The organism is Halopseudomonas pelagia CL-AP6 (assembly GCF_000410875.1).
Classification (GTDB): Bacteria; Pseudomonadota; Gammaproteobacteria; order Pseudomonadales; family Pseudomonadaceae; genus Halopseudomonas; species Halopseudomonas pelagia.
In genome coordinates this window covers 1-42,395 of the sequence record NZ_AROI01000051.1, presented here as the reverse complement: position 1 = coordinate 42,395, position 42,395 = coordinate 1, and the positions used below count along the sequence as shown (strand labels likewise).

The 42,395-nt window shown below is 57.9% G+C and carries 44 protein-coding genes, 2 tRNA genes and 1 pseudogene; 20 read left to right on the top strand and 27 right to left on the bottom strand.

The window, feature by feature from the left end; genetic code table 11:
• The 19 genes and pseudogenes from K787_RS25665 to K787_RS0121115 all read right to left on the bottom strand — a co-directional run.
• Positions 1-208 (bottom strand): annotated as a pseudogene (locus K787_RS25665) (plasmid mobilization relaxosome protein MobC); the annotation flags it as partial.
• Positions 209-394: 186 nt separating this feature from the next.
• Positions 395-586, bottom strand: a complete 192-nt coding sequence (locus K787_RS25265) for a hypothetical protein (protein ID WP_161785957.1) — start codon at positions 584-586, stop codon at positions 395-397.
• Between the two features lie 281 nt (positions 587-867).
• Positions 868-1,947: a TrbL/VirB6 family protein gene (locus K787_RS0121210; RefSeq protein ID WP_022964795.1), complete on the bottom strand. Its 1,080-nt coding sequence runs from the start codon at positions 1,945-1,947 to the stop codon at positions 868-870.
• A 1-nt stretch (position 1,948) separates the two neighbouring features.
• Positions 1,949-2,209, bottom strand: coding sequence for an EexN family lipoprotein (locus tag K787_RS0121205; RefSeq protein ID WP_022964794.1), 261 nt, complete (start codon positions 2,207-2,209; stop codon positions 1,949-1,951).
• Positions 2,206-2,685 (bottom strand): hypothetical protein, encoded by a 480-nt coding sequence (locus K787_RS0121200; RefSeq protein ID WP_022964793.1) that lies wholly within the window; start codon positions 2,683-2,685, stop codon positions 2,206-2,208. The genes K787_RS0121205 and K787_RS0121200 overlap by 4 nt, the downstream gene beginning before the upstream one ends.
• Before the next feature lie 13 nt (positions 2,686-2,698).
• Positions 2,699-3,418: a P-type DNA transfer protein VirB5 gene (gene virB5, locus K787_RS0121195; protein WP_022964792.1), complete on the bottom strand. Its 720-nt coding sequence runs from the start codon at positions 3,416-3,418 to the stop codon at positions 2,699-2,701.
• Between the two features lie 644 nt (positions 3,419-4,062).
• Entirely contained in the window at positions 4,063-4,452 is a 390-nt protein-coding gene (locus K787_RS0121180) for a hypothetical protein (RefSeq protein WP_022964789.1), read from the bottom strand.
• 478 nt (positions 4,453-4,930) lie between these two features.
• A complete protein-coding gene (locus K787_RS0121170) occupies positions 4,931-6,007 on the bottom strand; it encodes a tyrosine-type recombinase/integrase (RefSeq protein ID WP_028615180.1) in 1,077 nt (358 codons plus the stop codon).
• Between the two features lie 108 nt (positions 6,008-6,115).
• Positions 6,116-6,191: transfer RNA gene (locus tag K787_RS0121165), tRNA-Thr, on the bottom strand.
• Positions 6,192-6,507: 316 nt separating this feature from the next.
• Complete coding sequence (locus tag K787_RS0121160; RefSeq protein WP_028615179.1) at positions 6,508-7,743, bottom strand: methyltransferase; 1,236 nt, start codon at positions 7,741-7,743, stop codon at positions 6,508-6,510.
• A gap of 8 nt (positions 7,744-7,751) precedes the next feature.
• The gene (locus K787_RS0121155; RefSeq protein ID WP_022964785.1) at positions 7,752-8,453 is read right to left on the bottom strand and encodes an ABC transporter permease; all 702 of its coding nucleotides are present in this window, start codon (positions 8,451-8,453) and stop codon (positions 7,752-7,754) included.
• Positions 8,450-9,142, bottom strand: a complete 693-nt coding sequence (locus K787_RS0121150; protein ID WP_022964784.1) for an ABC transporter permease — start codon at positions 9,140-9,142, stop codon at positions 8,450-8,452. Before K787_RS0121150 ends, K787_RS0121155 begins: the two co-directional genes overlap by 4 nt.
• 44 nt (positions 9,143-9,186) lie before the next feature.
• Positions 9,187-9,936 (bottom strand): ABC transporter substrate-binding protein, encoded by a 750-nt coding sequence (locus tag K787_RS0121145; RefSeq protein WP_022964783.1) that lies wholly within the window; start codon positions 9,934-9,936, stop codon positions 9,187-9,189.
• A 12-nt stretch (positions 9,937-9,948) separates the two neighbouring features.
• Complete coding sequence (locus K787_RS0121140) at positions 9,949-10,716, bottom strand: ABC transporter ATP-binding protein (RefSeq protein ID WP_022964782.1); 768 nt, start codon at positions 10,714-10,716, stop codon at positions 9,949-9,951.
• Between the two features lie 328 nt (positions 10,717-11,044).
• A tRNA-Phe gene (locus tag K787_RS0121135) sits at positions 11,045-11,120 on the bottom strand.
• Between the two features lie 88 nt (positions 11,121-11,208).
• Entirely contained in the window at positions 11,209-11,481 is a 273-nt protein-coding gene (locus tag K787_RS0121130) for an oxidative damage protection protein (protein WP_022964781.1), read from the bottom strand.
• A 36-nt stretch (positions 11,482-11,517) separates the two neighbouring features.
• Positions 11,518-12,564, bottom strand: coding sequence for an A/G-specific adenine glycosylase (mutY, locus tag K787_RS0121125; RefSeq protein ID WP_022964780.1), 1,047 nt, complete (start codon positions 12,562-12,564; stop codon positions 11,518-11,520).
• Positions 12,561-14,738 (bottom strand): AsmA family protein, encoded by a 2,178-nt coding sequence (locus tag K787_RS0121120; protein WP_022964779.1) that lies wholly within the window; start codon positions 14,736-14,738, stop codon positions 12,561-12,563. The genes mutY and K787_RS0121120 overlap by 4 nt, the downstream gene beginning before the upstream one ends.
• A 76-nt stretch (positions 14,739-14,814) precedes the next feature.
• Complete coding sequence (locus K787_RS0121115; protein ID WP_022964778.1) at positions 14,815-15,945, bottom strand: NAD(P)/FAD-dependent oxidoreductase; 1,131 nt, start codon at positions 15,943-15,945, stop codon at positions 14,815-14,817.
• A gap of 189 nt (positions 15,946-16,134) precedes the next feature.
• Here K787_RS0121115 and hisB point away from each other — a divergent pair, with 189 nt between their 5' ends.
• The 4 genes from hisB to hisF all read left to right on the top strand — a co-directional run bounded on the left by hisB (position 16,135) and on the right by hisF (position 19,026).
• Positions 16,135-16,728 (top strand): imidazoleglycerol-phosphate dehydratase HisB, encoded by a 594-nt coding sequence (gene hisB / locus K787_RS0121110; RefSeq protein ID WP_022964777.1) that lies wholly within the window; start codon positions 16,135-16,137, stop codon positions 16,726-16,728.
• 3 nt (positions 16,729-16,731) lie between these two features.
• Positions 16,732-17,376 (top strand): imidazole glycerol phosphate synthase subunit HisH, encoded by a 645-nt coding sequence (gene hisH / locus K787_RS0121105; RefSeq protein ID WP_022964776.1) that lies wholly within the window; start codon positions 16,732-16,734, stop codon positions 17,374-17,376.
• Positions 17,377-17,425: 49 nt separating this feature from the next.
• On the top strand, positions 17,426-18,172 hold the full coding sequence (hisA, locus tag K787_RS0121100; protein WP_022964775.1) for a 1-(5-phosphoribosyl)-5-[(5-phosphoribosylamino)methylideneamino]imidazole-4-carboxamide isomerase: 747 nt from the start codon (positions 17,426-17,428) through the stop codon (positions 18,170-18,172).
• A gap of 80 nt (positions 18,173-18,252) precedes the next feature.
• A complete protein-coding gene (hisF, locus tag K787_RS0121095) occupies positions 18,253-19,026 on the top strand; it encodes an imidazole glycerol phosphate synthase subunit HisF (RefSeq protein ID WP_022964774.1) in 774 nt (257 codons plus the stop codon).
• Here the strand turns inward: hisF and K787_RS24105 are convergent, their stop codons facing one another.
• The 4 genes from K787_RS24105 to gpmI form a co-directional block, all read right to left on the bottom strand.
• Positions 19,027-19,980: a divergent polysaccharide deacetylase family protein gene (locus K787_RS24105; RefSeq protein WP_022964773.1), complete on the bottom strand. Its 954-nt coding sequence runs from the start codon at positions 19,978-19,980 to the stop codon at positions 19,027-19,029.
• Positions 19,977-21,254 (bottom strand): S41 family peptidase, encoded by a 1,278-nt coding sequence (locus K787_RS0121085; RefSeq protein WP_022964772.1) that lies wholly within the window; start codon positions 21,252-21,254, stop codon positions 19,977-19,979. The genes K787_RS24105 and K787_RS0121085 overlap by 4 nt, the downstream gene beginning before the upstream one ends.
• A gap of 68 nt (positions 21,255-21,322) precedes the next feature.
• Positions 21,323-22,513: a murein hydrolase activator EnvC family protein gene (locus K787_RS0121080; protein ID WP_022964771.1), complete on the bottom strand. Its 1,191-nt coding sequence runs from the start codon at positions 22,511-22,513 to the stop codon at positions 21,323-21,325.
• Between the two features lie 27 nt (positions 22,514-22,540).
• Positions 22,541-24,079 (bottom strand): 2,3-bisphosphoglycerate-independent phosphoglycerate mutase, encoded by a 1,539-nt coding sequence (gene gpmI, locus K787_RS0121075; RefSeq protein WP_022964770.1) that lies wholly within the window; start codon positions 24,077-24,079, stop codon positions 22,541-22,543.
• 200 nt (positions 24,080-24,279) lie between these two features.
• Here gpmI and K787_RS0121070 point away from each other — a divergent pair, with 200 nt between their 5' ends.
• The 7 genes from K787_RS0121070 (at position 24,280) to K787_RS24100 (ending at position 27,824) form a co-directional block, all read left to right on the top strand.
• Complete coding sequence (locus K787_RS0121070; protein WP_022964769.1) at positions 24,280-24,714, top strand: rhodanese-like domain-containing protein; 435 nt, start codon at positions 24,280-24,282, stop codon at positions 24,712-24,714.
• Between the two features lies 1 nt (position 24,715).
• The gene (grxC, locus tag K787_RS0121065; RefSeq protein ID WP_022964768.1) at positions 24,716-24,973 is read left to right on the top strand and encodes a glutaredoxin 3; all 258 of its coding nucleotides are present in this window, start codon (positions 24,716-24,718) and stop codon (positions 24,971-24,973) included.
• Between the two features lie 50 nt (positions 24,974-25,023).
• On the top strand, positions 25,024-25,521 hold the full coding sequence (secB, locus tag K787_RS0121060; RefSeq protein WP_022964767.1) for a protein-export chaperone SecB: 498 nt from the start codon (positions 25,024-25,026) through the stop codon (positions 25,519-25,521).
• A 128-nt stretch (positions 25,522-25,649) separates the two neighbouring features.
• Positions 25,650-26,165 (top strand): disulfide bond formation protein B, encoded by a 516-nt coding sequence (locus tag K787_RS0121055; RefSeq protein ID WP_022964766.1) that lies wholly within the window; start codon positions 25,650-25,652, stop codon positions 26,163-26,165.
• Positions 26,166-26,179: 14 nt separating this feature from the next.
• Positions 26,180-26,710 carry a DUF3833 domain-containing protein gene (locus K787_RS0121050; protein WP_022964765.1) on the top strand — a complete coding sequence of 177 codons (531 nt, stop codon included), beginning with the start codon at positions 26,180-26,182 and terminating at the stop codon, positions 26,708-26,710.
• Positions 26,711-26,818: 108 nt separating this feature from the next.
• Entirely contained in the window at positions 26,819-27,292 is a 474-nt protein-coding gene (locus K787_RS0121045) for an Rsd/AlgQ family anti-sigma factor (protein WP_022964764.1), read from the top strand.
• A gap of 16 nt (positions 27,293-27,308) precedes the next feature.
• A complete protein-coding gene (locus K787_RS24100; protein ID WP_022964763.1) occupies positions 27,309-27,824 on the top strand; it encodes a hypothetical protein in 516 nt (171 codons plus the stop codon).
• On the opposite strand, the gene K787_RS24480 is transcribed toward K787_RS24100, so the two are convergent.
• Entirely contained in the window at positions 27,805-28,305 is a 501-nt protein-coding gene (locus tag K787_RS24480; RefSeq protein WP_022964762.1) for a TIGR02444 family protein, read from the bottom strand. The genes K787_RS24100 and K787_RS24480 overlap by 20 nt on opposite strands.
• A gap of 66 nt (positions 28,306-28,371) precedes the next feature.
• Here K787_RS24480 and K787_RS0121030 point away from each other — a divergent pair, with 66 nt between their 5' ends.
• Positions 28,372-30,306, top strand: a complete 1,935-nt coding sequence (locus K787_RS0121030) for an ATP-binding cassette domain-containing protein (protein ID WP_022964761.1) — start codon at positions 28,372-28,374, stop codon at positions 30,304-30,306.
• A 12-nt stretch (positions 30,307-30,318) separates the two neighbouring features.
• Here K787_RS0121030 and K787_RS0121025 read toward each other — a convergent pair whose 3' ends face one another.
• Complete coding sequence (locus tag K787_RS0121025) at positions 30,319-31,077, bottom strand: SDR family NAD(P)-dependent oxidoreductase (protein ID WP_022964760.1); 759 nt, start codon at positions 31,075-31,077, stop codon at positions 30,319-30,321.
• Positions 31,078-31,135: 58 nt separating this feature from the next.
• On the opposite strand from K787_RS0121025, the gene K787_RS0121020 reads away from it, so the two are divergent.
• Positions 31,136-31,582 (top strand): YaiI/YqxD family protein, encoded by a 447-nt coding sequence (locus K787_RS0121020; protein WP_022964759.1) that lies wholly within the window; start codon positions 31,136-31,138, stop codon positions 31,580-31,582.
• A 98-nt stretch (positions 31,583-31,680) separates the two neighbouring features.
• Here the strand turns inward: K787_RS0121020 and K787_RS24090 are convergent, their stop codons facing one another.
• Positions 31,681-32,247 carry a DUF6436 domain-containing protein gene (locus K787_RS24090; protein WP_152486881.1) on the bottom strand — a complete coding sequence of 189 codons (567 nt, stop codon included), beginning with the start codon at positions 32,245-32,247 and terminating at the stop codon, positions 31,681-31,683.
• A gap of 230 nt (positions 32,248-32,477) precedes the next feature.
• On the opposite strand from K787_RS24090, the gene K787_RS24475 reads away from it, so the two are divergent.
• The 3 genes from K787_RS24475 (at position 32,478) to ppk1 (ending at position 37,017) form a co-directional block, all read left to right on the top strand.
• Entirely contained in the window at positions 32,478-33,710 is a 1,233-nt protein-coding gene (locus K787_RS24475; protein ID WP_022964757.1) for a GGDEF domain-containing protein, read from the top strand.
• A 65-nt stretch (positions 33,711-33,775) separates the two neighbouring features.
• Positions 33,776-34,789: a porphobilinogen synthase gene (gene hemB / locus K787_RS0121005; RefSeq protein ID WP_022964756.1), complete on the top strand. Its 1,014-nt coding sequence runs from the start codon at positions 33,776-33,778 to the stop codon at positions 34,787-34,789.
• A 59-nt stretch (positions 34,790-34,848) separates the two neighbouring features.
• Complete coding sequence (gene ppk1, locus K787_RS0121000) at positions 34,849-37,017, top strand: polyphosphate kinase 1 (RefSeq protein ID WP_040641265.1); 2,169 nt, start codon at positions 34,849-34,851, stop codon at positions 37,015-37,017.
• On the opposite strand, the gene ppx is transcribed toward ppk1, so the two are convergent.
• Positions 36,996-38,501: an exopolyphosphatase gene (ppx, locus tag K787_RS0120995; protein ID WP_022964754.1), complete on the bottom strand. Its 1,506-nt coding sequence runs from the start codon at positions 38,499-38,501 to the stop codon at positions 36,996-36,998. The two genes, ppk1 and ppx, sit on opposite strands and share 22 nt — an antisense overlap.
• 137 nt (positions 38,502-38,638) lie before the next feature.
• On the opposite strand from ppx, the gene trxA reads away from it, so the two are divergent.
• From trxA to K787_RS24080, 4 genes are all read left to right on the top strand, one after another.
• A complete protein-coding gene (gene trxA, locus K787_RS0120990; RefSeq protein WP_022964753.1) occupies positions 38,639-38,965 on the top strand; it encodes a thioredoxin TrxA in 327 nt (108 codons plus the stop codon).
• A 214-nt stretch (positions 38,966-39,179) separates the two neighbouring features.
• The gene (rho, locus tag K787_RS0120985) at positions 39,180-40,445 is read left to right on the top strand and encodes a transcription termination factor Rho (RefSeq protein ID WP_022964752.1); all 1,266 of its coding nucleotides are present in this window, start codon (positions 39,180-39,182) and stop codon (positions 40,443-40,445) included.
• A 172-nt stretch (positions 40,446-40,617) separates the two neighbouring features.
• Positions 40,618-42,084 carry a 4-hydroxy-3-polyprenylbenzoate decarboxylase gene (gene ubiD / locus K787_RS0120980; RefSeq protein WP_022964751.1) on the top strand — a complete coding sequence of 489 codons (1,467 nt, stop codon included), beginning with the start codon at positions 40,618-40,620 and terminating at the stop codon, positions 42,082-42,084.
• Between the two features lie 19 nt (positions 42,085-42,103).
• The coding region (locus K787_RS24080; protein WP_040641263.1) for a 2Fe-2S iron-sulfur cluster-binding protein at positions 42,104-42,395 on the top strand (292 nt) is incomplete at its 3' end.

Below are 42,395 nucleotides of genomic sequence, written 5' to 3'. Positions count from 1 at the left end.
CACGTTCGCCGGAATACGCAATCCAATCTTTAACGTCCGAGGGTATTTCATCTTGAATGGTGTAACGCATTAGGGCTCGGATCATGCTGTGCTGCGAGCAGCCTTTTTTCTCGCAGTGCACTTCCCATTCCGATTTCAGGTCAGCCGGTATGCGTATACGGTAAACGGCGCTGTCCCTTGTAGCGCCGATGCTAGGTTTGCGCGGCATGTGCCTCCCTCGTTCGGTATCAATGATTCACGATATACGTAGTGAACCACACTTTACCGGCGCATGCCTATCCTGCATTAGCCCACACCCCCCTCTACTTTCTTCGTCATGACGAAGGATTTATGCCCCTAGCACCAAAGGCTTCCACACGCTGAAGCTGTCTTGCTGGGAACAGAAATTTAGGCATTAGCTCAACTGGCCCAATTTCTTCATCGCGGCAATAGCACTCTCAATCAAGCCCGTAATCAGCCCTTTTGTAAAACCGCCCTGACCTTGAACAGAAGTGAAACGAGATTCGCGGCTTGTCAACGCGAAGCAGGACAAATGGTTATCACGCCGCCCCCGCAGTGCGGGGCGAGAAAGGCGGCTGCGCCGCATACGCAAAATCCCTGGAGGTTTTGTAAATTGAAGCCAAACGTCTATTGGCTGAAGAGCGGGATGCTGATTCCGATAAAACTCTCTCGCCTCTGTAGTAATAATAGTATTACTACTATTACTACTACGCTGCTGGCACCAAGGCGTTCTGATGGAGCCATTCATAAGCTGTGGTGTTGTTGACCATTGGCGCTACCTACTAGCCACCCTGAGCGGCCATTCGCCAGACAACGCAGCTTTGCATTGCCCGACGCCCAACGATCTGGGAGTTGATGAATATTTCCTCAACCTTGGTTGACCTTCCCACCGCGAGCACGACCCCAGTTTTTCCCTAGGTTTTGCATTACGTGCTGGCGATAGGCTGGGTTCCACATGGTGTTACCCGCAATCAAATGGTTAGAACGGCCCGCAGTAACCATCATGCCTGATTGCATGTCTCGTCTGGTGCTTTGGCCATTCACGACATTGGCCGCCGTGCGCATTGGAGCCATGGTCCCTTGCGCCATTCCTCGTAGCGTCACCGCCCCGCTGCTGATACCGCCCGCGAGCTGGCCAGCCACATTGTTGGCTTCGGCCAACAGCCAGAACATGACCACTGTGAAGGTAACAAGCACCAATGAGGTAAACAGCGTGTTTTGGTCGCTGTCCAAATCGACGCTATTAATCACAGCGTCAAAGCCCTTGAATGCCAGACCCATGACCGCTGCCACTAAAGCGATACGCAGTACGTATGTCATCACCTGACCAAACCAGCTATCAAAGAATTTAGACGTGGCAGGCCAGAGCAGCAGCGCGACGAACACCGGGCCTATACCAAGCATGATTGTCAGAGCAGCTTTTGCAACGACGATCATGCCTCCTGCCGGGACCCCGATAAGACCCGTTGCAAGCGCAATGAGGGCAGCGTTGAAGTATTCTCCGACCATTGTTCCTATTTCGGTTATGCCACGGTTACCGGCCTTCTCCCACAAATCAGCCGCTATACCCCACCCTTCGCCAAGAGCCCTATCTACGACCGAGTAAACCGAGGTTGGATCTGCCCCGCCACCCGTTCCCGCAAAGGCCGATGTAATGCCGGTCTCCAGCGAGTGGATGCTTTCGACCACCCAGGCCGAATAGGTCGAAGCGTTCAGTGCCACAGCAGCTATGAACAGGTATTTGACGCATATTTTTATAAACGTCGAGAAGGGAAGCTCGACGTAACCCCATCCGATGGAGTAGCCCAACAGCGTCAAATGTATGGTGGCTCCGGTGATGAAAAATAGAGTAAAGGTCGAAATCACCTCACCCACGGTTCCGCTTATGAAAGGATCTAGCGCCGCATCCAGGTATTGGCCTATGAACTGAAAAATCATCGGGTCCATGTCATTCTCCCTGCTTGCTGGAATTGACCGGCGGCAACTTCAAATAACCACGCCGTGATAGATCTTTTTCGTTCTGTGCCTGCTGCGCGTTGATGCAGTTGGGCGAGGCTGCAAGTTCGCCGGGGCTGCTCTTGCACTTGGCGATCATGTCTTTTCTTTCTGTATCGTGTGCCTTGTACCAATCAACGGTTTGAACCGCCGTGTTTTCGTCACAGCCAGCCAGTAAGACCGCGATGAACAGGAAGAGGGTGAGCTTTCTCATTGCCGTTCCTCCCGCGCTTCAACCTCGATGACACGACCAGAGACGGGCCGTGCTTGGTGCTGCCGTGCCACGTCAAGGGCATAAGTCAGCTCCGCTGCGTCGATAATGCGTAGCGCTGCAATAGTGCGCAGGGCGCTTTCCCGCGTACCGGCCCAATGACCGGCGAAGCGTTCACCAGACTGGCGCAAAATAAACATGCAGCCGAGTAGACAGCCTAGAGATAAAAACACTGTGACGTAGGACGCCGCCGGCCTGCTCTGCTGAGGCAGCGTCACGTCTGCCCAATCAACCGAGGCCAACATGAACGGCATTAGCGCCAAGATGCTCGCGATCACATCCCCTTGAAGCATCCAAGGCGCACGTCGACTGACCTCTTTCACGAAGCCCATTCGGTTGATGCAAGACCAGAAGCGCCATGTCGCTAGGAGAATGAAAAAGGCAATTGCCATTATCGGTAGGTGTAGATAGGTGATCATGTTCAAGCGCTCCTCATTCGGCGATCTGGGGCTGAAGCCAGCCGCGTCGTGCATGGCTTTCCGCATTCAGTTCAATCTGCTGCTGCTGTTGAATGCGATCCTCGGCTTGAGCAACCATGTCGTAAAGCTGCAGCTTGGTTTGCTCGTTCTGGATCATTGCCTGTTCCGCTTGAATGCGGCCCTGCAGCTCTGCAATGGACTTAGGATCATCTGTCGCATTGATCTGGCCCATAAGCTGGTCAATTTGTATCAGGCGACCCTTTGCGGCGTTGTAGGCGTCCAGGGCGAAACCTTTGTCCTGGGAAGCTTTTACCGCCCTGGCTTCGCACAGCGTCCGCTGGTCGGCCATCGAGATATGCGCACAGGAATCATAAATCCGGTTTTGGTTGTAGACCGTCGCTGCAGTACCGCTAAGACCGGAATACCCCTGGCTTTTCACGGAGTCATATACTCCTTGCCAATCATTGGGCAGGTAATCCCGCAATGAAGGGTCATTCATGATCGTGCCCAGACCACGCGAACCCGTGAGGGCTGCATAGTCGCGCTGCATCTGGTCGTATTGATTTTTCATCTCGACGAGCTGCTGGGCCCATTGAGCCATCGTCGCGGCTTGATTGGCAGTGGTCTGCCCGTTCAGCGCCACATCGGTTACAGGTATCTGCGCCGACGCGTGCCCACTTAGCAATACCGAACATGCGAAGGTAATAGCCGGAAAGGCTTTGGGGTATTTCATATTTACCACTCCTTTTCGATGAAGGAGGGCATCGGGCCTTTCAGCCATTCCGCCACATCAGCAGCGGTCTTGCTCCCCATCCGGGAGCGCACCCTTGCGGGCTATCACAACGCGCCTTTCCGCATAGTCATGCCGTCTATTCCAGCAGGTCATACCGGGCGCAGCGCGGAGCCGGTCAAGCAGATGGGCGATACCCAAATAAAAAATTACTGATCGCAATCCTCAGCGTCACCAGCTAGTACGATCAACAATAATCTGGTTGCTTAAATACGGAATGTTAATGAGCTCATCCAACGCTTGGTCTACTGTTCTAAACCAGACCTGGTTACCGCGATCATCAACGACCTTTCGTATATCCCCGACGTTTTCAATCCAGAGTGCGTAGCCGTCAATTCGACTGGCTTTCAAGATAACTTTCACGTCTCCTATTCGATCAAGACTGTCGCAGTAACTATCAATGTCACGATAATAAATCGTATGCGAAGGTCTCAAACTCTCGGTTCCTTTGAGTTAATCGGACGAAACCGCGCCGCAGGCGCCTTTCTCGCCCATGCCCGGAACGGGCCAGGGGGCGGTGTGTTGAGGCTCGGCTTGCAAGACTCTTAGTAGTTCTCTCTTCTTGGTAGTACTCCTGTTGGTAACACTCATATTGGTTTACCCCCCGATTTACCATACGTTGGCGGTCCATCCGATTGCTCACTATCAGATGGTTTACCATTAGGTGGTTTTTGGGGGGATGGCGGTGCTGGGGAATCGGTGACAAAGTGGACCCATTGCAGTCGCCCCTTCTCGCCCTGGATTCGCTCTTGCTGGAAATAACCAACCGCCTGCATTTCCTTGCGCGCTTTCACCCACTGCTGCTGGCTAATCCGAAAGACCTTACGGATATACCAGATTCGCAGATCGAAGTCCGGGCTTCTTCCAAGCATCCAGGCGAGCAAAACGCGAGCCCGCCAGCTAAGCCGCTCATCAGCCAGGATATCGTCAGGAACTACCGAAAAAGCGCGCCGCCTGACTTTGATTGCTTGGTTCATACGCTTCTTACGACAGCCTGATCGCTGCTATCGCCTTCGAGGGTTAGTGCATCTTTGACTTGAAGCGTACGGAAATAGACCCGACGTCCAACCCGAAGCATCGTCGGCTTCAGTTTCCGGGAAACATCGGTGTCAGAGTACAGGGCGACGCGGACCCCTTCGGGGGAGCGACCCAATAGACTTGCAATGTCCCCTAGACTCATCAGAGGGCCATATTGTTGGAGCATGTATTCTTCCGTCGTCATTGATATGTCCACCGCGTTTTGAGTAGGTGAGCGTATCTTTCGGCGAATACGGGAAAAGGTCAAATATAAGCCATTGATTTATAACGCCAAAATACTCTATTAGTGGATACCAAACTATCCAATATACGCATACCAAGATATGGCAAGTTGGTATGCGTATATTTTCGGCGGATGAAAAACTTTTATAAATCAGTGCATTAAAATCACTATTAGAGCCTGGTACGCGATAGCTATTATTCATCACCTGCGGTGTTTTTCTTGAACTGGTCGAGCTTGTCTACGAGATCTTCCGCGCGAAGGTGCGTGTAACGCTTGAGCATCTGCATTGATTTGTGACCGCTAATCGCGGATACCTCTTGGTCGGACAAACCACCTTCAACCAACCTGCTTACAGCCTCATGCCGCAAGTCATGAAAATGCAGATCCGCCATACCCAGTTCTTTTTTAAGATCATTCCATACCTTGCTGAACGCATAGGGGCGACGACGCCCGTCTTTGCCCGGCTCACCAAAAAACACCAGATCAGTATCGATAGGCCGCACAGGATTATCCAAAGCCAGCCTCAGGGTATCCGTCGCCTGCTTAGTCAAAGGCACGGTACGAGCGCTGTCGTTCTTGGTATCGGCGAGACGTACGACACGCCGCTTAAGATCGATCTGACGCCGACGGAGTCCGGTAATTTCTGAGGAGCGCATGCCCGTTTCCAAGGCCAGTCGAATGATCCAAGTAAGCATCGGGTTGCTGTGGTTCGCTGCTGCCGCCATTAGCCGACGCTCTTCACCTGCCGCTAACCTGCGATCCCTGCCCTCCCCCGGGCTGGGCTTACGAATATTCATAACAGGGTTAAACGGTAGACCCATCCGCCATTCTTTGATCGCGACATTGAAGAGGTGACTGAGCAACGCAAGCTCTAATCGCACAGTATTCGCGCTTAGCAGATTCCCGCGCTGGCTGCGCTCGCTTAACCGCGAGTCGCGGTAGCTTGCCAAGATATCTGGCGTCAACGCCGCAAGGGAGTACTTACCAAGCCTGGCGGCAAGAACTTTAGCCGAGCCAGCCTCGCTCTGTTGCGTTTTGGGCGCCTTTGTAGGACTAACCTCAGCGAGGTAACGAGTCAGGGCCATCGCAAGCGTCATACGCTCTGAGGAGCTGCGCTGAATGAATACTCCGCGCACCATCTCATCCTCTATGCGGCGGGACCAATCTTCAGCATCACGTTTAGTACGGAAGGTTTTCGATGACGTAGGCCAGCCGGTCTTTCGAATGACGGCTTTCCACGTACCTGAGGGGGTTTTGACGATTGTTGCCAAGGGAAGCGCTCCTGACTCGGCCAGTGTAGGACTGTACCGAAAATGTACCCCAGGAACGACTGATTGTGCAGCGAAGAGGCTGAGAAATCTCTAACCTCTTGATTTGTATGGTGCCGGCACCAAGAGTCGAACTCGGGACCTACTGATTACAAGTCAGTTGCTCTACCAACTGAGCTATACCGGCATGGGCTGGCATTATATAGAGCTTGGCTCCGGTGTAAAGCCGTCAGCAGCGGTTGTGGGTAAAAACACTGACTTTTTTGCTGATTTATAGCAACATCCAGCTTGTGCATGAAATCTCTACCAGCACTTGACAAAGCGCCCTCAACCCGTTGTTTCCAATAAGATATCCACTTTGGCTTTTTTTTGATCAAAGCCCTGCAAGGCACGCAATTCGCGGCCTTGGTAAAACTACCAAGAAGTCATCAACATTGTTATCCACAGATGGCGGGGATAAGTTTTACAAGCACGCCTTGTGGATAAGTCTGTGTGCAACCGGTTTACAGGCTGGTGATGGGCTGTTCAGTTTTTTCTTCGGCCAATAGCAGAAAATTGCGCGGGGTCAGGTGGGCCGGGGCGAACAGGCCGAGGCTGACGGTATAACCTGCCTCTTGCAGAAAGAGTGCGCGGTCGAGCAGCAACCAGACCTCCAACGGCCGGCGAAAAAGTCCGCCGACCAATTCGAGATTACGCACTTCAGCCAGGCGTTGCCAGCCGCGCGATTCCAGCGCCGTCCAGTCAGTGGAGGCGGACAGTTTCAGCCCATGATGCTGGGCCAGGTCGTTACAGAAAGCGATGAAGCCCTGCCCCATTGCGCTTTCCGGCTTGGAGGGTGTGGGCAGGTAAGCGTCGCGCCCGGTGACTTCGCGCTGCCACACATCGAATGCCAGGCGCCAGGCCATGGACTGGTCGCGCAGGCGACGACTGCGCTGACCGGCGGTGTGCGTGGCTTGTAGTGGCAAGCCTAGATCACGCTTGCTCAGATGCAGGCGGGATTGGCGGGCGCGCTGGGATAGCGGCCGATAGTGAGTGCCGTCAATGCGGTTATAGCAACAGGGCGACAGGGCTATTTGCGCGCAGCCAGCGACTACCGCCTGTTCGAGCAGGGTCATATGTAACTGACCGCAGGCGTGCAGCGCGACCAGGCTGTGGTCGGGCCGTAACTGATTCCAGGCAGTCGGGGTCATCACGTCATAGTCCAGGTGCTGGGCATTCAATTGTAGCGCCTGACTCAGCGCCCGACCGTCCTGATTGAGCTGCGCATCCTGTTCCAGACAAGTCAGCGGCTGACCGCCCTGCCAGGCCAGCAGGCGCCCCAGATGACCCTTGCCCGCGCACCAATCCAGCCAGTGTCGCGGCGGCTGAGACCAGCCGCGTTGACTGGCCTGGGCAAAGCGGGTGATCTGCTGCCATTTGCGCCCGGGTATATGCCGTTCTAGCAACTCTGGCCAGCTTTGCACGGGGGCTACGGACCAATCCGGAATCTGGCTCAACGCTTCGGCTTGCAGGCTTAACTCACGGAAAGGTTGCGGGGCGTGCAGAGCCTGCAGTTGGGTGTGGGCTTGCTCGGCTTCGGCCAGGCTGCGTGAGCGCAACCAGGTGGCCAGCTCTGGCCAGTCCTGCTCCCAGGGCAGCTTGTGTTGGGTAAATGGCGTGGCGCGCCACACGGACTGGTACCGAGCCAGCCAGGCATCCAACTGCTGGAACCGCTCGGCATAGTCCATGGGATAGTCCATGAGGTTACTCAGCGCTTGCGGGCGGCCTCGATCTTCAGCCAGCGTTCGACCAGCTTGAACAGCTCGGTAAACAGCAGCGTGATAACCAGATAAATCAAGCCGGCCACCAGGAAGAACATTTCATACTGATAGGTGCGCGAGTTAATGGTGCGTACCACGCCCATGACATCCATCAGCGTGACGGTATAGATCACCGCGCTGGCCTTGAGCATCAGGATCACTTCGTTGCCATAGGCCGGCAAGCCGATGCGAATTGCCCGCGGCAGAATAATGTATTGCAGTGATTGGCGCTTGGACATGCCTAACGCCCGCGCCGCCTCGACCTCGCCACTGGGCACCGACTGGATGGCGCCACGCAAGATCTCGGCAATGTAGGCCGCGGTGTGTAGCGTCATGGTGATCAGCGCGCACCAGTAGGGTTCACGTAGATACGGCCAGAACATACTCTCGCGCACCGCTTCGAACTGCGACAGACCGTAATAGACCAGAAACAACTGCAGCAGTAACGGCGTACCGCGGAAGAAGAAAATATAGGTGTAGGGTAAGGCGCGCACATACCAGTGCCTTGAGGCGCGGGCCAGCCCCAGCGGAATGGCAAATACCAGCCCCACTACAACGGCGATAGCGACAATCTGCAGCGTCAGCAGTGTGCCAGCCCAGAGTTGCGGTGCCCAGCTGACCAGCAATGCCCAGCGTTCATCCCAGGTCATAGCTCGGTCCTTGTAAAGCCGCGGTTGGCGCGGCGTTCAAACCAGTGCAGCGCGGCCATAATGATCACCGTCAGCCCCAGATAGATGAGCGCGGCGGTAAAGTAAAAGGTGAAAGGCTCCTTGGTCGCGTTTGAAGCCACCTGCGCCTTGCGCATGATCTCATCCAGCGTGATCAACGATACCAGGGCGGTGTCTTTCAACAGGATCAGGTACAGGTTGCCCAAACCGGGCAATGCCACCCGCCACAACTGCGGCAGGGTGATGCGCCAGAATATTCTAGTACCGGACATGCCCAGTGCCAGTCCGGCTTCTTTCTGGCCCGGGGGGATGGCCAGCAGCGCGCCACGAAAAACTTCCGTGGCGTAGGCACCGAAACACAGCGCCAGCGCCAGCGTACCGGCGACAAAAGGCGACAGGGTCAGGTAGGGATTGCCAAAATAACTGCCTAGCCAATTCATCAGCGAGACAGTACCGAAATAGGCCATGAGCACCCAAAGGGTCTCAGGTATGCCTCGGACTACTGAGGTGTAAAAGCCGCCCATGCCGCGCAGCAACAGGTTGTCGGAGATCTTGGCGCTGGCGCCAAGCAGTCCGAACAACAATCCCAAAGCCACCGAGGCCAGGGACAAACGGATGGTCATCCAGGTCCCTTCGAGCAGGGCTGGACCAAAACCTTGTAAATCAAGCATGGGCAGGTATCAGTTCCGGGCCCCGAGGGGCCCGGCCAGTCAGGTCAATAAATGCTGAAGGGGAAGTACTTCTCGTTGATCTCGGCATAGGTGCCGTCATCAATGATTTCTTGCAGGGCCTTGTTCAAGCGCTCACGCAGCGGATCACCCTTGCGCACGGCGATACCGATCTTGTCGTTATCGAATACCGGGTCACCCTTGAATTCAAAGTTGGCACCGGCTTCGCTCTGCAGCCACTCGTATTGCACGAAGTTATCTGCCAATACGCCATCGATACGACCGGAGTTCATGTCCAGATAGGCGTTTTCCTGGGTGTCATACAGACGTACATTGACCACGTCGCCCATATTGTCTTCCAGCCACTGACCAGCGATGGTCGCACGCTGGGCACCGATGGTCTTGCCTTTCAGGCTGGCTTCGTCAGTCTTGAAGTCGGAATCCTTCGGTGCAACAAACTGCAGCTTGTTGGTGTAGTAGGGCTCGGTGAAGTCAACTGCCTGCTGACGCTCTTCGGTGATCGACATGGAGGCGACCAGAAAGTCGAAGCGGCGCGTGTTCAGCGCAGGAATGATGCCATCCCAATCCGAAGTGACCACGGTGCACTCGGCTTCCATTTTCTCACAGAGGGCGTTGGCGATATCGATATCGAAACCAACCACCTCACCGCTCTTGTCGATCAGGTTGAAGGGAGGATAAGCCCCTTCGGTGCCGATACGCAGTTCATCTGCCAGTGCCGGAGCACTGATGAGCATGGCTGTAGCAGCGGCCAACAGAACCTTCTTATAGCTTTTCATGGGTACTGCTCCTTACTTTTGGCTGGACATGAATTGTCTGCAACGTTCCGATTTGGAGTGCTCGAACACTTGCTCAGGGGTGCCGATTTCCTCGACCTGGCCCTGGTGAAGAAAAACCACCTGACTGGACACTTGCCGGGCAAAGCCCATCTCATGGGTTACCAACAGCATAGTCCTTCCTTCCTCGGCCAGCGCGCGGATCACGGCCAGCACTTCGTTGACCATCTCAGGATCAAGCGCAGAGGTAGGCTCATCAAACAAGATGACGCGGGGTTGCATAGCCAGCGTGCGGGCAATGGCTGCGCGCTGCTGCTGGCCGCCGGAAAGCTGTGCCGGGAACGCATGGCGTTTGTCGGCTATACCGACTTTTTCAAGAAACAGCTCCGCTGCTGCAATCGCATCTGCTTTGGGCTGACCCAGCACACGGCGCGGCGCTTCGATAATATTGTCGAGAATGCTCATGTGCGGCCACAGATTGAAACTCTGGAACACAAAGCCAACCCGCGCGCGCAAACGGTTGATCTGTTTGTTGTCAGCCGCCACCAATGCGCCGTTGCGACCGGGCTTGAGTTTCATTTCTTCGCCAGCGACGAATATCTGACCAGCGTGGGGATTTTCCAGCAGGTTGATGCAGCGCAGCAGCGTGCTCTTGCCGGAGCCGGACGAGCCGAGGATGGAGATGACGTCGCCATCGCGGGCAACAAGATCAACGCCCTTGAGAACTTCAAGGTCGCCGTAGCGTTTATGCAGATTACGCACTTCGAGAGCGGGCGGTGTCACGTATCGTTTCCAGTCAGCGCAAAAAGCACCTGGCTACAGGTACCTGATTATGAATGACTGCCGGCTGGGCCGGCATTCCGGTTGGACGGCATTCCGTTGGGCCGGCATACCGGTAAACCGGCACTGCTTATTCCGGCGTATCGACAGATCCGTCTGCAATAATCCTGTCATGCGGCAAAACTAGCACAGCTAATGCGCATGACCAAGAACACTCTTGGGGTCATGTCCCGAATATGCATGCAAAAGTCTTTCCAGATTAAACCCGGCAGATACCATTCGTACGGACATAAAAAAACCCGCCACAAACGCTAGCGGGTTTTGAAAATAATGGTGCCCAGAGACGGAATCGAACCGCCGACACGAGGATTTTCAATCCTCTGCTCTACCGACTGAGCTATCTGGGCAACGGGGCGCTATTAAACGGTTTAAGGGCCTATGTGTCAAGCGCCACAGGAAAATATTGTTCCGTTGTTTCAGCCGCTTACCGACCCTTTATTCCGCAGGCGGCACATAACCTTCGGCCTGAGCGTATTCTTCACCGGAAAGGAACTTGTCCATTTCGCCCTGGATAAAGCGTCTATCCTCGGGATCCATCATGTTCAGCCGGCGCTCATTGATCAACATCGTCTGGTGCGCCTGCCATTCATCCCAGGCTTTCTTCGATACTTCGTTAAAGATTGTCTCGCCTTTTGGGCCGGGATAGGGCGCACGCTCCAGACCTGGCAACTGTTCTTTATATTTGCGGCACATCACCATGCGGGTCATGGGTATCTCCTTGAGTGAGGCAGTTCTGACGCCAAGTCAGATAGTCAATTCAGCTCGCGAGAGCAGCTTCTTCACCGGGGCGGCTAGCCCAAGGCGGGAGGGCTGGCGCAGGTTATACCAGACCTGGCCCGCCTCGGCCACGCCATGGCCCGCCGTCACGCGCACCAGCAGCGGCTGAATATCCAGATGGAAATGACTGAAAGTATGCCGCAATGGCTCCAGCAGCTGCGGCTCCTCAGCTTCCCAGCCCTGCTGGGCCAGCAGGCTCTGCAACTGTAGCTGATCATCGAGCTGGGGTGGACACCAGAGCCCGCCCCAGAGGCCAGAATCTGGCCTGCGCTGCAGCCAGACATCACCATCGGGATTCATCAACAGCGGCATCAGGCACTGGCGCACCGGTATCTGCTTACGCGGCTTGGCGTGCGGGTACTGAGTCGGCTGACCGAGCATACGCGCTTCGCAGCCTGATTGTAGCGGACAGACCAGGCAAGAAGGTTTGCTACGGGTACAGAGCGTAGCGCCCAGGTCCATCATTGCCTGAGTGTAATGATGGACCCTGCTATGCGGGGTGTAACGCTCGGCAATCAGCCACAACCGGTCATGCACCGCCTTTTCGCCCGGCCAGCCCGCTACTGCGTGATAGCGCGCCAGCACGCGTTTAACGTTGCCATCCAGAATCGGTGCGCGCAGGCCCATGCTCAGGCTGGCGATCGCCCCGGCGGTCGAACGGCCGATGCCGGGCAGGCTGACGAGCTGCTCAAGATCCCGGGGGAAGTCACCCGCATAGTCCTCTACCACCCGCTGAGCGGACTTATGCAGATTGCGCGCCCGGCTGTAATAGCCAAGCCCCGTCCACAAATGCAACACCTCGTCCGGCGTAGCGGCAGCCAATGCCCCAACATCGGGCAGGGCCTGCATAAAACGCTCGAAATAAGGGATCACGGTAGCCACCTGGGTCTGCTGCAGCATGATCTCTGAAACCCAGACCCGATAGGGGGTCATAGCATGCTGCCAGGGCAGGTCCTTGCGCCCGTGCTGGTCGTACCAGGCCAGCACCGCGTCTGAGAACAGGGAAGAACTCACCGGTTGAACAAGCCTCTGATCGCATCGCGCACGGCCGGAGCCTGATCGCCAAGCTTCTCTTCAAGCTTTTCTTCAACCTTGCGCTGGGCTTCACTACCCAGCAATTGCCCGGCAATGCTTTTTACGCCGTCGGTATCCACAGCGCAACTGCTGGCCGCATTGTGCAGAAACCCCTGGCAGCGAACGGGCCATTCAACAGCGATATAGCGTTCATTTACCACACAGGCAGGATCCGGCATGGCCGACTGATCGCCCTTGATCAGCAAGCCCAGACGGTAATCCATGCGCTGCTGCGGCAATTCGATTTTACCGCGGCCCTTGACCCCTATGCCGGGTATGGCCATTACCAGATCCTCGCCACTTACCGTACCGTTAGTAATGCGGAAACTGCCTCCCAGCGAGCTGAACGGCGTATCCTGGCTGCCTCGCGGCTCGGCCAATGTCTTACGGTTGACCAGCGCAATGGCCTGGCACATCTGCTGTTCCAGATTGACGCCGATCAGCGCGCCTTCCAGTACATTGAAACGGGCACTGCCGTTGAGCGTATCCATCCAGCGTTTGACGCTGTTGCCGCTTGCGGTGACGTTAAGATTAAAATCCAGCTTGCCGCGCATTTGCTCGCCCATGTCGTACGCCCGCTGCACGGCCAGAGAGTCCATACCGGTCAACTGCTTGGCCACCTTGAGACTGACGGGTGTGCTGGTAGTGTCGATTTCGGCGGTTACGCTGAAACGCCCACCAAACACGCCGCCATCCGCCTGCTTAATCTCGACCTTGCCATCCCGAGCAACCACGGCCGCCGTGAAAGGCGCCACGGTCTGACCGGTAATGCGCAGCTCATCAAGCGTCAGCTTGCCATCAATATCCAGGCTGGCAAGTCGCTGCAACGGCAGCACCTGTTCGTCGCTCCAGTCCTCAGGCGCCGAGTCCGAACGGCTGCCGCCTGACGGTGCCTGAGCCGGCGCTTCGCCGGCGGTCTCTTCAGCCGGCGGCAAATAATCATCCAGGTTCAAACTGCCGCCCGACAAATCAAACCGCACGGCCTGGCGCTCGAAATCAGCGATGCCGAGACTACCGGTCAGCTGGGTACCATCGACTAGCAGCTTAAGCTCTTCCAGCATCAGACTGGTTGCCGAGCCGCTGAGCACGGCGCTTAGCGCAACCGATTGGAGCGCTCCAGATTTGGCCGTTTCAGGCACCTCCTGACCCAGAGCGGCAAGCAGAGCACGGGCGTCAAAATCCGCCACATCCACACGCCCATCCAGGCGCACATCGCTGTCCAACTGGCTGGCCCGCACTTGGCCGGTAGCCCGCAGGTCAGCCACAGACAGACGCATCTGATTGAACTCGGCGATTTGCGCGCCCTGATCCAATAGCCCATCACCCCGCAGTTGTAGTGACAAAGCCCGACCCGATAACGGCTGGCCGCTGACATCCACCTTCAGATCGACCGCTTCAAGCTGATAGCGCTCAAGACCGAAATCAAACTGCGCGACGGTTTTGAGGTCAATTCGCACACGCGTGGCCGGCTGCTCGGTGGTCAGAAGGCCAAGGAAAGCCAGATCAAACGGCTGACCCTCAACCAGGGCTCCGGTGGTCAGATTCACGTCTTCGAGCTGTAACACCTGCCCAGAGGACTCGTCCTCGTAACGCACGCGCGCGTTGGTAATCCGTACGCTCTCGACGGCAACGTCAAAATCGCGACCGGCTTGCTCGGAGGACCGGCCCGGGATTTCGCTAGCGCCCGGCTCCGGCGTGGCCGCGGCGTCGCTGTCAGGGCCGACACTCTCCCAATTGCCGCGGCCTTGGGCATCCTTGGCCAGATTCAAGCTGACGCTGTCGAGAATGACGTCGCTCATCCGCAGTTGCCGACGTAACAATGGCAAAACCTTCACGCCCAGCCCCATACTGCCGACCTGCGCCAATGCATCCTCGGGGGCATCAAGCGTGGCAATACCCACATCCTTGAGCTCAATGCCCAGCCAGGGAAATAGAGACCAACCAATATCGCCGCCCAAGGTGAGTTCGATGTTGGCTTTGTCACGTGCAGCCTGCTGGATATCGTCCTTGTAATCATTGGGGTCGAACATACGAGTCAGGAAAAACAGCACTCCCGCCGCCAGCAGCACAACACCAAAGATCACCAACCCGAGCACTTTGGCAAAGGATTTCATGGATGCTTCCCTATCAGTTTTTCAAGGTGTGTTTATCAAGGTGTAAAATCAAAGCTCTTGACCTAATGCTCTTAGTCTAACCAAAGTCGACAGGGTAAAGACTCTTCAAACGACTAGCCACCTCTTCAGCAAGCGCCAGGCTGGCAGTTAGACCGGGTGATTCGATACCAAACAGGTTGATCAGCCCCGGCACTGCATGGGTTGAGCTGTCCTGGATGACGAAATCCACCGCTGGCTCCCCCGCCGCACTGAGCTTGGCCCGCACTCCGGCGTAGGCCGGGACTAGCTTTTCTGCCTCGCATTCGGGCCAATAGCGCTGCACCGCCACGGCGAACGCATCGCGCCGCGACTCGTCCATAGCGTAGTCCAACTGCGTCTGATAACGCACATCTGGACCAAATCGCACCTGCCCACCCAGGTCCAGGGTCGCGTGCACACCCAGACCCACAGCATTGGCCTCAGGCATGGGGTAAACCAGATGCGAGAAAGGCGAGGCACCACGGTAAGCAAAGTATTGCCCTTGGCACAGGTGCAACGCCGGGATGTGCTCAACAGCCATCCCCTCGACTTCCGCTGCCAGAGCCTGGGCAAACAGGCCGCCGCAATTGATCAGGCGCCTGCAGCTCAGGCTAAAAGCCTGACCGACACTGTCGCCGCTGAGCTGCAAGCCACCAGCAACCCTCTGCACGCGGTGCACTCGGGTACGGCACTGCAGCATACCGCCGGCCTGTTGCAGCGCCGCGGCGTAAGAGTCCATCAAGGCGTGACTATCAACGATACCGGTCAGCGGCGAAAGCAACCCAGCCACCGCTCGCAACGCCGGCTCACGCGCCCGCACCTCGGCGGCATCCAACGCCTGCAACGCAACTCCATTAGCCTGGGCGTTGGCCTGCAGTCCCTGCAAGGCCGGCAACTCCGCTGTTTCAATGGCGACCAACAGCTTGCCGATAGGCTGATGCGTTACGCCAAATTCAGCACACCAGGCATAGAGCAGATCACGCCCTTGCCGGCACAACCGCGCTTTCAGCGAGCCAGGCGGATAATAAATGCCGGCATGGATCACCTCGCTGTTGCGACTCGATGCGTGCTGGCCGGGCCAGGCCTCCTGCTCCAATACCATGACCTCATGGCCGCCGCGCGCCAGACGCTGCGCAATCGCCAGGCCGACTACACCTGCACCGACCACCACTATTTCACAGTCTGCCATCGGCTACTCCTGTCATCGTTCAACACCTGTCGCTGCTGCTACATTAGGCCGCGCCCAGCTGTTTTGCACCATTGCCAGCCAGGCCGCTATCGGCACGATATGCACAAGCGATCAGCCTGCTGTAGCCCCGAGCACCGTGCTACCCGTATAATGCACGCCCTTGATTGATTATTCAGCGGAGAACAAGCCATGGCGGAGCGCAAGGCAAGCGTCGAGCGCAACACTCTGGAAACCCAGGTCAAAGTCGAGATCAACCTGGACGGCACCGGCCAGTCCGACTTTGACATAGGCGTCCCATTTCTTGAGCACATGCTGGACCAGATCGCCCGACACGGGCTGATCGACATGCAGATCAAATCGCGTGGCGATCTGCACATCGACGACCACCACACCGTGGAGGATGTCGGCATCACCCTGGGCATGGCGTTTGCCAAGGCCATTGGCGACAAGAAAGGCATTCGTCGTTACGGCCATGCCTACGTGCCGCTGGATGAAGCTCTGTCACGCGTGGTGATCGACTTTTCCGGACGCCCTGGCCTGCACATGAGCCTGGATTATACCCGTGCCAGTGTGGGCGGTTTTGATGTAGATCTGTTCGGCGAGTTTTTCCAGGGCTTCGTCAACCATTCGCAGACCACTCTGCACATCGACAATCTGAAAGGGCTTAACACCCACCATCAGATCGAAACCGTGTTCAAAGCTTTCGGTCGTGCGTTACGCATGGCCGTGGAAGAAGATCCGCGCATGAGCGGCATGATGCCCTCCACCAAAGGTTGCCTGTAACCAATGACTGCCAGCCGAGTAGCCGTTATTGATTACGGCATGGGCAACCTGCATTCGGTAGCCAAAGCCCTTGAACACGCTGGCGCCATGCGCGTTGAGGTGACCAGCGATCCGGCCATTATCCTGGCAGCCGATCGCGTGGTGCTGCCCGGTGTGGGCGCCATCCGGGATTGCATCAGCGAGCTGCGCCAGCTCGGGCTGGATCAGGTAATACGCGACGTCATCAAGGAAAAGCCGCTGCTGGGTATCTGCGTCGGCATGCAGATGTTGTTCGAGCGTAGCGAAGAGAATGGCGGTGTTGATTGCCTCGGCCACTTCCCCGGCAAGGTCAGCTTCTTTGGTAACGAGCTATATGACGGTGACCTACGCCTGAAAGTGCCGCATATGGGCTGGAACCAGGTCAAGCAGAGCATCGACCACCCGATGTGGCACCGCATTGAGCAGGATGCGCGCTTCTATTTCGTGCATAGCTACCATGCCCAACCCGGAAAATATACGCATGTGGCCGGCCGCTGCCATTACGGTGTCGACTTTGCCGCTGCAGTGATTCAGGACAATATATTCGCCACCCAGTTTCACCCGGAAAAGAGCCATACCAACGGCCTGCAGCTGATGCAGAATTTTCTGGCCTGGGACGGTCGCTGGTAAACCGAGCCGCAAGCTTGAGGCTTGCAGTTCTTTTTCCGAAGGAAAAGTCATGCTTATCATTCCCGCTATCGACCTCAAAGACGGTGCCTGCGTGCGCTTGCGCCAGGGCCTGATGGACGATGCCACGGTATTCTCCGATGACCCTGTGGCCATGGCGGCCAAATGGGTAAACGGTGGCTGCCGTCGCCTGCACCTGGTTGACCTGAACGGCGCCTTTGAAGGCAAGCCGGTCAACGGCGAGGTAGTAACCGCGATTGCCCGCGCCTACCCCGAGCTGCCAATTCAGATCGGCGGCGGCATCCGCTCGCTGGAGACCATCGAGCACTATATACGTGCAGGTGTCAGCTACGTGATTATCGGTACCAAGGCGGTCAAAGAGCCGGGATTCGTCGCCGAAGCCTGTCGCGCCTTCCCCGGCAAAGTCATCGTCGGGCTGGACGCCAAAGACGGCTTCGTGGCCACTGACGGCTGGGCCGAAGTCAGCACAGTGCAGGCCATCGATCTGGCCAAGCGCTTTGAAGCCGATGGCGTGTCTGCGATTGTTTATACCGATATTGCCAAAGACGGCATGATGCAGGGTTGCAATGTCGAAGCCACTGCGGCGCTGGCCAATGCCACGCGTATTCCGGTGATCGCCTCCGGCGGCATTCATAACCTCGGCGATATCAAGTCACTGCTCAACGCCGGTGCCCCCGGCATTATCGGCGCTATCACTGGCCGCGCGATCTATGAAGGCACGCTGGATGTGGCAGAGGCGCAGGCGCTGTGTGACGGCGCAGCGTCCAGCCGCAAGTAAAGGCAAGCAACGCGCGCCGATCAACGCAATTAGCCTGCAGCTTGAAGCCCGGCGCTTGAAGTTGCTTTCGGAGAAAGCCGATGGGTTTGGCCAAGAGAATCATCCCCTGCCTCGACGTGGATAACGGCCGCGTGGTCAAGGGTGTGCAGTTCGAGAACATTCGTGATGCCGGCGACCCGGTAGAGGTGGCGCGCCGCTACAACGAGCAGGGCGCGGACGAGATCACCTTTCTGGATATCACCGCCAGCCATCAGGAGCGCGACACCACGCTGCATACCGTTGAGCGCATGGCCAGCGAGGTATTCATCCCACTGACGGTAGGCGGCGGCGTACGAACCATCCAGGACATCCGCAATCTGCTGAATGCTGGTGCCGACAAGGTCTCGATCAATACTGCAGCGGTATTCAATCCCGAGTTTGTCGGCGAAGCCGCCGACCGGTTCGGCTCGCAGTGTATTGTCGTGGCGATTGACGCCAAACGCGTCTCGGCGCCGGGCGAGCCGGGCCGCTGGGAAATTTTCACCCACGGCGGGCGCAAGCCAACTGGACTGGATGCAGTGCTGTGGGCGAAGAAGATGGAAGATCTGGGCGCCGGCGAAATCCTGCTGACCAGCATGGACCAGGATGGCGTCAAGAGCGGCTATGACCTGGGCGTGACCCGCGCCATCAGCGATACCCTGCACATACCGGTGATCGCCTCGGGCGGGGTGGGTAACCTGCAGCATCTGGCCGACGGCGTGCTGCTGGGCGGTGCCGACGCGGTGCTGGCCGCAAGCATCTTCCACTTCGGCGAACACAGCATCGGCGAAGCCAAGGCTTATATGGCCGCCCGTGGCATAGAGATGCGCCTCTAGCTAATCACCGATATTCGCAGGCGCGTATTTGCGCTCAAGCAACGCCTGCACACTGACGACCTGGACGCCTTCGCGGTCCGCCAGACCTGGCAACCAGCGCTCCAGGTAATCCAGGGTTTGCGGATACGGATGACCGATCAATAGCGCCGACCCGTTCTTCCGGGCCAGCGCCAAGCCACGCTGAAAAGCGCGATGTATCGCTTCGGGCTCACGCTGATTATCCAGAAAGACATCCCGCGACAGATTCCTCACGCCCGCCGCATCAGCAGCAAAAGCGGCCTGCGTTTGTGCTGTGGTCCGGCTATCGATAAAGAACAGGCCCCGCTGCTGCAATTCAGCCATTACCCAGTCCATCGGCGCCCTTTCGGCGGTCAGGCGGCTGCCCATGTGATTGTTCACGCCCTGAATGGGCGCGAAACGGCCCAGGCTGTCATTCAGGCTGGCCCGCAGCTCCTCACGCGGCATACCCGAATAGAGCCCGCCCGGGCCAATAGGGAGCCCAGCACCGTTTTCCATCGGCAGATGCAACATGACCGCCTGACCCTGTGCATGCGCTTCTTTGGCCAACCTGGCAGCCGAGTGCGTCTGGGGCAGTATCGCCAGCGCGACCGGTACCGGAAGATCGATGATCCGACGACCCTGAACGTAGCTATGCCCGACATCATCAATCACGATAGCCAGTTGCGGCCGATCATCGACCAAAGCAGCAGGGACAGCCGCAGGCTCTCTAATGATGCCGGAAGAAAACCCAGGAGTTTCCACCCCACCTGTGTGGTCGATGTGCAGCTTTTCACTGAGCGGGCGGGCGGCGACAACATCAGGCGGTGTTATTCGCGGCGCCGGAATGCCAGCCGGGCTATCAGGCTGCTCGGCCGACTGATCAGGGGAAGGAGACTCACTGTCACCGCAGGCTGCCAGCAGGAGCGCCAGCAGCCAGACCAGCGCATATCTCATTTTTTCGCGCGAGTAATATTCAAGCCTTTAAGCAGAATGAGCGCCTGATTAAGCTGGTAATCGGAATCCTGCGGGCGCTCGGCAGCCTCGCCAACCACGCCGGGCTTGGTCTCGGTAGCACTGCCGTTATCCAGGTGGCCGGCCAGATCGGCCTCCCGCAGGCCCCGCTCCTCGCCATCCCGGGTCAGCCGCGCGCGCTCGACGCGAATATCCGGCACTATGCCCTGCGCCTGAATAGAGCGGCCATTGGGGGTGTAATACAGGGCCGTGGTCAGTTTCAGCGCACGGTCGTTATTCAATGGCAGAACGGTTTGCACCGAACCCTTACCGAAACTGTCGGTGCCCATGATCACCGCTCGCTCCTGATCCTGCAGCGCGCCAGCGACAATTTCCGAAGCGGAGGCAGAGCCTCCGTTAATCAGCACCACCAACGGGATGTTCTGGCCGGGATTATTGCTGCTAGCATTGAAGCGCATCTCCGAATTGGCCAGCCGACCCTGGGTATACACTATCAACCCATCGTCCAGAAACGCGTCTGCCACTTCTACCGCAGACTGCAATACCCCGCCGGGGTTGTTGCGCAAATCCAGCACCAGGCCTTTCAGCTCTTGCCCTTGCGCCAGCGTGCTCAGCGCCCGACGCACTTCGTCGCCGCTGTTGTTCTGGAACTGGGTTACGCGGATATACCCGTACCCTGCCTCCAAAATCTCCGAACGCACGCTGGCCACCTTGATGATTGCTCGGCGCAGCTCGACCTCGAATGGGCTACCGGTACCCCGCACTAAAGTCAGCTGGATGCTGGTGCCCACCTCGCCACGCATTTTTTCCACCGCATCCATGATGCTCATGCCTTTCACCGGTTGATCATCGATCTTGACAATCAAATCTCCGGCTTCGATGCCGGCACGCGCGGCGGGCGTATCGTCTATCGGCGAGATGACCTTGATAAAGCCGTCCTCTTGCCCCACTTCGATACCCAGACCGCCAAACTGGCCGCTGGTGCTGTCCTGCAGGCCACGGAAGGCTTCCGGCTCCAGGTAAGCAGAGTGCGGATCAAGCCCTTCGAGCATGCCGCGTATCGCGCTTTCCAGCAGCGTGGCGTCATCCACAGGCTCAACATACGCGGTGCGGATGCGCTCAAGCACTTCAGCAAAGGTGCGCAGTTCGTCCAGAGGCAGAGGCGCAGGCGCCTCTTCCGGTGATTGCGCGTGGGCAGGAACCGTACCGAGCAACAGACACAGACAGCTAGCAAAGAGGATACGCACAGCAGTCATCGAACTCTCCCAAAAGGGCTTAAATTGGAGCGGGGCAAGCGGGAATTAGCTTCCGATAACCGCGTTGTTCACCCGGACAGCATACACCAGGCCGCTGGATCAAGGGCGCGGCCCTGATGGCGGATGGAAAAATACAGCGATGACGCACTCAGGCCACCACTGGTCCCGACAGTTGAAATCACTTCCCCGGGCTGCACCCAGCTACCTACTTCCTTGAGCAGGCTTTGATTGTGCCCGTACAAACTGAGATAGCCCGCGCCGTGATCCAGAATCAGCAGCAAACCCGAGCCACGCAGCCAGTCAGCAAACACCACACGCCCGCCATGCACAGCGTGCACATTGCTGCCCTGCTCGGAGGCGATCAACAGGCCGTCCCACTTCAGCCGCGCATCGTCACCGCGCTGGCTGCCAAAACGCGCCTGAATGCGCCCCTTGACCGGTAACGGCATCTTCCCTTTGGCCTGGGCGAACGGCAGGCTGCCCGCGGGTGTAGGAATGCTGACAATAGCTTCATCAATCTGTTTGATCAGTTTTTCCAGACCCGCGCGTTCCGCTTCAGCACTCTTGAGCTTTTCGCTCTGGCTACGGCTGCGGCTCTGCAGTCCAGCCAACAGCTTGGCTCTGGAGGCCTGCTCGGCCTGGAGTCCCTGCTGGTTGGCCGCGAGTTGCTCGCGGTCACTGCGCAGGGCTGCCTGCTGATCGGCAATACTGGCACTGGCAATGCGCACCTGCTCCAAGGTATCGGTGTAGCGGCTCATCTCGGTAACACGCGCACGGCTGACATATTCGTAATAGCGCATCATGCGGGCTACCCGCGCCGGGTCGTCCTGATTAAGCACCAGCTTCAAGTAGTCCTGCTGGCCAGCCACGTAGGCAGCCCGGATCTGCCGGGCAATCTGCACTTCCTGCTCACTCAATGCGACTTGGAGAGCTGCTGCCTGCGTGTGCAGGTCGCGCAGACTGGTTTCGCCTTCTTTAATCTGCTGTTCAATCTCCTGGGTCTCGCGGCGCAGGCGGCCAATCTCGCTTTCACTCTTTTTCAGATCAGTTTCCAGCCCGGACATTTCCTGCTTGAAACTATCGAGCAGGGCTTTCAACCGGGCAATTTCTTCTTCGGTCTGCTTCAGTTCGGCACGCGCCTCGCGGGAATCGCCGTCCTGCGCTGCCAGCGGTCCAGCAGCCAACACACCCGCGAGCACCAGCAACAGCGCCAGCGTCTGACGGGTGAAGCACCTTTTACTCTCAGGCTGTCGCTGCATACTCGGTATCCGGCTGAGGTGTGGATGTCAGGATGTAATGGTAACAATTGATCTGCCGGTCATTTCCGCTGGCTGCTCCAGTCCCAACAGGGCCAACATGGTCGGCGCCACATCGGACAGAATACCGCCTTCGCGCATACTTATACGGCGTGGCCCGCAGTACAAGAAAGGCACCGGTTCACAGGTGTGTGCGGTATGCGCCTGACCGGTAAGATCATCAGACATCTGCTCGACATTACCGTGATCGGCAGTGATCAGAACCTCACCCCCCACTCGGGCCGCAGCTTCAGTCACCCGGCGTATACATTCATCCAGGCACTCGACCGCCTTGACCGCTGCGGCAAAGTCGCCGGTATGACCAACCATATCGCCATTGGCATAGTTGACGATAATCACGTCATAGCGCTGCTGGGCAATCGCTTCAACCATCCGGTCAGTCACTTCCGGCGCACTCATTTCTGGCTGTAAGTCATAGGTGGCGACCTGTGGCGACGGTATCAGTATTCGCTCCTCGCCCTCAAAGGGCTCTTCCCGGCCACCGGAAAAGAAGAAGGTTACATGGGCATACTTCTCGGTTTCGGCAATGCGTAGCTGAGTCTTGCCCTGCTTGGCCAGGTATTCGCCCAGCACATTGTCCAGAGACGCTGGCGGGTAGGCGCAAGGGGCAGGGATATCGGCTGCATACTGGGTCAGCATAACGAAGCCAGCCAATTGCACTGCACGGGTGCGCTGAAAACCGGCAAAATCGGGCTCGACAAAAGCGCGGGTCAGCTCACGCGCACGATCGGCGCGGAAATTCATGAAAATAACCGCATCGCCATCCTGTACCGGCTCAGCCGCACCGATACGGGTTGCCTTCACGAACTCGTCGCTCTCGCCGCGCTCGTAGGCGGCCAGTAGCGCATCATCCGCAGATTCAGCCGCGAACTCGGCGTGAGCGTCCATGATCAAGCAATAAGCTTGCTCGACGCGATCCCAGCGGTTGTCGCGATCCATCGCAAAGTAGCGGCCAATCAGGCTCGCAGTACGCCCCACACCAAGGCGCTGGTAAGCCTTTTCAAGTAATTGCAGTGAAGGCTGCGCGCTTTTCGGCGGAGTGTCCCGGCCGTCGAGAAACGCATGCACCAAGACCTTCTTCGCGCCGCGCCGCATCGCCAGATCGACCATGGCTACCAGGTGCTCTTCATGGCTATGCACACCACCGGGTGACAGCAGTCCCATGACATGCACCGTGCGATCTGCCGCTACCGCTTTATCGACCGCCTGACAGATAGTCGGATTACTGAAAAAGTCACCGTCGGCAATCGCCTTGGTTACCCGGGTAAAGTCCTGATACACCACGCGCCCCGCGCCAAGATTCATGTGACCGACTTCAGAGTTACCCATCTGCCCGTCCGGCAACCCCACGTCCATCCCCGAGCCTGACACCAGCGTGCGCGGCGCACTGGCCCAGAGCCTATCCCACACGGGGGTATTAGCGGCCATAATGGCGTTGGAGTCTGGCGAATCACTATGGCCAAAGCCATCCAGAATCATCAGGACCAGAGGTTTCGGGACTGCTGTCATAACGGATTAACTCATCAATTGAAGGGTTGCTGAATGACGGCGCCGCGGACATGCAGCGCCTGACAGGCTCGTGGAGACAGTTTACTTGGCTGGCTCAGGCCTGTCATGCGTGCATCTTCGACCTGCTTTGCGCCCGGAAGGTTCTGCCACTGCGCCCGGCTGTGTATACTGGCGCACTTTATCGATCCGGAAGCGTCCCCATGCAACGCGTTTTAGACTTTTTTGCTCAAATGGCCGAGTTTCTCGGCAACCACTATCTGCTGGCACTGGCTTTTCTGGTGGTGATGACGCTGCTGGTCATTACCGAAGGCCGCAAGGGTGGTAAAACCGTCTCCACCCAGCAGGCTACCGCACTGATAAACCGCGAAAATGCTGTGGTTGTAGACGTCCGCTCAAAGAAGGACTACGCCGCTGGGCATATCGTTGACTCGCTGAATATTCCTTCGGACGCGCTGACCAAACGCATGAGCGAACTGGATCGGCACAAGGATAAAGCACTGTTACTGGTCTGCGCCAACGGCCAGCATTCCGGCCCATGCGCAAAACTGCTCAAAGCGGCTGGGTATAATAACGTCAACCGTTTGTCTGGCGGTATCGCCGGCTGGCGCGCTGACAGCCTGCCCCTGGTGAAATGATATGTCAGATGTAATTATCTACAGCAGCAAGTACTGCCCGTTCTGCATCCGTGCCAAGCAATTGTTGGCCGCCAAGGGTGTCGACTACAAAGAGATCTCGGTAGATGGCCTGCCTAAGGTGCGCGCAGAGATGACGCGCCTGACCGGCGGCCTGACCTCGGTGCCGCAAATATGGATCGACGGCACCCATGTGGGCGGCTGTGATGAATTAATGACGCTGGAACGCTCCGGCAAGCTCGCCAAGATGCTGGCCAAATAGACGTTTGGCAACTCAACCCTAAATAACACCACAATACACAGGAGCCCACCATGGCCGAAGAAAACCAGAACAGCCAAGCCGCCAACGGCGCCCAGGGCAATCAGCCACAAGTTCAGTTCAGCTTGCAGCGTATCTATGTCAAGGACCTGTCCTTCGAATCCCCCAAGTCGCCAGCCATCTTCCAGGCTAAATGGAACCCGCAGGTCAACCTGGATCTGAACACCCGTCATAGCCAGCTGCAGGAAGGCATTCACGAAGTGGTCCTTAGCCTCTCGGCTACCGTGACTAACGGTGAAGACGAGGTGAGCTTTATTGCCGAAGTACAACAGGCCGGCATTTTTGCCATTAATGGTCTGGATGAGGCTGCCATGCGCCACACCCTCGGCGCCTTCTGCCCTAACATCCTGTTTCCCTATGCCCGCGAAGCAATCGACAACCTGGTCCTGCGTGGCAGCTTCCCTCCGCTGATGCTGTCCCCGGTCAACTTTGACGCCCTGTTCGCACAGGCCGAACAGCGCCGCACCGAAGAAGCCGCAGACAACGCCTGATCAAGCCTGCCCGGCCATCCCAGGCCGGGCTTCAGGCACTTGTTACAACCGCTTTACGCTAGCTGCTTGTCAGCTTCCGCACCATGTTCTAAGGTATCCCGCCTGCCACCTGAACAGACGGACACACCATGGCTCTGCCCGCTTCCCGACCGTTTTACCTACTCTCCCTGATTTTCTGCGCCAGCCTGATCGCCATTGCACTGTATATGGAGCATATTCTCGGCCTTGAGCCCTGCCCGCTGTGCATCATTCAGCGCGCCCTAGTGATTATGGTCGGGCTGGTGAGTCTGATTGCCGTTCTTCACAATCCGCTACCCAGCCAAGGCCAACAGCGCCGTGTGGCAGCCAGGGCGTATGCCTTCGTATTAACCTTATTTGCCGTGCTCGGCGGCGCCGTCGCCGGCCGCCAGGTGTGGCTGCAGCATCAGCCCGCAGATCAACTACCGTCTTGCCTGCCCAGCCTGGATTACATGCTCGACGTATTGCCCCTGCAAGAAATGCTCTCCCTGCTATTCAGCGGCACCGCTGATTGCGCCAAGGTGGATTGGACCTTCATGGGCCTGAGCATTGCTGAAGGCACACTGCTGGCCTTTATCGGCCTCAGCCTGTTCGGGTTGATGCAACTGATCCGCAACACAGACTGACCCGGAGAACCCGCATGGGTAATACGCTGAAAATATTGCTGCTGGCATGCGCCATTACGCTAGCCGCTTGCGCCAGCCCCGAGGTCGATCATTACGCCAGCGAGACGCCGCAATTGCGACTGCAGGATTACTTCAGCGGCGACCTTGAAGCCTGGGGCATGTTTCAAAAGCGCAATGGCGAAGTCGTACGTCGCTTCCAAGTAAAAATGACCGGCACCTGGGACGGCGATACTGGCGTGCTGGATGAACACTTCACCTACTCGGACGGCACCCTCGAGCGGCGCGTATGGACGCTTGTCAGGCAGCCTGATGGTAGCTGGCGCGGCACCGCCGATGATGTGGAAGGGGAAGCTGTGGGCGTCGTTGCTGGCAATGCCTTTCACTGGAAATACACCCTTAAGCTCAAGGTGGACGACCGTACTTGGCTCGTCGACTTCGACGACTGGATGTATCTGATCGATGACCGCGTCATGCTCAACCGCGCCAGCATGTCCAAATGGGGCATGGAGCTGGGCCAGGTAACCTTGAACTTCTATAAGCCTTGATGCGGCGCCCTTGCCTGGCCTATGCTGTTATTCCACGAGGGAGCAGGTCTGGCCGAGCAGGCTTGGCCGTCCCCAGCCTTAACGGCAAACAGAATGCAGAGGTGGACCATGCTGGACAGTTGCACAACAGCTCAGGAACGTTGGGGCGGTGTACATAAACTGATTGATCGCTGGCTCTCGGAGCGCAAGCAACTGGTGGCCGAGTACACCGCATTACGTGACCGCGTCGCGCCTGCTCAGCACCCTGACACCGCCCTTGAGTCCTTTTGCGATGTGCTCGTTGACTATATGTCTGCCGGGCACTTTGAAGTCTATGAGCAACTTATCCGCGAAGCAGAAGATTTCAATGACCTGGGCGGCATAGCGCTGGCCAAGCAACTGTATCCGCGCATCGAAACCATCACGCAAACCGCTGTGCAGTTCAACGATCAGTACGGTGAGTCGGCGGCAGGGGTAGATGAAGCCGTAATGCAGGAACGCCTGCGCCATCTTGGCGGTCTGCTGCATGAGCGTTTTGAGCTGGAAGATTGCCTGATTGAAGTGCTGCACACCGCACACAAAGACATACTCAGCACCTTGTAAGCTAACGGAGTGCGTAGTGAAAGATACCAAGATTGCCAAGCTGACCACCAAGGTCTTAACCCCGCTGCACTTGCTGCAAACCCTGACCCGCACGCTCAACGAGCATTTGGGTGAGGCCTGCCAGCAGGCTGAAAAAGATGCCCGCAAGGCACTGGAAAAGCTTAATCGGCAACATGGCAAGTTGCAGGAAAAACTCGCTGAGACCCAGGAAAAGCTAGCCGCCCGCCAAGCCAATGGCAATGACACCAAGTCGCTGGACAAAACTCAAAGCAAAATCAGCGCCCTGCAGCAGGCAATGAACGAGCTGCAGGCATCACGCAAGGCCGCAGAGGACTATACCCGTCAACTGCAGGATGACATTCGTCAGACGCTACGCATCGGTAAAGGGCTGGAAAGGATCGAAGGCCAGGCTGGCCAGGCGATTGAAAAGCGCGGCAAGCCACCCACTGCAACTCGTGCGAAAAGTCGCCAACCCGGCACGCCGCGGCGTAAACCTCGCAACCCTGCGCAGACTAGCGGTCAGGCATCCTAACCGGCCTGGCAGCTAGCCCGGCCAGCTCCGCCAGATGAATAAGCAGCGTGGCGCTGGCCTCGACACCCTGGGCCTCGCAACTGGTACGTAAATGCAAATCGGCATTGACCGCCTGACTCATGACGACGCCCTGGTTTTCACAAAACAAGCCCAAGCGTTCCAACTGCTGCCATTCCGCCGCCTGCTCACAGGCTTTGATCTGAGCATACAACTCGGTATCCCGGTCATGCTCACCAACCGCCCTGCGCGCTGCGCGCAGGGGATGGATCACCCGCTGATGCACACACTGCTGTTCGGCGCAGATGCCCGCCCAATCGGTGCCTTCCACCGGCTGACCACGGCTTGCCAACCAGCATGCGGTCAGCAACAGTAGTACGTCCAACCCATACTCATCCTGCAAGCGCAGCAGCAATACCTCGACGCCGGGCTGGGGATACAACCGGCGTACGTAATCGATCAGTGTCAAAGAGGTCGTGGTCATGCATTGCAGCTTACTCCGAGCCGATCACCGAGCACAGTAGCGCTGTGCACTGATATACTCCGCCCCATGATCAAGATCGAATCCCTGACACTCCAACGCGGCCCGCTGCGACTACTGGAGAACGCTGACCTTACCCTGCATCCCGGCCAAAAGGCTGGCCTGCTCGGTACCAACGGTGCCGGTAAATCCAGCCTGTTTGCCCTGCTGCGCGGCGAGCTGAGCCCCGACGCGGGCGACTGCAGCCTGCCTCCGGACTGGCGTATTTCGCACATGCAGCAGGAAATCGACAACCTCGACCGGCTTGCAGTGGACTACGTGCTGGATGGCGATGCACGCCTGCGCGACATTCAGCAGCGCCTTGCCGCAGCCGAAGAGCAGCAGCTGGCTGCAGAGCTCGGCACCCTGTACGCCGAGCTTGAGGCGCATGACGGTTTCAGCGCCGACAGCCGCGCGCGTACCTTGCTCGCGGGGTTGGGGTTTAGCAGCGAACAATGCGAAGCCAAGGTAGGGGATTTTTCCGGTGGCTGGCGCATGCGTTTGAATCTGGCCCAGGCCCTGATGTGCCCGTCCGATCTGCTGCTGCTGGACGAGCCGACCAATCACCTGGATCTGGACGCGATTCTGTGGCTGGAAGATTGGCTAAAAGCCTACCAGGGCACCTTGCTACTGATCTCCCATGACCGCGATTTTCTCGATGCGGTAGTTGAGCATATCGTGCATGTGGAATCTCGCAAGCTGACCCTGTATCGCGGCGGCTATACGCAATTCGAACGGACCCGCGCCGAGCGTTTAGGCCAGCAGCAGGCCGCGTTCGAAAAGCAGCAAGCGCAACGCGAACACATGCAGAAGTACATCGCTCGTTTCCGCGCCCAGGCGAGCAAGGCCAAGCAGGCGCAAAGCCGGCTGAAAGCCCTGGAACGCATGGAGAGTATTGGCCCGGTGCATATGGACTCGCCGTTCTCGTTCAGCTTCCGCGAGGCCGACAGCCAGTCCAGCCCCCTGATAGACCTGCATCAGGGCCAACTTGGCTATGGCGACCAGGCGATCCTTGAGCAGGTCAAACTGCAGTTGGTACCCGGCGCCCGTATTGGCGTGCTAGGCCCAAACGGCGCGGGCAAATCAACCTTGATCAAAACCCTGGCCGGTAGCCTGGCATTGCAGGGTGGGGAGCTGAAAATAGGCGAGCATCTGGCCATCGGCTATTTCGCCCAGCACCAGCTCGACAGCCTCGACCCCAAGGCCAGTCCATTATTGCACCTGGCCCGTATAGCACCGCAGGAACGCGAACAGGCACTGCGTAATTTCCTCGGCGGCTTTGACTTCCATGGTGCCCGCGCCGAAGAGCCGGTGCTGAATTTTTCCGGCGGCGAGAAAGCCCGACTGGCATTGGCACTGATCGCTTGGCAAAAACCTAACCTGCTACTGCTGGATGAGCCGACCAACCATCTGGACATGGAGATGCGTCACGCCCTGACGCTGGCCCTGCAACAGTTTGAAGGCGCGATGCTGCTGGTCTCCCATGACCGGGCATTGATCCGTGACACGACGGACGAACTCTGGCTGGTCGCCGACGGCCGGTTGAAGACTTACGAAGATGACCTAGACACCTACACGCGCTGGCTGGCGCGCTTTCGGCAGCAACAGCAGGACGAGATCAAGGCCGCCAACGCAGGGACTGATAGCGCAGAACCGGAACGACTAGACGCCAAGACGCAACGCCGTCTGGCCGCCGAACAGCGCCAGCGTCTGGCTCCGCTGAAGAAAATCATCGACAAGCTGGAACAGGAGCTGAGCAAGGCCCAGGCCGAGCTCGGCGAGATCGAAGCGGCATTGGCTGATGCTGAGACATACAGTCAGGACAAAAAGGACCAGCTCAAGGCGCTGCTGGCCCGTCAGGCCACCAGCACACAACTAATCGACCAGTTGGAAGAGCGCTGGCTCGACCACCACGAAGAGCTGGAAGCGATGAGTGAAGCGGAAAACGCGTTCGACGGAGCCTAAGAGCCAGGGGCTTCACCAGGGGATAACCCTGCCATCCCAGGCGTAAAACTGACCGCTATCCTTTGGACCCCGCTCGGCAATCACCGCCAGCAGCCGCTCGGCGACGAAATCGGCGGTGAACAGCTTCGCCTCTGGCACATTCGCCTGAAACGGCCGCGACAGCTCAGTATCCGTCGTACCCGGATGCAGTAGCAGACAAACCCCTTTGCGGTTCAAGCGCTGCCACTCCACGGCAAAGGTGCGCATCAACATATTCTGCGCCGCCTTGCTGGCCCGGTAGGCATACCAACCTCCCAGCCGGTTGTCGCCGATAGAACCCACGCGGGCCGAGAGCGAAGCAAATACGCAGCGGTGTTTGCCGCGTAACAGCGGCAGAAAAGCCTTGGCGAGCAAAATGGGTATGCCGGCATTGATGGTAAAGCTGCGCTGTAATGCGCTAAGGGATACCTGCCGCAGCGATTTTTCCGGCTGCTGGCCCTGATCCTCATGCAGAAAACCGACGGTATTGATCAGCATATCGAGCCGGTCACAACGGCCGGACACGCTGGCAGCCAGCGTGTCCAACACCAGCTCCTCAGTCAAATCGCCCAGCAGCGGAATCAACCGCACATCATCTGGCCAGCCACCCTCGGGCGTATGGCGCGCCAGAGCAAAGATCTGACCAACGTCATCACGCTGCAGCAATTGCTGCACCAGCGCCCAACCGATGCCCCGACTGGCCCCAGCGATAACAATGCTGGCGGGCCGGCCCTGCTCGAAAGCCAAATCCATGCTGCAACCTCCTGCGCTTTGGGTGAAAATGATGCTTTAGCTTGTGGAACCGCTTGCCATGACACTCTGGATTGACGCCGATGCCTGCCCCCGCCCCGTACGCGACATCGTTGTGCGCGCCGCCCGACGCCGGCAAATCGAACTGGTGCTGGTCGCCAACAGCCCTCAGGCATTGCCTCCCGGCCCCGGCATTCGCCAGGTCACGGTATCCAGTGGCGCAGATGTAGCCGACCAGTACATCATCGACCATTCAGCGCCAGGTGACCTGGTCGTTACCGCCGATATTCCGCTGGCAGCCGGTCTAGTCGAACGCAAGGTCACCGCCATCAACCCGCGTGGCGAGGTGTACAACAAGGCCAACGTCGGCGAGCGCCTGGCGGTGCGTAATTTGATGGACGAACTCCGCGGTGCCGGGCTGGCTGGCCGCAGTGGCCCGGCGCCTTATAACGACAAGGACAAACAAGCCTTCGCCAACTCACTGGACCGCTTGCTGGCCTCTCTATAGCGAGATCAGCGTTCTCTGCCCCCGCTCGAGCCGCGTCAATGGCTGCGCTCAGTACCAGCAGGCGTGGCTGAGCCATGGCCTGCTGATTGGTCAGCACCTCACTGGATATCGCATAAACATGAAACGGTGTCCTGGTTCAGGATGGCGACCTGACGGCCAGCTAATAAGGCGCTGATCACCGGCTCAATAAAGCTGCTGTCCTGGCTGCATTGCGCCCCATCACTGTAAGGACCCACATAGGCCAATTTCCCTGCTGTATCCCAGATAGCCACCGAAGGCGCACCGGGCCAACCATTCCATGCCTGCGGCATCGGCCAAAACGGAAGAGCTTGTAAGGCGTCGGGCAACGCAACAGCCGTAGACTGGCCTGACCGAGCAAACTGTACCCCCTCGGCACTGAAGCGCTGGATCATCTCATCCACATAGACTTGATGCCCGCCGTTGCACGGGCACCCGGCTTGCCAGACATGCAGCACCTGAACCTGTCCGGGCTCGAAGGGTGGCGCTACCGATTCAGCGCTGAAGAATACTGGCCGTTCGAAGGCTTTGAGGTACTGCCCCTGGTACCACCAAACCGCCCAAGCCAGAGCTAAAGCCCAGATCAGCAATAATGCGCCAACCAACACGCGCTTGAACCAGATGCGGGGCGTCATAGTCTTGTGCAATAACATCTCCAGAATCATCCAAAATGCGACCAATACTTATACAATAACCTATATATGTATAACTTAATATTGTTCTTGATAATCTTTCTGCAAACCTTGCCACAATTTCGCCATCGCCTTGCGCCTGGCGCTTTTCATGCCATACGACCGGGCGTATGCTCAAACCCACTCATTAGATCAAGCATGCTAGGGATCCGGAAGCTGTTTACCGGACAAGGACGAACCCACCAATGCCAGGAGACTTAGATCTCGCCACCCTGGGCGTCGCCCTCTCCCTGGTGACCTTGAGCATGACGCTGCTGCTGAGCATCGCCGCCTGGCATGCCGGCAGCGAAAAAGGTTTGCGGCACTGGGCGCTGGGTAATTTCGCGCTAATGCTAGGCTTGCTGCTGAACGTCAATCAGGATCACATTCATCACGGCCTCTCGGTGGTTCTCGCCAACGGCCTGATGACGCTGGGCATAGGCGTAACTTGGCTAGGCATTCGCGCCTTCAAAGGCACCAGCCAACCTCAAGTAGGGCCGATTATTGCCGCTCTGGTGGTCATGCTGCTGCTCTGGGTGTTCCGCTTCCATTATGACAGCCTTGCCGCAAGGCTGGGCATCGCTTCCCTTGTTCTGGCTACCATGAGCCTGCTTTGCGCCCGCGAACTGCTTATCTCTGCAGAGCAGCCGCTGCGCACCGGTTACTGGTTGGCCGGCGGTGTTGCGCTGTTCTGCGGGCTCGGGCTGACACTGCGCGCGATTGCCAGCCTGACCAGCCTGTCACCCGCCGTTGCGATCAGCAACAACCCATTGCAAAGCGCTACTTTGCTAGGGGCCATGGTCGCCCAGATAGGCCTGGCCAGCGGCTTTATTCTGATGACCCACTACCGCACCGCCATGGCCTTGCACCAGCTATCGGAAAAAGATGCACTGACCGGAACCCTGAATCGCCGCAGCCTGCACCAGCAGGCCACCCAGATATTGTCCACTGCCAGCGAACGGAAGCTGCCGGTGACCCTGATTATGCTTGATGCCGATCATTTCAAACGTATCAATGACGAGTTTGGCCATCAGACCGGCGATGCCGTGCTGTGTCATATGGTCGCAAGGATCCGCCTGCATTTGCGCGCCCACGACCTGTTGGGCCGTTTCGGCGGCGAGGAGTTTGTGCTCATCCTTCCTGGCCTGGATACCGTCAGCGCCCACCCCGTCGCCGAACGCATTCGTCAGGGCCTGAGCAGCCAACCCTGGCACACGGAGGAGACTCCGGTACCCTTGAGCGTCAGCCTGGGGGTGGCCTGCTCCGACCAACAGGGGTATGTTTTTGATGCGTTACTGGGCGCCGCCGATGCAGCGCTCTATCAGGCCAAAGCCCTGGGCCGCAACCGCGTCGAACTGGCTCTCCACCCTGGGAGCGACCCGAAGGATCAAATGGCATTACGCTTGTTGTCGCAATTCCGTCATAATCTGGACGTATAACGTCAACCAGATAGGGACGAAGCAAGCTGGCCGCTTTGGCCCTACTTCGCCCCCGAGGAGTTCCCTTGAGTTTTGATACCGTCAATCGTCAGTTCCCCAACAGCCGCCTGCGCCGCCTGCGCCGCGATGACTTTTCTCGCCGCCTGGTCCGCGAACACCGACTCAGTGTTGACGACCTGATCTACCCGGTCTTCGTCCTGGAGGGCAGCCAGCAACGCGAAGCTATTGCCTCCATGCCGGGGATCGAACGGCTGTCGATTGACCTGTTGCTTGAAGAGGCAGCAGAGCTGGTCGAGCTGGGCATACCTGCGGTGGCGCTGTTCCCGGTGACGCCGCTGGAGTGCAAATCGCTCGACGCCGCCGAGGCCTGGAACCCCGAAGGCCTGGCCCAGCGTGCCACGCGCGCCTTGAAAGCCGCCTTTCCAGAGCTCGGCGTGATTACCGATGTGGCGCTGGATCCGTTCACCACCCACGGCCAGGACGGCATCATTGATGAGCAAGGTTATGTGCTCAATGACATTACCATCGAGGCATTGGTGAAGCAGACGCTGTCCCATGCCGACGCCGGTGCCGACATAGTCGCTCCGTCGGATATGATGGATGGCCGGGTGGGTGCCATGCGTCAGGCGCTGGAGGCTGCCGGGCACGTCAATACGCGCATTCTGGCCTACTCGGCGAAATATGCCAGCGCCTATTACGGACCTTTCCGCGATGCGGTGGGCTCGGCCGGCAATCTCGGCAAAGGCAACAAGTCCACTTACCAGATGGACCCCGGCAACACCGATGAGGCGTTGCATGAGGTGGCCTGCGATCTCTCAGAGGGGGCAGACATGGTCATGATCAAGCCGGGCATGCCCTATCTGGACATAGTGCAGCGGGTGAAAAGTACCTTCAAGGTGCCCACCTTCGTCTACCAGGTAAGTGGTGAATACGCCATGCACCAAGCTGCCATCGCCAATGGCTGGCTTAGTGAGGCGGTGATTCTCGAGTCCCTGACCGCGTTCAAGCGCGCCGGGGCAGACGCGATCCTGACCTATTACGCTAAAACCGCCGCCCGCCAGTTACAAGAGCGCGGCTAGTCTTATTCAAAGATTCTTTTGAGGTACTCATGCAAGAGGTGACAGCAGTGCGCGACGAAATGGCCGAGATACCCGACGCCGCGCCGGACGTAGTCGAGCAATTACCAGCCCTACCGGCACCGAGCGAGCCGCCGATGCCGGCTGCGGATATCAACGTGCCCGAGCTGTACATCCACCGCGAGCTATCGCAGTTGCAGTTTAATATCCGAGTACTCGAACAGGCGCTGGACGAATCCTATCCACTGCTTGAACGCCTGAAGTTCCTGCTGATCTTCTCTAGCAACATTGATGAGTTCTTTGAAATCCGCGTGGCCGGCCTGAAGAAGCAGATCACCTTTGCCCGCGAGCAGACCGGCCCCGACGGCTTGCAACCCCAGCAGGTGCTGTCGAAGATTAGTGAAATTGCGCATCAGCAAATCACCCGTCAATACGCGCTGCTGAACGAGATGCTGCTGCCACAATTGGCCGAAAAAGGTATTCGCTTCGTCCGTCGCCATCAATGGACGCACAAGCAAACCCTGTGGGTGCGCCGCTACTTTCGTCAAGAAGTGGCGCCGATCATCAGCCCGATTGGCCTTGACCCGACTCATCCGTTCCCGTTGCTGGTGAACAAGAGCCTCAACTTCATTGTTCAGCTGGAGGGTACCGACGCCTTTGGCCGTGATTCGGGTCTGGCTATCATTCCGGCACCTCGCTCGCTGCCACGCCTGATTCGCATGCCGGATGAACTCTGCTCCGGCGGCGACAACTTCGTATTTCTGTCATCCATGATCCACGCCCATGCCGACGATCTGTTCCCCGGCATGAAGGTGCTGGGCTGCTACCAGTTCCGCCTGACGCGCAACGCCGACCTGATCGTTGATCCCGACGAGGTCGATGACCTGGCGCGCGCTCTGCGCGGCGAGCTGCTCTCGCGTCGCTACGGCGACGCCGTGCGCCTGGAAGTAGCGGACAATTGCCCGAAACCGCTGACCGACTTTCTGCTCAAGCAGTTTGACCTCAACGAGTCAGAGCTCTACGAGGTCAAGGGGCCGGTGAACCTGACCCGGTTGTTCTCAATCACCGGTCTGGAGAACCATGCAGAACTGCAATTCCCCAGTTTCAGCCCAGGCATCCCGAAATTACTCTCGAGTAACGACACCCTGTTTCAGGCTATTACCAAACAGGACATTCTGCTACAGCACCCTTACGAGTCCTTCAGCCCGGTGGTCGACCTGCTGCGCCAGGCGGCGCAGGATCCCAACGTGCTGGCTATCAAGCAGACGTTGTACCGCACTGGCGCGAACTCGGAAATCGTCAACGCCTTGGTCGAGGCCGCGCGTAATGGCAAGGAAGTGACCGTGGTTATCGAGCTGCGCGCACGCTTTGACGAGGAGTCCAACCTGCAACTCGCCAGCCGCTTGCAGCAAGCTGGCGCAGTAGTCATCTACGGTGTGGTCGGCTTCAAGACGCACGCCAAGATGATGCTGATCCTGCGGCGCGAAGATAAGCTACTGAAACGCTATGCGCATATGGGCACCGGCAACTATCACGCCGGCAATGCCCGACTGTACACCGACTACAGCATTCTGACCTCGGACCTGGCACTGACCGAAGATGTACACAAACTGTTCAACCAGTTGATCGGCATGGGCAAAACGCTGCGGATGAAAAAGCTGCTGCAAGCGCCCTTCACGCTGAAGAAGCGCCTGCTTGAGCTGATCAACCGCGAGACCCTGACCGCGCAAGCGGGCCGGCCGGCGCATATTATCGCCAAGGCCAACGCATTGACCGATGCCAAGATCATCAAGGCGCTATATAAGGCATCCCAGGCCGGAGTGAAGATTGATCTGATTATCCGCGGCATGTGCTGCCTGCGTCCGGGTGTGCCGGGTGTATCGCACAATATCAACGTGCGCTCGATCATCGGCCGCTTCCTGGAGCACAGCCGGGTTTACTATTTCCTAAATGACGGCCAAGAGCAGGTGTGGATGTCCAGTGCCGATATGATGGAGCGCAATTTGGACAAACGGGTAGAGACTTGCTTCCCGCTGGAAGGCAAAAAGTTGATCAGCCGCGCCAAGCAGGAGCTCCTGGTATTCATGACAGACAATACCCAGAGCTGGGTATTGCAGACCGACGGCACTTACGTGCGCAGCAGCCCGACCGGCAATCAACTACCCCGCAGCGCGCAGGCCACCTTGCTGGAAAAGCTGGCCAGCTCGCCTCAGCGTACTGTCAGCGTGTAACCGGCCTTGACCCAAAACTGCGCTTCCTGAGCGAAGTCAGCCTGGGTCAAGGGATTGGCATCCAGCCAGCCATTCGGGAAGCGCACCTCCAGATGGCTGTCACCAGCGCGCACCTGCACATCAGGCATCGTTTGATTGCCGCGAATATGGTGGTACAGGATCGCCAGACGCAGCAACATGCACAGGCGCAACAGCGTTACCGCTTCGTCACCGATCTCCGATAGCCGCTCGACACTCGGCAAGTTGCGCCGATGGCCGCGCACCAACAATGCCAACGCTTGCTGTTCCTGACGGGAGAAGCCCGCCAGGTCAGCATGCTCAATCAGATAGGCGCCGTGTTTGTGATATTGGTTGTGGGCAATATCCAGCCCGACCTCATGCGCCCGCGCCGCCCAGCAGAGCATATTGGCCTGTTTGTCATCATCCAAGCCCCAGGTCGATGCCACCTTGCTGAGCAAACTCAGTGCCTTGTTTTCCACCCTTGCAGCCTGCTCCAGGTCCACGTGACAGCGCTCCATCAATGCACTCAGGGTGCGCTCGCGCACGTCCTCGTGCCGATGGCGCCCGAGCAGGTCATACAGCACACCCTCGCGTAGCGCGCCGTCCGAGTGACTCATCACCTGAACCCCCAGCGCATCGACAATCGCCTCAAGAATCGCCAGACCGGCCGGCAAAATAGGCCGCCGATCAGCCTTGAGGCCAGGAATATCCAGCTTATCAACCTGGCCGGTCTTGAACATCTTGCGTTTTAGCCAACCAAGCCCTTCGGGCGTCAGTTCGTCCTGACCGCGACCGGCTGACTGGATGCACTGTCGAATGGTGCGGATGGTACCCGAGGCGCCCACTGCCTCCTGCCAACCCAAGCGCTGGATCGCCTGCTCAATCTGCATCAGCTCCAGGCGCGCGGCGGTATAGGCCTGGGCATAGCGCCCGGGCGTCACCTTGCCATCCGGAAAATAGCGGCGGGTAAAGGACACGCAGCCCATTTGCAGACTCTCACGCAAAATTGACTCAAAGCGCTCACCAACGATGAATTCAGTACTACCGCCGCCGATATCCACTACCAGCCGCTTGCCTGCGTCATCCGCCTGGGTATGTGCCACCCCCAGATAGATCAGACGAGCCTCTTCACGCCCCGAGACCACATCGACACGATGACCGATGATCTGCCGCACCTGGCGCATGAACTGCGCGCGGTTGCGCGCTTCGCGTAGCGCGTTGGTGCCGACAATACGCACCGCGCCTTCGGGCAAGCCGTTGGTCAGTTGCGCAAAGCGCCGCAGGCAATCGATCCCGCGCTGCATCGCTTCCTCACTTAACTCACCCTGATCGTTAAGGCCGGCAGCAAGCTGAACCTTTTCACCAAGACGCTCAAGAATACGTATTTCGCCGTGGTCGACCTTGGCCAACACCATATGGAAGCTGTTTGACCCCAGGTCGATTGCTGCCACCAACGGAATATCAGCCTGTTTTCTCTGCACCATGCGCCAGCCTCAAAGGGTGTTTGTGCCAATTCTAACACCCCAACGTGACCTTGTGCCTGCTGGCTTCTGCCTTCCGCTTCTTGTCTGGGTGATGCTATAGTGAACGCCAGCAAGCCCTTGATCCCCTGGAGAGACGAATGAGTGATTTGATTGTGCATGTCACCGACGGCAGCTTCGACAGCGAAGTGCTGAAGGCAGATGGCCCTGTACTGGTCGACTATTGGGCTGAATGGTGTGGTCCGTGCAAAATGATTGCCCCGGTGCTTGACGAGATTGCCAAGGAATACGAAGGCAAGCTGAAAATCTGCAAACTGAATATCGATGAGAACGCCGACACTCCGCCGAAGTATGGCGTACGCGGCATTCCCACACTGATGCTGTTCAAGGATGGCAATATCGAGGCCACCAAGGTTGGCGCGCTGTCTAAGTCGCAACTGGCTGCGTTTCTCGATAGCAACATCTGATTGCCTGCCCCCGGCACTTTTTTTCCGGCTGGGGGTGTTTTTCTGCTTGTCAGCTATGGACGTCACTTACAAGCAGTGCTAGATTTGCCCATCAAATCTTTTCCGCACCCTGCGGACGTGGCTTTCCAACATCAGCCAAACCCACCGCCCCATAGCCTTATGGCGGCCTATTACTAACCCGTCCTGCCGAAAGACACTATATCCTACCGACCCTATGAACCTGACTGAACTCAAACAAAAGCCAATTACCGAACTGCTGGAAATCGCCGAACAGATGGGCCTGGAAAACATGGGCCGGTCGCGTAAACAAGACGTGATTTTCGCTACCCTGAAAAAACATGCCAAAGGCGGTGAAGATATTCACGGCGATGGTGTGCTGGAAATCCTCCAGGACGGTTTCGGTTTTCTGCGCTCCGCAGACTCCTCTTATCTTGCTGGCCCTGACGACATTTATGTCTCACCCAGTCAGATCCGCCGTTTCAACCTGCGTACGGGCGATACCATCGCCGGCAAGATTCGTCCGCCGAAAGATGGAGAACGTTATTTTGCGCTGCTGAAAGTTGACTCGATCAATTTCGACAAGCCGGAAAACACCAAGAGCAAGATTCTCTTCGAGAACCTGACGCCACTATTCCCGACCCAGCGTCTGACGATGGAAGCCGGCAACGGCTCCACCGAAGACCTGATGGCGCGGATCATCGATTTGTGCGCACCGATCGGCAAGGGTCAACGCGGCCTGCTGGTTGCACCGCCAAAGGCCGGTAAGACGCTGATGCTGCAGAACATCGCGGCCAATATTGCGCGCAATAACCCGGAATGCCATCTGATCGTGCTGTTGATCGACGAGCGTCCAGAAGAAGTAACCGAAATGCAGCGCACTGTGCGCGGCGAAGTGGTTGCTTCAACCTTCGATGAGCCGCCCAGCCGTCACGTGCAAGTAGCCGAGATGGTGATCGAAAAGGCCAAGCGCCTGGTTGAGCACAAGAAGGATGTGATTATTCTGCTCGACTCCATCACCCGTCTGGCCCGTGCCTACAACACCGTGATCCCGAGCTCCGGCAAGGTACTCACCGGTGGTGTCGACGCCCACGCCCTGGAGAAACCCAAGCGGTTCTTTGGTGCAGCGCGGAACATTGAGGAAGGCGGCAGTCTGACCATTATCGCCACCGCACTGGTCGATACCGGCTCGAAGATGGATGAAGTGATCTACGAGGAATTCAAGGGCACCGGCAACATGGAGATCCACCTGGATCGCAAGATTGCCGAGCGACGCGTATTCCCGGCGATCAACATCAACCGTTCCGGCACGCGGCGTGAAGAACTGCTGACCAGCGAAGATGAACTGCAACGGATGTGGATTCTGCGCAAAATCCTGCACTCGATGGACGAAATCGCCGCGATTGAATTCCTCCTTGACCGTCTGAAAGACACCAAGACCAACGATGAATTCTTCCAGTCGATGAAGCGCAGCAAGAACTAAGCTGAAAGCGCCAAGCCTCAAGCTGCAAGCAGCCCTGTGCTGCTTGCAGCTTGTTGCACTTTACGCCAACCGACAGGCTGCTTTGTCGGCATAATGTGCTTCTGACCAGACACCCCAGGCTGACGCATTCCTCGGACTGCTTACAGCTTGCCGCTTGAGGCTTGAAGCTCTAATGCAATACACCGATCTACGCGATTTTATCAAGGGCCTGGAACAGCGCGGCGAACTCAAGCGCATCCAGACGCCTGTCTCCCCTGTCCTGGAAATGACCGAAATTTGTGACCGCACCCTGCGTAAGGGTGGTCCTGCGTTGCTGTTCGAAAACCCCACAGGCTATGACATGCCGGTGCTCGGCAATCTGTTCGGCACACCACAACGGGTGGCCATGGGCATGGGCGCAGAAGAAGTCAGTGAGCTGCGCGAAATCGGCAAACTATTGGCGTTTCTCAAGGAACCCGATCCGCCAAAGGGCCTCAAAGATGCTTGGTCTAAGCTGCCGATTTTCAGGAAAGTCATCTCCATGGCGCCCAAGGTGGTGCGTGATGCGCCCTGCCAGGCGGTTATTCAGGAAGGCGAAGACGTTGATCTGGGTGCTATCCCGGTACAAACCTGTTGGCCCGGCGACGCCGGGCCGCTGATTACCTGGGGATTAGTGGTCACCAAGGGCCCGAACAAGGAACGTCAGAACCTGGGTATTTATCGCCAGCAGGTCATTGGCCGCAACAAACTGATTATGCGTTGGCTGAGCCACCGCGGCGGCGCGCTGGATTTCAAGGAATGGTGCGATAAGTATCCCGGCGAACCCTTCCCGATTGCCGTCGCCCTGGGTGCTGATCCGGCGACCATTCTCGGCGCAGTCACCCCAGTGCCCGATAGCCTGTCTGAATATGCCTTCGCCGGCCTGTTGCGCGGCCAGCGCACCGAACTGGTCAAGTGTCGCGGCTCGGCACTGCAGGTGCCCGCGAGCGCTGAAATCGTACTCGAGGGCGTGATTCATCCTGGCGAGATGGCTGATGAAGGCCCCTTTGGCGACCATACCGGCTACTACAACGAGGTAGACCGTTTTCCGGTATTTACCGTCGAGCGCATCACCAGCCGTGAAAAGCCGATCTACCACAGCACCTACACCGGCCGGCCGCCGGATGAGCCAGCGATTCTCGGCGTAGCGCTGAATGAGGTCTTCGTACCGATTCTGCAAAAACAGTTTCCGGAAATCACCGACTTCTATCTACCACCCGAAGGCTGCTCGTACCGCATGGCCGTAGTGTCGATGAAGAAACAGTACCCAGGCCATGCCAAGCGCGTGATGCTGGGAGTCTGGAGCTTTCTGCGGCAGTTCATGTACACCAAGTTTGTCATCGTGACCGACGATGACATCAATATCCGCGACTGGAACGATGTCATCTGGGCCATTACCACCCGCATGGACCCCAAGCGCGATACGGTAATGATCGACAATACACCGATCGACTATCTGGATTTCGCCTCGCCGATTTCCGGCCTGGGCAGCAAAATGGGTCTGGATGCGACTAACAAGTGGCCGGGTGAAACCAGCCGGGAGTGGGGCGTGGCTATTAGCCAGGACCCCACAGTCAAACTGCGGATTGACACTATCTGGGCGGAGCTGGGGATTGACTGACAGCCCCGCGACGACGGTCATGCTGCGGCCCAGCGGGCACTTGCTGACGTTACAGCCCGCCGAACGTATCCTCGACGCCGCGCGACGCCTGGGCTTTACTGCACCGCAAAGCTGTCGCAATGGCAATTGTCATATCTGTGCCGCCAGACTCATCCACGGCTGCGTGCTGCAGAACGGGCAGACGCTTACCGATGGCGAACTCTATACCTGCCTGGCCGAACCCGTGCAGGACTGCGAACTTTTTTGGGAGGGTATTTTGGCTCCAAACGAATTACCGTTGAATGCGATTGCCTGCCAAGTAGTGGCGTGCG

Bases quoted from the DNA above. Each gene is read 5' to 3' on its own strand.
- K787_RS0121145 (WP_022964783.1), bottom strand. From the start codon at position 9,936: ATGAAAAGCTATAAGAAGGTTCTGTTGGCCGCTGCTACAGCCATGCTC.
- K787_RS0121205 (WP_022964794.1), bottom strand. From the start codon at position 2,209: ATGAGAAAGCTCACCCTCTTCCTGTTCATCGCGGTCTTACTGGCTGGC.
- ubiD (WP_022964751.1), top strand. From the start codon at position 40,618: ATGCAATACACCGATCTACGCGATTTTATCAAGGGCCTGGAACAGCGC.
- K787_RS0121085 (WP_022964772.1), bottom strand. From the start codon at position 21,254: ATGACTGCTGTGCGTATCCTCTTTGCTAGCTGTCTGTGTCTGTTGCTC.
- K787_RS0121030 (WP_022964761.1), top strand. From the start codon at position 28,372: ATGATCAAGATCGAATCCCTGACACTCCAACGCGGCCCGCTGCGACTA.
- hisA (WP_022964775.1), top strand. From the start codon at position 17,426: ATGCTTATCATTCCCGCTATCGACCTCAAAGACGGTGCCTGCGTGCGC.
- hisB (WP_022964777.1), top strand. From the start codon at position 16,135: ATGGCGGAGCGCAAGGCAAGCGTCGAGCGCAACACTCTGGAAACCCAG.
- trxA (WP_022964753.1), top strand. From the start codon at position 38,639: ATGAGTGATTTGATTGTGCATGTCACCGACGGCAGCTTCGACAGCGAA.
- K787_RS24480 (WP_022964762.1), bottom strand. From the start codon at position 28,305: ATGACCACGACCTCTTTGACACTGATCGATTACGTACGCCGGTTGTAT.
- K787_RS0121025 (WP_022964760.1), bottom strand. From the start codon at position 31,077: ATGGATTTGGCTTTCGAGCAGGGCCGGCCCGCCAGCATTGTTATCGCT.
- rho (WP_022964752.1), top strand. From the start codon at position 39,180: ATGAACCTGACTGAACTCAAACAAAAGCCAATTACCGAACTGCTGGAA.
- K787_RS25265 (WP_161785957.1), bottom strand. From the start codon at position 586: ATGCGGCGCAGCCGCCTTTCTCGCCCCGCACTGCGGGGGCGGCGTGAT.
- K787_RS0121150 (WP_022964784.1), bottom strand. From the start codon at position 9,142: ATGCTTGATTTACAAGGTTTTGGTCCAGCCCTGCTCGAAGGGACCTGG.
- K787_RS0121180 (WP_022964789.1), bottom strand. From the start codon at position 4,452: ATGAACCAAGCAATCAAAGTCAGGCGGCGCGCTTTTTCGGTAGTTCCT.
- grxC (WP_022964768.1), top strand. From the start codon at position 24,716: ATGTCAGATGTAATTATCTACAGCAGCAAGTACTGCCCGTTCTGCATC.
- K787_RS24105 (WP_022964773.1), bottom strand. From the start codon at position 19,980: ATGAGATATGCGCTGGTCTGGCTGCTGGCGCTCCTGCTGGCAGCCTGC.
- K787_RS0121045 (WP_022964764.1), top strand. From the start codon at position 26,819: ATGCTGGACAGTTGCACAACAGCTCAGGAACGTTGGGGCGGTGTACAT.
- virB5 (WP_022964792.1), bottom strand. From the start codon at position 3,418: ATGAAATACCCCAAAGCCTTTCCGGCTATTACCTTCGCATGTTCGGTA.
- ppx (WP_022964754.1), bottom strand. From the start codon at position 38,501: ATGGTGCAGAGAAAACAGGCTGATATTCCGTTGGTGGCAGCAATCGAC.
- K787_RS0121200 (WP_022964793.1), bottom strand. From the start codon at position 2,685: ATGATCACCTATCTACACCTACCGATAATGGCAATTGCCTTTTTCATT.
- K787_RS0121120 (WP_022964779.1), bottom strand. From the start codon at position 14,738: ATGAAATCCTTTGCCAAAGTGCTCGGGTTGGTGATCTTTGGTGTTGTG.
- K787_RS0121130 (WP_022964781.1), bottom strand. From the start codon at position 11,481: ATGACCCGCATGGTGATGTGCCGCAAATATAAAGAACAGTTGCCAGGT.
- secB (WP_022964767.1), top strand. From the start codon at position 25,024: ATGGCCGAAGAAAACCAGAACAGCCAAGCCGCCAACGGCGCCCAGGGC.
- K787_RS0121020 (WP_022964759.1), top strand. From the start codon at position 31,136: ATGACACTCTGGATTGACGCCGATGCCTGCCCCCGCCCCGTACGCGAC.
- K787_RS0121070 (WP_022964769.1), top strand. From the start codon at position 24,280: ATGCAACGCGTTTTAGACTTTTTTGCTCAAATGGCCGAGTTTCTCGGC.
- K787_RS0121210 (WP_022964795.1), bottom strand. From the start codon at position 1,947: ATGGACCCGATGATTTTTCAGTTCATAGGCCAATACCTGGATGCGGCG.
- K787_RS0121080 (WP_022964771.1), bottom strand. From the start codon at position 22,513: ATGCAGCGACAGCCTGAGAGTAAAAGGTGCTTCACCCGTCAGACGCTG.
- K787_RS24475 (WP_022964757.1), top strand. From the start codon at position 32,478: ATGCCAGGAGACTTAGATCTCGCCACCCTGGGCGTCGCCCTCTCCCTG.
- K787_RS0121155 (WP_022964785.1), bottom strand. From the start codon at position 8,453: ATGACCTGGGATGAACGCTGGGCATTGCTGGTCAGCTGGGCACCGCAA.
- K787_RS0121115 (WP_022964778.1), bottom strand. From the start codon at position 15,945: ATGGCAGACTGTGAAATAGTGGTGGTCGGTGCAGGTGTAGTCGGCCTG.
- K787_RS0121050 (WP_022964765.1), top strand. From the start codon at position 26,180: ATGGGTAATACGCTGAAAATATTGCTGCTGGCATGCGCCATTACGCTA.
- hisF (WP_022964774.1), top strand. From the start codon at position 18,253: ATGGGTTTGGCCAAGAGAATCATCCCCTGCCTCGACGTGGATAACGGC.
- gpmI (WP_022964770.1), bottom strand. From the start codon at position 24,079: ATGACAGCAGTCCCGAAACCTCTGGTCCTGATGATTCTGGATGGCTTT.
- hisH (WP_022964776.1), top strand. From the start codon at position 16,732: ATGACTGCCAGCCGAGTAGCCGTTATTGATTACGGCATGGGCAACCTG.
- ppk1 (WP_040641265.1), top strand. From the start codon at position 34,849: ATGGCCGAGATACCCGACGCCGCGCCGGACGTAGTCGAGCAATTACCA.
- K787_RS0121160 (WP_028615179.1), bottom strand. From the start codon at position 7,743: ATGGACTATCCCATGGACTATGCCGAGCGGTTCCAGCAGTTGGATGCC.
- K787_RS0121055 (WP_022964766.1), top strand. From the start codon at position 25,650: ATGGCTCTGCCCGCTTCCCGACCGTTTTACCTACTCTCCCTGATTTTC.